Consider the following 55,988-nt stretch of genomic DNA (forward strand, 5'->3'; position numbering starts at 1 on the left):
GGGTGGGCGGACCGCCAGGTGACTCCGTGGTCGGTGGAGGCGCGGATCGTCATCAGGGCGCGGGCGCCGGGGTCGGCGGGGCCGGAGAACAGCAGCACGTCCGGGTCGCGGAGCTGGAGCACGCTGCCCTCGCAGATGGGGGCGACGAGGCCGGCCTGCGGGCGGAAGGGCCTGGTCAGGGTCGTGCCGCCGTCCTCGGAGTAGGCGTCGGCGCGGTTGCCCGGCGAGACGGAGTCGTTGCGGGTGTTGAAGTAGACGCGGCCATCGGGGAGTTCGGCGGCGGTGGTCTCGTTGACGTTGATGTAGCCGTCGGTGTTCTCGTCGGTGTAGCCGATGCTCCAGGTGGCGCCGCGGTCGTCGCTGAGCAGGCAGTGGCCGCTGTTGTACCTGGGCTCGGTGCCGATGTCGTCGCCGGCGGGCGGGATGGTGTGGTTGGCGGCGACGACGACCCGGCCGGTGCTCAGCTGGATCGCGTGGCCGGGCGTGGTGGCGTACCACCGCCAGCCCGGCCTCTTCACCTGCGCGGTGATCTCCTTCGAGCTCGACCAGGTGACGCCGTCGTCGTCGCTGTGCCGCACCCAGATCCGGCGGCCGTCGGCGTCGCCCACCTCGCCGCGCAGGATGCCCGCCTCGGTGGCGGTGGCGTGGTTGCGGATGTAGACGAGCAGGATGCGGCCGGTGTCCAGGACGACGGGGGCGGGGTTGCCGGCGAGGTGCCAGTTGTTGTCGGCGACCACCGCGAGGGGACCCCAGGTGCGGCCGCCGTCCGTGGAGCGCTTGAGCACGATGTCGATGTGCCCGTGGTCGCTCGCGGAGTCGACCCGGCCCTCGCAGAACGCGAGAACGGTGCCGGTGGAGGTGGTGACCACGGCCGGGATGCGGAAGCTCGCGTAGCCCTCTCGGCCGGCGCGGAAGGGGACGCTGGTCTCTGTCATGGGGGCTCCTCGGATCGCCTGTATCACCACGGCAGGTGGTTGAGCGGGATAACGAATGCGTCTGCCCAGGTTGGGCGAATTCGTGGTGAACTCCGGGTCACGAGTGGTCGGTTGCGGCAGGATGCGGTCGCATGGATGCCGTACGTGTCGCGTTGCTGCGCGAAGTACTCGCCGGGACGGAGTGGTTGGGGGCGACCCGGCGGTTCGCGGGGTCGCTGCGGGCGTCGGCGGTGGCGCACGGGGGCGGGCTGCTGCTGGTCGGCACGCGGGAGTACGAGCCGTGGCATCTGGCGGCGCACCTGGTGGACGAGGCCGCGTGGTCGGGGACGCCGGAGCTCGCGCCCACTCTCGTACGGCATGACGCGCGCGCCTCGGATCCGGCGCATCTGGCGGTCGGGCTCGGGCGGCTGGCGGCGGCCGGGCGCGACGAGACGCTGCTGGTGGTGGCGCCGGACCGGCCGGGGGCGGCGCTGCTGGAGAGGGTGCACGACGCCCGGCGGGCCGGGGCGACGGTGCTGGCGCTCGGCACCGGCGAGGGGGAGCTGACGACCATGGCCCACGAGAGGCTGGTCGTGCCCGAGGGCGCGGAGCTGGACCTGGACACCGTGCAGCACCTGGTCAGCGCGGCGGCGGGCGAGAACACGGTGCCCTCCGGGCGGGGGCGGCGGAGGTTCCGGGACCGGTTGTCGAGGCTGGCGGAGTCATTGACGGCACCGCCACCGCCGCGGTGGTGAGAGCGCCGGAGGGAGGGGTGGTTTCTGTCGTCGGGCGGCCATGGGTCGTCGGGGGCTGGTCGCGCAGTTCCCCGCGCCCCTGAGGGGGTGCCGCCGTCGCGTCGGCTGGATCCCGCACCCCTGAAAGGGCGTTGCCGTCGCGGCGGCCGGACCCTGCCCGAAAACCGGTTGCCCCAGCCACCTACCCGCCCGGACCATGACCCTTCGTGACCGCCGAATCCCCCACGCCCGATCCAGCCCGTCCCTCCCGCCTGCGCGCCGTGCTCCCCGATCTCGCGCCCTGGCGGGCCTCCGTCGACTTCCGGCGGCTGTGGCTGGCGGGGCTGGTGACGACCTTCGGCAGCTTTCTGACGTTCGTCGCGCTGCCCGTGCAGATCAAGGAGCTCACCGGGTCCGCCGCCGCGGTGGGCGCGATCGGGGCCGTGGAGCTGGTGCCGCTGATCGTGTTCGGGCTGTACGGCGGCGCGCTCGCCGACGCGCTCGACAAGCGGAAGCTGATCCTGTGGACGGAGGTCGGCCAGGCGGTGCTGAGCGCGGCGCTGCTGGTCAACGCGCTGCTGCCGACCCCGGCGATCTGGCCGCTGTACGTCGTCGCCGCCCTGTCCTCCGCGCTGGTGTCGGTCCAACGCCCCGCCCTGGACGCCCTGTTGCCCCGGATCGTCGCCCACGACCACCTCCCGGCGGCCGCCTCCCTCAACGCGCTGCGCTGGCAGGTCGGCGGTGTCGCGGGTCCCGCCCTGGCCGGCGTGGTCGTCGCGTACGCGGGGCTCGGCTGGGCGTACGGCGCGGACCTGGTGACGTTCGTCGTCTCCGTCGCCCTCGCCGTCGGCCTCTCCTCCTCCCCCGCGTCCCACGAGGCCGCGAAGCCGTCCCTGAAGGCCATCGCCGAGGGCGCCCGCTACGCCTGGAGCCGCAAGGAGCTGCTCGGCACGTACGTCGTCGACATCGCGGCGATGCTCTTCGCGCTGCCGCTCGCCGTGCTGCCGTTCCTCGCGGACGAGCTGAACGCGCCCTGGTCGCTGGGCCTGATGTACGCCGCGATGCCGGCCGGCGCGATGGTGGTGAGCCTGACCAGCGGCTGGACCTCGCGGGTGCACCGGCACGGGCGGGCCGTGGTGCTGGCGGCCGCCCTGTGGGGCGTGGCCGTGGCGGCCGCCGGTGTCTCCCGGAACGTATGGCTGGTGCTGCTGTTCCTGGCGCTCGGCGGCGCCGCCGACATGGTCAGCGGCGTCTTCCGCGGAGTGATGTGGAACCAGACGATCCCGGACGAGCTGCGCGGCCGGCTCGCCGGGATCGAGCTGCTGTCGTACTCGGTGGGCCCGCAGCTGGGCCAGACCTACACGGGCGGCGTCGCGGCCTGGAAGGGCGTGCGGACGTCCGTCTGGTCGGGCGGGCTGCTCTGCGTGGGCGCGGTGGGGCTGCTGGCGCTGTGCCTGCCGAAGCTGATGGCGTACGACGCGCGCACGAACGAGCACGCCGTCCGGCTGCGGGAGCAGCGCGGGGCGGCGGCAGCCGCGCCGACGCCCGCGGTGGCGCCGGCGGAGGGCTGACCGGCCGGGGTCAGTTCTCGTCCGGGGGACCCGTCGGGGCGTCGTGCCACCTGGGGTCGTTCTCCCACTCCAGGTTGCGTTCGCGCGCCAGGTCCATCGCCTGCTGGGCCTCGGCCCGGGTGGTGTACGGCCCGAAGCGGTCCTTGGCCGGGCACTCCGGGCCCTCCTCGACCTTCTTGTGGACGAGGCAGTAGTACCACTCGCCCGGCTTGCCGACCGTGCGCTTCTTGAACAGGGCCATGACCCGCTCCTTTCGACTGAGCTCGCCATGGTCATGGTCCCCCATGGCCGCTGTCTTAGACTCGCTGGCATGTCTGGCCAGTCGCTGCTCGTACCAGGGGAGCTGTCTCCCACCCGTTCCGTGCCCGGAAACATCCGCCGGCCCGAGTACGTCGGCAAGCCCGCGCCGACGCCGTACAAGGGTCCGGAGGTGCAGACCGCGGAGACCGTCGAGGCGATGCGGGTCGCCGGCCGTATCGCCGCGCGGGCGATGGCCGAGGCGGCCAAGTTGATCGCGCCCGGCGTGACGACGGACGAGCTGGACAAGGTGGCGCACGAGTACATGTGCGACCACGGGGCCTACCCCTCCACGCTCGGCTACCGCGGCTTCCCGAAGTCGCTGTGCACCAGCCTCAACGAGGTCATCTGCCACGGCATCCCGGACTCCACGGTCCTGCGCGACGGCGACATCATCAACCTCGACGTGACGGCGTACATCGGCGGGGTGCACGGCGACAACAACGCCACGTACCTGGTGGGCGACGTGGACGAGGAGAGCCGTCTGCTGGTGGAGCGGACCCGCGAGTCCCTCAGCCGCGCGATCAAGGCCGTCAAGCCGGGCCGTCAGATCAACGTCATCGGCCGGGTGATCGAGTCGTACGCCAAGCGCTTCGGCTACGGCGTGGTCCGTGACTTCACCGGCCACGGCATCAACTCGTCGTTCCACTCCGGCCTGATCATCCCGCACTACGACAGCCCGCACGCGACGACGGTCATCCAGCCCGGGATGACGTTCACGATCGAGCCGATGCTGACGCTGGGCACGCACGAGTACGACATGTGGGACGACGGCTGGACGGTCGTCACGAAGGACCGGATGCGCACCGCGCAGTTCGAGCACACGCTGGTGGTGACGGAGACCGGCACGGAGATCCTCACGCTGCCGTAGCCGAGACCGTACGGACCGCCGGAACCCGTCCTCTGCGGAGGGCGGGTTTTCTCGGTACGCTTTTACCGACATGACGTCGGCAAACCTATTGACTTAGGTAAGCCTAACCTCAGAAAATGGCGGCATGGACTCCTTCTCGACAGTCATCCGCACCGCCTCGCACGAAGAGCACGTGCAGGCGGAGACCTCGACGTTCATGAGCGACATGCTCGGCGGCCGGCTGGGCGTGGACGCGTACGCGCGGTACACCGAGCAGCTGTGGTTCGTGTACGAGGCGCTGGAGGCCGGTGCCGGGCGACTGGCGTCGGATCCGGTGGCCGGTCCGTTCATCCGGCCGGAGCTGTTCCGGCTGGCGTCGCTGGAGCGGGACCTGGCGCATCTGCGGGGCCCCGAGTGGCGCTCGCTGGTGTCCGCCCTGCCGGCCACCCGGGCCTACGCGGACCGGGTGCGCGAGTGCGCCGAGGACTGGCCGGCCGGCTACATCGCCCATCACTACACCCGCTACCTCGGCGACCTCTCCGGCGGCCAGATCATCCGCGACAAGGCCGAGAAGACCTGGGGTTTCACCCGCAAGGGCGACGGGGTCCGGTTCTACGTCTTCGAAGAGATCTCCAACCCGGCCGCGTTCAAGCGGAGTTACCGGGAGCTGTTGGACGGGGTGCGCGCGGACGACCTGGAGAAGCAGCGGATCGTGGCGGAGTGCAAGCGGGCGTTCGCGCTGAACACGGCGGTGTTCCGGGCACTGGGCGAGGAGTTCCCGCTGTCGGCGTGAGCACCGGCTCCCTCACCGCCGGACAGGCTCCGGCACCGCCGGACAGGCTTCCGCACCGCCAGGTTCGGCTCTTCACCGCCAAGGCCGCAGACCGCCCGCGTCCTTCTTCCAGCCGTCGCGGGCGGCACGCAGCAGGGCGTCGGCGCGGGCCCGGCGGGTGCGGGCGGCTTCCCTGATCGTGTCGAGCTCGGGCCGACCCGCCTCCCCGGCCTGCGCCAGATCGGCCTCGGCCCGCTTGATCTCCGCGACCAGCTCGGCCTCCCGGGCCTCCTGCCGGCGCAGGAACTCCTCGTGCCGCAGCACCTGGTTGCGGATGTCCTCGACCAGGTCGTACGCGGCGACCTCGGCCTCCCGCGGGTAGTGCTCGGTGCGACAGGTGCCGTCGGGGCGGGTCACCCGGATGTGGACGTTGTCGCGGGTGTGGCCGAACTCGACGGCGAGGCCGGCCAGCGGCAGCCGCTCGTCGACGGACGGCCGGTCGGCACCGTCGGCTGCCTCTTCCGTCATGAACAGCAGGACGTGCTGGTGGAGTTCCAGCGGTGGCAGCCACCGCTTCGGACGCACCGCCCGCCCCTGCCCGGGTTTCGGCAGCGCCGCCCGGGCCGCCTGTAACTCCCGCACGCGTTTCCGGTACGGCGCGACCCTTTCCGACCAGCGCCGTTCCGCGTCCGCCTCGCTCCGATGGGCCTTTTCGTAGGCGGACCGCCGTTCACCGCGGGCGTCGGACAGCGCCCGCCGCGCCGCGCGCTCCTCGGCGCCGAACGAGAAGGTGAAGCGCGCTCTGCCCGGCACGCACGGATAGCGCAGCAGCCGGAACAGCAGCCCGCACCCCACGACGACCAGCACCACGATCACGGTCCGCACCGGATGCCCCCCTGTGCCCGCCAACGGGCCCAGTGTGACCGCATCCGGCGACCCGCACCAGGTGTCAGCGCTCCAGGACCACCCGGCCGCCGAGCTCGACCCAGTCGCCGGGCTGAGGTGCCGTCAGGAGCTGGGAACCTGCGCCCTGGGTGATGTTGAGCGCGCGGCCCAGCCGATGCGTGAGCTGGATGGCCGCGGCACCGGTCGCCTCGTCCTCCGCGACACCGTCACCCCGCCCGGGGAACCCTCGCGCACGCACCCGCCCGGCGGCCTCGTCCTCCCACGCCCAGGCGTAGATCCACTCCCCCGCCGGCGGCACGGCGAGGCCGTCGACCTCACGCGCGCTGCCGTACTGCCGCAGGGTGCGCGGCAGCGCCCACTCCGGCCGGGCCTCGATCCAGCAGAACTCCCCGTCGATCCGCGCGCCGACCACCCCGGCGGGCGTGACGAGTTCGGGCACGTCGAGCAGCCAGGCCGTGCCGACGCACGGATACCCGGCGAAGGGCAGTCGCACGGAGGGCGTGTAGATGTCGATGACCCCGCGCTCGGGGTCGTCCACGAACACGGTCTCGCTGAAGGCGAGCTTCGCCGCGAACGCCTGTCGTTCCTCGGGATCCGGCATCACGGATCCCTCGCGGACGACACCGAGCTCGTTGCCGTACCCGCCGCTCGGCCCGCAGAAGACGCGGAGGACGTCGTAGTCAGTCACGAGGGAATTCAAGCACCTGCCCGGGGCCGGCAGCGCCGGCCCCGGGTTCACGGGGTGGGCAGCGCCGGCCCCGGGTTCACGGGGTGGGCAGCGCCCGCCCCGGGTTCACGGGGTGGGTGTCTTACGCCTCGGTACGGCGCCTGCGCATCGCGATCACGACGCCCGCTCCGGCCGCCACCGTGATCGCGGCCGCCGTGCCGAGCGCGGCCACCGGCACGTCGGACCCGGTGCTGGCCAGACCGCCCGTGATGCCGCCGGTCGTCGAGCCGGTTGTCCCGGCGGAGTCGCCGGTCGAACCGCCGCTTCCCGAACCGCCGCTTCCCGAACCGCCGTTCCCCGAGCCACCGCCCGTCGAGCCGCCTGTGCCGCTGCCGTCCGGCAGTTCGGCGTCGGCCGTGAGGGCCACCGCCAGGTCGACCGGGTCGAGTTCGGTGCCGGCGGTGTAGAAGCCGCCGAACGCCTTCGCGCCGGCGGTGGTGAGGGTGGCAGTCACGTCGTCGGCCGTGATGACGTCGTCCTGCGCGACCAGGTCCGACTCGTCCGCCTTCAGGTCGGCCAGGACCACGTCCTCGGTCCTCTCGCCGAGGCTGGTGACGTCGGCGGTGAGTTCGCCGACGCCCTCGTCGAGGGTCACGCGCAGGCCCGTCAGGGTGAGGTCGAGGCCGTAACCGCCGTCCTCGCCCTGGCCCTTGTGGCCCTTGAAGGTCACGGCGCCCTTGAAGTCCGCGGAGAGGGTGTCGGCGTCGGTGTCGTACTCCCCCGTCGCGTCGGTGAACGTGAAGACCCCGTTGTCCGCGGCCTGCGAGGCACCGCCGGACGTGGTGATCCCGCCGTTCGCGACCCCGCCCACGACATACGAACGGAACGACTGCTTGACGCCCCAGCCGAGCGTGCCGTCGGCTATGTCGCCCTGGGCCGGGGCCTCGGAGGCGGGCTCGGAGGGGGCGGTGCTCGTGGAGGGCGACGCGGACTCGGTCGCGGGGGCGGTGGGGGTCGCGGACTCCGTGGCAGTCGCGGTCGGCGTCGAGGTCGGCGACGGGGACTGGGTGGGGGTGGCCGTCGGTGTCGGCGTCGGAGACGGCGAGGTGGTCTTCTGCACCACCGTCAACGGGTCCCCCGCCGCCCCCTCGTACCCCGGGCTGCCGAGGGTGTCCGCGGCCTCCTTGGTCAGCTTGGTCGTCATGTCGGTCATCGTCCGCGTCACGGTGACGTCGGCGAGCGGCACGTCCTGTGTGGTCGTACCGGACTTGGTGACATCGGCGGTGATCTCGGCCGCCGCGCTGTCGAACCGCACGTCGGACAGCGTGATGTCGAAGCCGTGCGCCTGGGAGACGATCCGCACGCTGCCCTTGAAGCCGAGGTCGACGGTGTGGGCGGTGGAGTCGTAGGTGCCGGAGCCCTCGGTGAAGGTGAACGCGCCGTTGCCGGCGGCCTGCGAGGCGCCGTCCGTCGCGGTGAAGGTGCCGGCCGCCATGCCGGTCACATAGGTCCGGTAGGACTGCTTGATGCCCCAGGTCAACTCGTAGCCGCTGAGCGGGACTTCGGCCGCCGAGGCGGTGCCGGCGCCGAGGGTGGCGAGCGCGGCGGCGCCCAGGGTGGCCGCGGTGGCGACGGCGGCGGCCAGGACGACGGGGCGGCGTCTGCGGTCGTTGGTGGGCATGGCGGGGGTTCTCCTTGCACTGGGTGGGTGGTCCGCCGCGGCCGATCGCGGCCCGGCGGACGGGGCATGGGGGGGGTCAGTCCGTGTCGGACGTGGGGGCGGGGGCCGCGGCGGCCGGCCGGGTACGGCGCCTGCGTACGGCGACGAACGCGAAGGCGGCCGCGACCAGCAGCAGGGACCCGGCCGCGAGGCCGATCGGCAGAGCGGGGACGCCGTCGTCGTCGGAGGTGCTCGCGACGGGTTCGGCGGACGGCTCGGCCGTTGTCGGCGACGCGCTGGGCGTGGGGGTGCTGCCGAGGTCGGGCAGGGCGGGCAGTTCGGCGTCGGCGGTGGTGGCGACGGCCAGGGAGACGGGGTCCATCCCGGTGCCCGCCCGGTACATCCCGCCGAAGGCCTTCGTGCCCTCGGCGGTGAGTTTCGCGGGCGCCTCTGTGACCTTCGCCAGGCCGTCCTTCGCCTTCAGTTCATCGGCGGTGAAGGTGACCAGGGGCACCTTGTCGCCGGTGAAGCCGGCCGCGGTCACATCGGCGTAGAGCGTGCCCTTGCCGTCCTCGACGGTGACTCGGACGCCGCTCAGCCTCAGGTCGAGGCCGTGCGCCCCGGTGAAGCGGACCTCGCCCTTGAACGACGCCTGAAGGTCGCCGTCCTCGAGGGTCCCCCGCCCGTCGGGGAACCGGAACAGCGTGCCGCCGTCCTCGGCGCCGGAGGACAGTGCCCACTCGCCCTTGGCGATGTCGCCGGTGACGTACTCCCGGAAGGTGCGGCGCACACCCCAGTCGACGGCGCCGTCCAGCAGTCTGCCACCCGAAGTCTTCTTCTTCGCGGGCGACTTGGCGGCGCTCGGTGTGGGCGAGGGCTTCGGCTCGGTGGTCCTCGCCGCGACGACGTCCGCCGACAGGCTCACCGGGTCGAGGGCGGTCCCGGCCGTGTAGTACCCCGCGAAGGAGCGGGCGCCCTGGGAGGTGAGCGTGGCGGGGAGGTTGTTGAGGACGACCGCGTCGCCGCCGCCGCGCATGTCGATCCCGCCGAGGGAGAGGGCGGCGAAGGGCACCTGACTGGACGTCGTGACCGTCCCGGTGCCCTTCGCCTTGCTGGTGACGTCCACGTACAGGGTTCCGGTGGAGCCGGAGACGCGGACGGTGGGGCGGCTGAGCGTGAGGTCGAGCTGATGGGTGCCGGCGTCGGTGCGGTGGCCGACGAAGTGGACGCCGCCGGAGAAGGAGGCCCGGAAGGCGCCCGTGTCGCCGTCGTACGTCCCCGTCGCCGAGTGGAAGCGGAAGCCGCCGCTGCCCACGGTCGCCGCGCCGCCGGTCAGGGAGTAACTCCCCTTCGCGATGGGCCCGGTGACATAGCTCTGGAAGGAGGATTTGACGCCCCAGTCGAGCCGGCCGCCCTGCACGGCCCTGCTCGCCGCATGGGCGGCGGTCGCCGGGAGCAGGGCGCCGAGGACGGCCGCGCAGAGCACAGCGACCAGGGCACGTGGGTGGGCAGACATGAGAGGTCCTCCGAGACGACGGACACGACGACCGGTAGCGAACGAAGGTAAGGCTAACCTAAGCTTTGCCTAGCTGGAACGGCAGTGGACCGAGAGAAGCGGACGGGACCGTGCGACGTTTGCGCACACGACTTACGGGCGCACTGCTGGCGGTGCTCGCCCTCACTACGGCCGGTTGCGGGGGCGCGAGCCACGCGGGGGCCGGCGCGCAGAGCACCGGCGCGAAGGCCGACGCCAACCGGGTCGAGCCGCTCGCCGGGAAACCGGACCCCGACCTCCCGGTCACCGTCCGCTCCGCCGACGGCGGGAAGGTGACCGTCGGGAAGGCGGACCGCGTGGTCCCGCTCTCCGGCAGCCTCGGCGAACTCGTCTTCACGCTCGGGCTCGGCGACCGCGTCGTCGCCCGGGACATCACCGCCACCTTCGCGCAGGCGGCGAAGCTGCCCGTCGTGACCCGGGGCCATGACGTCTCGGCGGAGAGCGTGCTGTCGCTCAGGCCGGACCTGGTGCTAGCCGAGACGACGACCGGGCCCGCCGAGGCCATGGACCAGATCCGCGCCGCGGGCATTCCCGTCCTGGTGGTCGCCCCGGCCCGGGGACTCGACGACGTGGACCCACGCATCGAGGCCGTCGCCGCCGCGCTCGGCGTGCCTGCGGCGGGCAGGGCGCTGACCGATCGGACGGAGCGGCGGATCGCCGCCGTGCGCACGGGAGTTCCGCGCGAGGAGGAGAAGCCGCGGGTCGCCTTCCTCTATCTGCGCGGCTCCGCCTCCGTCTATCTCATCGGCGGCAAGGGCTCCGGTGCCACCTCCCTCATCGAGGCGGCCGGAGGGATCGACGCCGGGGCCGAGTCGGGTCTCGCGAAGGACTTCACCACCATCACCAGCGAGGCCCTGGTCAAGGCGGCGCCGGACGCGATCCTCGTGATGAGCAAGGGACTCGAGTCGGTCGGCGGCGTCGACGGACTGGTGAAGATCCCGGGCGTCGCCGAGACGCCGGCCGGCGCGGACCGCCGGATCGTCTCGATCGAGGACGGTGCGCTGCTGAGCTACGGGCCGCGCACCGACCAGGTGCTGAAGTCGGTCGTGGCGCAGCTGTACGAGGGGGACGCGGCATGACCGTACTGGAGAAGGCCGCGCCGTCCGAGGCCGTGGCGGGGACGCCGCCGCGCCGACGGCACACCACGGTCTGGCTGCTGACCGTCGGGATGAGCCTCGGGCTGCTCGTCCTCGTCCCGGTCGCCGCCGGGATCGGCGCCTACCCGATCCCGGTCGGGGACGTCCTCGCGTCCATCCAGCACAAAATGGGCCTCGGCGGGGGCGAGTTGGACCGGGTCGCCGAGTCGGTGCTGTGGAACGTGCGCTTCCCGCGGATCGTGCTCGCGCTGCTCATCGGGGCGTCGCTGGGGTGTGCCGGGGCGTTGATGCAGGGCGTGTTCGGGAACCCGCTCGCCGAGCCGGCGACGATCGGGGTCTCCCTGGGGGCGGCGGTCGGGGCGGTCGCCGCGATCTCGCTCGGGCTGACCTTCCTCGGCAACTGGACGCTGCCCGCGATGGCGTTCGTCTCCGGGCTCGGCACCGTGCTCCTTGTGTACGCGATGTCCCGTTCGGGCGGGCGCACCGAGGTGGTGACCCTGATCCTCATGGGGATCGCGGTCAACGCGTTCGCGGGGGCGCTGATCGGCCTGTTCATCTTCCTCGCGGACACCGCGGCGGTGAACCAGATCACGTTCTGGCAGCTCGGCTCACTCGCGCAGTCCACGTGGCCGAAGGTGACGGCGGTCCTGCCGTGCGCGGCCGTGGGGCTGGTGGTGGCGCCGCTGTACGCGCGCCGGCTTGACCTGCTCGCGCTGGGCGACCGGCCCGCCCGGCATCTGGGGGTGGACGTGGAGCGGATGCGGATCGCGTTGATCCTGGTGGTCGCGCTGCTGACGGCCGCGGCGGTCAGTGTCTCCGGGGTGATCGGGTTCATCGGGCTCGTCGTGCCCCACCTGCTGCGGATGGCCGCGGGGCCGGGGCATCGGTTCCTCGTTCCGGGCAGTGCGCTGGGCGGGGCGGTGGTGCTGCTCGCGGCGGATCTCGCCGCGCGGACGGTGGCGGCACCGGCGGAACTGCCGCTCGGTGTGCTCACGGCCCTGCTGGGCAGCCCGTTCTTCTTCTGGCTGCTGCGGAGGACTCGGCGGCGGCAAGGGGGGTGGGCGTAGGGGTTGTGGGCCGGGTGCGGGTGAGTGTGGGCATGTGGGTCGTGGGCCGGCTGCGGGCCGGTGGGGGCTGGTCGCGCAGTTCCCCGCGCCCCTCAAGGACGTTGCCCGGCCCGGCGACAGCACCCGGCCGTCCGCCGCACCGGCCTCTCCCCCGCCCCCCATCCACCGACCACCCTTTGCTCCGCCGCAACGGCGCTCAGCCCCCACGACCTTGCCGGCGGTGCCGAACCACCCCCGACCACACCTTCAAGGAGCCCGTGTATGAGACTTCTCCGGCCTCGGCCCTCGTACCCCGCCCCCGCCGAACCCGGTGACACCCTTGCCGAGGCGGTGGGTCTTCGTGTTCGGCTCGGGGCCCGTGAGGTGTTGGGCGGGGTGTCCGTCGCCGTCCGGGCGGGTGAAGTGCTCGCGCTCGTCGGGCCCAACGGGGCCGGGAAGTCGACGCTGCTGGGTGCGCTCGCCGCGGATCTGCCGGCCGCCGAGGGGGTCGTACGGATTCACGGGCGGCCCGCGACCGAGTGGACCGCTCCCGAACTCGCCCTGCGCCGGGCGGTGCTGCCGCAGTCGGCGACCCTCTCGTTCCCCTTCACGGTGGAGGACGTCGTCCGGATGGGCCGCGCACCCCACGCCGCCTCCCCCGCCGAGGACGACCTCGCCGTCGCCGGGGCGATGGCTGCCACCGAGGTGAGCGACTTCGCGGTACGGCCGTTCTCGGCGCTCAGCGGCGGCGAGCGGGCCCGCGTGGCGCTCGCCCGGGTGCTGGCGCAGCGGACCCCGCTGCTGCTGCTCGACGAGCCGACCGCGGCACTGGACCTGAAGCACCAGGAGTTGGTGCTGCGGGTGTGCCGGGAGCGGGCGCGGGCCGGGGACGCGGTGGTGGTCGTGCTCCACGACCTGGGACTCGCGGCCGCGTACGCGCACCGTGTCGCGATCCTGCGCGCCGGGCGGGTCGCGGCCGACGGACCGCCCGCCGAGGTGTTCTCCGAGCGGCTGCTGTCGGAGGTCTATGACCAGCCGGTCGAAGTCCTTTCGCATCCTCGGACAGGAGAGCTGCTGGTGGCACCGCGGCGGAACCTTTGACCATCCTTTGACTTCTCCATGGGGTCGATTTTGGCCACTTAGGTAATCCTTATCTCCGTTAGGCGAGCCTCACCTTGGTATGTGAGGCCCGTCACGCACTCTTTCCGGCCACCTCATGGAGCCTTCATGCGCACCGTCAGACTCCCCGTCACCACCGCCATCGCCGCCGTGGCGGCTCTGACAGCCGTCACGGGGTGCACCGAGAAGGGGAGCACCGAGGGCGGCGACCGGGTCGTCAACGTGACCTCGACGGACGACAAGTGCGAGGTGTCGAAGAAGGAGTTCCCGGCCGGCCACGTCGAGCTCGCCATCGAGAACAAGGGCTCCAAGGTCACCGAGGTCTACATCCTCTTCCCGGACGACCGCATCGTCACCGAGCGCGAGAACATAGGCCCCGGCACCAAGCAGCGCGTCACCGCCGAGGTGAAGGCGGGCGACTACACGATCGCCTGCAAGCCGGGCATGAAGGGCGACGGCATCCGACAGACCGTCAAGGCCACCGGCAAGGGCGCCGCAGCCAAGCGCGACCCGCGCCTGGACGAGGCCGTGGCCGCCTACCGCAAGTACGCCCAGGAGCAGGCCGACGAGACCCTGCCGCTCGCCGAGGCGTTCGCGAAGGCGGTCAAGGACGGCGACCTGGAAGCGGCGAAGAAGGCCTACGCCACCTCCCGCATCGGCTGGGAGCGCACCGAGCCGGTCGCCGAGTCCTTCGGCGACATCGACCCGAAGGTCGACGTGCGCGAGGACGGCCTGGAGGACGGCCAGGACCCGGCCACGGACTGGACCGGCTGGCACCGGCTGGAGAAGTCCCTGTGGCAGGACAAGAAGATCGGCGACCGTGAGAAGGAGCTCGCCGACCAGCTCATCACCGACCTGAAGGACTGGCAGAACCGGGTCGGCAAGGCCGAGATCACCCCGACCTCGATGGCCAACGGCGCCAAGGAGCTGCTGGACGAGGTCGCCACCGGCAAGGTCACCGGCGAGGAGGAGCGCTACTCGCACACCGACCTCGTCGACTTCAAGGCCAACGTCGAGGGCGCGGAGAAGGCGTACGCGCTGCTGAAGCCGGTCGCCAAGGAGAACGACCCCGCCCTCGTCACCGAGCTGGACAAGCAGTTCGGCGCGCTGAACACGCTGCTCGACAAGTACCGCGCGGACAAGTCGTCGTACGACTTCACCTCGTACGACAAGGTCACCAAGGCCCAGCAGAAGGAGCTGTCGGACGGCGTCAACGCGCTCGCGGAGCCGCTGTCCAAGCTCGCCGCCGCCGTAGTCGTGAAGTAGGGGCACGGTCATGACGGAACAGACCGAAGAGACCGAAGAGACCCGTGGCACTCCCGCTCCGTCCCGGCGCTCGCTGATCGGCTGGGGCGGTGCCGGGCTCGCGCTCGGCGCCGTCGCCGCCGGCGGTGCCGTGGCGATGACCCGCACCGGTGACGACGTGGATCCGGCCGCCGCCGAGACGGGCGCCGCTATCCCCTTCCACGGCGAGCGGCAGGCGGGCATCGCCACCCCGGTGCAGGACCGGCTGCACTTCGCCGCGTTCGACGTGAAGACCGAGGACCGCGCCGAGTTCGTGCAGATGCTGAAGGACTGGACGGCGGCCGCGCGCCGGATGGCCGCCGGACAGGCCGTCGGCGAGGGCGCGTACGGCGGTCTCGCCGAGGCGCCGCCGGACGACACCGGTGAGGCGCTGGGTCTGAAGCCGTCGCGGCTGACGCTGACCATCGGGTTCGGTCCGTCGCTGTTCGAGAAGTTCGACCTCGCCGGCCGGCGGCCCGAGGCCCTCGTCGAGCTGCCGCACTTCTCGGGCGACAACCTCGACAGGAACCGCAGCGGCGGCGACCTGTGCGTGCAGGCGTGCGCGGACGACCCCCAGGTCGCCGTGCACGCGATCCGCAACCTGGCGCGCATCGGCTTCGGCAAGGTCGTCATCAAGTGGTCCCAGCTGGGCTTCGGGAAGACCTCCTCGACCACTCCCGAGGAGCAGACCCCGCGCAACCTCATGGGCTTCAAGGACGGCACCCGCAACATCGCGGGGACCGAGACCGACCGGCTGAAGAAGTTCGTGTGGGTCGGCGAGAAGGACGGGCCGGAGTGGATGGCCGGCGGCTCCTACCTCGTCGCCCGGCGCATCCGGATGCACATCGAGACGTGGGACCGCACCTCCCTCCAGGAGCAGGAGGACATCATCGGCCGCGACAAGGGCGAGGGCGCCCCGGTCGGCAAGGCCAAGGAGCGTGACAAGCCGTTCCTGAAGGCGATGCTGCCCGACGCGCACGTCCGGCTCGCGCACCCCGAGTCCAACGAGGGGGCGACGATCCTGCGCCGCGGCTACTCCTTCACCGACGGCACCGACGGCCTCGGCCGGCTGGATGCGGGCCTGTTCTTCCTCGCCTACCAGCGCGACCCGCGCACCGGGTTCATCCGGATCCAGCGCAACCTGGCCATCGACTCGCTCAACGAGTACATCCAGCACGTGGGTTCGGCGCTGTTCGCCGTCCCGCCCGGCGTCCGCGACAAGGACGACTGGTGGGGCAGCACCCTGTTCGGCAAGGAGGCGTAGCCCGTGTTCGCCAACTACCTGATCGGACTGCGCGAGGGCCTGGAGGCCAGCCTCGTCGTCTGCATCCTCATCGCCTACCTGGTCAAGACGGACCGCCGGGACGCGCTGAAGCCCGTCTGGACCGGCATCGGCGTGGCCCTCGCCCTCGCGCTCGGCTTCGGCTGCGCGCTCGAATTCGGCTCCCAGGAGCTGACGTTCGAGGCGCAGGAGGCCCTGGGCGGCTCGCTGTCGCTCATCGCGGTGGGCCTGGTGACGTGGATGGTGTTCTGGATGCGGCGCACCGCCCGGCACTTGAAGGCCGAGCTGCACGGCAAGCTGGACGCCGCTCTTCGGATGGGCACCGGCGCGCTGGTGGCGACCGCGTTCCTCGCGGTGGGCCGGGAGGGCCTGGAGACGGCCCTGTTCGTGTGGACGTCGGTGCGCGCGGCCGGCGACGGCACCCCGCGCCCGCTGATCGGCGCGGCCCTCGGCATCGCCACGGCGGTCGTCCTCGGCTGGCTGTTCTACCGGGGCGCCCTGCGCATCAACCTCGCCAAGTTCTTCACCTGGACCGGCGGCATGCTGGTCGTCGTGGCGGCGGGTGTGCTGGCGTACGGCTTCCACGACCTCCAGGAGGCGCGCTGGGTGCCGGGCCTGAGCAACAAGGCGTTCGACATCAGCGACACCATCGACCCGTCGAGCTGGTACGGCACCCTGCTGAAGGGCGTGTTCAACTTCCAGCCGGACCCGACCGTCCTCCAGGTCACGGTGTGGCTGCTGTACCTGGTCCCGACGCTCGCGCTGTTCCTCGCCCCGGTAGGGTTCGCCTCCGGGAAGGGGAAGGTGAAGGCACCTGATGAGCAGGGATCGCGGCCCTCGAAGGCTCCGCAGGCTTGACCGGAGGGCACTGATAGCGGCCGGTGCGACCGCTTTGTCGTTGACGGCGAGCGGATGCGTGGTGGTCCACGGGGAGCGGGAGATCCTCCCCTCGGCCACCAAGGCTGAAGCCGAGGAGGCCCTCAAGGAGTTCACCTCCGCGTACAACAAGGCGGACAAGGCGTACGACAACTCCCTCTACGCCGACCACGTCACCGGCGCACTCAGCGACATCGACGGGGCTCGGCTGAAGGCGGGCAAGGCGCTGAGCCCCAAGGGCAACGCGGCACACACCCCGCTGGAGTTGTCGGACGCCAGGATCACGATCCCCAAGAAGGCGGGCTGGCCGCGCTGGTTCGTCGCCGACACGGCCGCGAACAAGGGCGGCAAGGCACGCTGGGTCTTCGTGTTCACCCGCAGCGGTCTGGACGACGCGTGGGAGGCGGCGTATCTGACGCTGATGGCCCCCGGCGACCTGCCGAAGTTCAAGACGGACAAGGACGGCTGGGCCGAGGCCGTACCCGCGAACTCGACCGAACTGGCCGTGCCGCCCGGGGACTTGAGCAAGGACTACGCGGGCTATCTCAAGAACGGCGGCGACACGTTCGCACAGGGCCCGCACACCAGCACCTGGCGGGCGGACCGGGACAAGGACGCCAAACGGCCGGGCCTGGTCAGCCAGTTCATCGACGAGCCGCTCACAGGCGGCGACTACGCCCCGCTGGCGCTGCGCACCGCGGACGGCGGCGCGCTGGTGTTCTTCACCACCCGCTACTACGAGAAGCGGACGGCGTACGCGGGCACCTCGGTCCCCTCGCCGGGCAAGGCGGTGGAGGCGCTGACGGAGGGCGAGATCAAGCAGTCGCTGACGATGGAGTTCGTCTCCAACGAGGTGGCGCTGGATCCGAAGGGCTCCGGGAAGGTGGACGTGCTCGGCCGGATCCAGGGACTGACGTCCGCGAAGGGCGAGTGATCCTCGCGCCCGCTCAGTGGCGGCGCAGGGGCCAGGCCGCGGATGCGTGGTCGGGCTCCGCGCCGGCATGGCGGGCGCAGGCGTCGGTGAGGAGCTCCAGCACGCTCAGCGGGTCGGGCAGCGGGTGCTCGGGGCCGCGTACCCAGTGCACGGTGCGGTTCTCGCCGGGCAGCTGGGCGGGCGGTACGAGGACGTAGGAGCCGCGGCAGTGCCAGCGCAGTCCCGGGTGCTCGTCCATGGTCTCGGGGTGGCAGTCCAGCTCACAGGGCCACCACTCGTCCTCGTCCTCGGGGGTGCCGCGGGTGGCGGTGAAGAACAGCAGGCGGCCGTCGTCGCTCTCGGCGACGGGTCCGACCTCGATGCCGGCGTCGAGCAGCCGCTCCAGCGCCTCACGCCCGGCCTCGACGGGGACGTCGAGCACGTCGTGGACCATGCCGGTGGCGGTGATGAAGTTGGCCTGCGGCTGATGCCGGGCCCAGCGCTCGATCTGTCCTCGATCGGTGGTGGACTGCGTCTGCCAGGCGAAGGACACCGGGTGCCTGGCCGGGGTGGGACAGCCGACCCGGTCGCAGGAGCAGCGGAAGCCGGCCGGGTGCGCCGCGGGGGCCAGCGGCAGTCCCGCCGCCGCGGTGGCGAGCAGCAGGGCCTCCCGGCCGCCGTCGTCGGCGGTGTCCTTGGGGCGGCGTCCGCGCAGCCACTGGGTGAGTTTGCCCTGCAGTCCGGTCCGGCCGCCCAACTCCGCGCTCATCTATCCCCTCGCCTCGCTGTCGTGCGGAACAGCATGCCTCATGGTCCCACCATCGTGCGCCTCGGGGGGCCGTAGCGGACAACCGGGCCAGGTGGGGCGAGGTGTGTGCAGCCCCGCGATCTGGAGTTTTGCACCACTTTGGCGGGATTTACGGACTTACCCGGCTTACCCGACTTACCGGGTGCGCGGCGCGAGGCCGTGCAGGGCGTAGTCGACGAGAGTGTCCGTGTATTCGTACGAGATCGGGCCCGTGTGCTGAAGCCAGCGCTGGGCGAGCGGCGAGACGAAGAGCTCCAGCGCGATGCGCGGGTCGACGTCCGGGCGCACGTCGCCGGCCCCCTGCGCGGTGCGCAGCCGCTCGACGTACAGCTGGAGCGAGGGTTCGAGGAGTTTGGCGACGTACTCCCGGCTGAGCGCCTCGTTGACCAGGCCCTCGGCGGCGAGGGCGCGGGCCGGGGCGGCGAAGCGGGGGTCGGTCATCTGGTCGATGGTGGCGCGGAGCACACCCTTCAGATCGGCCGCGAGGTCTCCGGTGTCCGGGATGGCGTACGGCTCCTCCCCGGCGGCCCGCGCGGCCTCCTCCCCCAGGTCGAGGAACGCCTCCATCAGCACCTCGGCCTTCGACGACCACCACCGGTAGATCGTCTGCTTGCCGACCCCGGCCCGGGCGGCGATGCCCTCGATGGTGGTCCTGGGGTAGCCGACCTCCGCGACGAGCGCGAGGGCGGCGTCGTAGATGGCCCGCCGGGACTTCTCACTTCGACGGGTGGAGCTGGGCGCGGGCCCCTCGGACTTCGGGGCGGACTTCTGGGCTGCCATGGCTCGAATTTATCAGGTTGACAAGACGGAGCGTCTCGCCGGACTCTGGGAGAGTTCAATCCTGCGAGACGAAACGTCTCGTTTATCCTCTGATCCCGAAAGGAGCCTCAGATGTCCCGAGGCGGGAACATGCTCGGAGTCGGCGGCACGCGCCGGAACCTCGGCCGCAAGGCCCTGCGCGGCGGCGGACGGAACGGCAGGATCGGCGGCGGCCTCGACCCTCAGGCCCAGAAACGGGAGCTGCTGCGCAAGCTCCAGGAGAGTCGGGCGGAAGCGGAGACGCAGGACGAGGAGACGTCCTAGCCGGATACCGCCGGGGGCGTCACGGCGCCTCCGGCGGCCACGCGTCGCCCCATTCCGTGTCGCGAGCGGCCTTGTAGAGGTCGCCGTGCCGCTTGGTGATCGTCGTGCGATGCAGGGACGGGTCGGTCTCGCAGAGGTCGAGGAGGACCTGGCCCTTGCGGATCTGGGGTTTGCGGACGACACGGGCTAGAGCTGGGGTGGCGGGGAGCCGGGTGGCGGCGACGTAGCTGAACTTCTCGTCCTCGTAGGCGAGGGAGCCGCCCTTGATCCGGCGGTGCAGGGAGGAGCGGCTGACCCTCGCCGAGAAGTGGCACCAGTCGGTGCCGGGGACGATGGGGCAGGCGGCGCTGTGCGGACAGGGGGCGGCGATGCGGAAGCCGGCGGCGATGAGGCGGTCGCGGGCCTCGATCACGCGGGTGTAGCCGTCGGGGGTGCCCGGTTCGACGATCGTCACGGTCCGGGCCGCGGACGCGACGGTGTCCAGGAGGGCGGCGCGGTCCCGGGCGGTGAGCTCGTTGAGGACGTAGGAGACGGTGACCAGGTCCGCGGGGTCCAGGGTGAGCGTCGAGTCGATGCGGGTGCGCTGCCAACGGGCCTTGTCCAGCGTCGGGTCGGCCGCCGCGATCTCCCGGCCGATGGCCAGGGCGGGCTCGGCCCAGTCCAGCACGGTGACGCCGCGCTCGCCCGGCCAGGTGGTGGAGACGGCCCAGGTCGCCGCGCCGGTTCCGCCGCCCACGTCGGTGTGGGTCGCGGGGGTCCAGTCCGGGACGGTCCGGGCGAACGCCTCCAGGGCGGAGCGGACCGCTTCGAAGGTGGCCGGCATGCGGTAGGCGGCGTAGGCCGCCACGTCCGCGCGGTCGCGCAGGATCGGCGCGTCGGTGGGTGTGGCGCCCCGGTAGTTGGCGATCAGGCGGTCGACGGCCTGGGCGGCCTGGCGGGGCGGGAGGTCGTCGAGGAGGGTGGCGAGTGCGATGCGCAGGGTCTCGGCCGACGGGGGGACGGGGGCGTTCACCCGGCGATTCTATGAGGGTGGGTGGGGGTGGTCGCGGCCGGCTTTCTCGCCCCCGCCGCCCCTACCCGTCCCATCCGTCCCTGGGGGCTGCCGCCCCCAGACCCCCGCATCGGCCTGAACGGCCTCGTCCTCAAACGCCGGACGGGCTGGGTATGTCAGCCCCTCCGGCGTTTGAGGAGCGGGGTCTGGGGCGGAGCCCCAGAGGGACGGGGCGGGTAGGGGCGGCGGGGGCGAGGAAGGTTTGTCAGCGGCCCCGTACCGCCCGAGCCACCCGTGTCCCCGCCCGTGCCCTCGGTCGGCTGTCCGCATCCCGGCGGCGTGGGTGGACCGTGTTCGCCAGCAGGATCAGGAACGTGTCCGTGGTGGGGTCCAGCACCAGGGACGTGCCCGTGAAGCCGGTGTGCCCGGCCGCCCCCCGGCCCGCCAGTTCCCCCATGAACCACGGCTCGTCGACGGCGAAGCCGAAGCCGGGTGAGGTGAGGAGGAGTTCCACGAAGTCGGGGCCGAGGACGCGGGCGGGGCCGTACGCGCCGCCCGACAGCAGGGCGCGACAGAAGACCGCGAGGTCGCGGCCGGTGGAGAACAGGCCCGCGTGGCCCGCTACGCCGCCCAGCGCCCACGCGTTCTCGTCGTGGACGACACCGCGCAGCATGCCCCGGTCCGCCTTGGCCCAGGGCCGGCGCTGGTCCTCGGTCGCCGCCGCACCGGGGCAGGGGCCGAAGTGGGTCGCGGTCATGCCCAGCGGACGCGTGATGCAGTCGTGGATCAGGACGTCCAGGCCGCGGCCGGTGATGCGTTCCAGGACGTGCTGGAGCAGCAGCATGTTCAGGTCGGAGTAGCAGTACGTGCCGGGGACACCGATCGGCGCCTGCGCGCGTAGCGTCTCCAGCCGCTCCGCGTCGTCCGCGCAGTCGTACAGCGGGAGTTCGGGCCGCAGCCCGGAGGTGTGCGTGAGCAGCTGGCGCACCGTGATGTCGTGGTACGCCGCCGCCCGGAAGTCCGGCAGATACGCCCCGACCCGCGCGTCGATGCCCAGCGTGCCCCGCTCGATCTGCTGCACCGCCGCGACCGAGGTGAAGAGCTTGGTGAGGGAGGCCAGGTCGAAGGGGGTGCTGGTGGTCATCGGGACGCGGGAGTCGGGCGGGAGTTCCCTGCCCGAGTCCCTCTCCTCGTCGTAGGAGGCGTACCGCACGGCCCAGCCCACCGCCTCCTCGACGGCCAGGTACGGCCCCCGCCCCACGATCAGCACCGCTCCGGCCGCCCAGGGACGGGAGCCGGTGGTGAGGTCGTGGACCTCGCGGACGAGATGTCGGATCTCCTCGGGGTCGAGTCCGGCCCTTTCCGGCGTGTCCCCGCGCAGTCTCGGCGCGCTCAGCTCCCTGCTCCCTCCGCGACCGGACGTCCATCCGCACGTCTGTTCCAAGGACGGCACATTCCCATGAAGCAGGCCAGCGCCACCAGTGCTGCGGCCAGTTGGACGACGGCCATCGGGACGGCCGTGTCCTCACCGGCGATGCCCACGAGGGGCGACGCGACGGCGCCGATGAGGAAGGAGGAGGTGCCGAGGAGCGCGGAGGCGGACCCGGCGGCGTGCTTGGTGCGCTGGAGGGCGAGGGCCTGGGTGTTGGGGAGCGTGATGCCCATCGCGGACATCAGCACGAACAGCGCGGCGGCCACCGGCACCAGTCCGACCTCGCCGAACACGCCCAGGGACATCAGCAGCAGCGCGGTCGCGGCGAGGATGACGATCCCCAGGCCCACGCCCAGCACCCGGTCCAGTCCGACCCGTCCGACGAGCACCTTGCCGTTGATCTGGCCGACGGCCACCAGCCCGACGGAGTTGAGCCCGAACAGCAGGCTGAAGGTCTGCGGGGAGGCGCCGTGGATCTCCTGGATCACGAAGGGGGACGCCGCGATGTAGGCGAAGAGGGCCGCGAAGGCGAAGCCTCCCGTCAGTGTGTACCCGGCGAACGCGCCGTCGGCGAGCAGTCCGCGCATGGCGCGCAGCGCCTCGCCCACCCCGCCGGCATGCCGGTCCTCGGGCGCGAGGGTCTCCGGGAGCCTGCGCCAGACGAGACAGGTCAGCAGCACCCCGACGACCGTCAGTACGACGAACACGCCCCGCCAGTCCGTCACCCGCAGGATCTGCCCGCCGATGAGCGGCGCCACGATCGGCGCGACCCCGGAGATCAGCATCAGGGTCGAGAAGAAGCGGGCCATGGCCAGGCCGTCGTAGAGGTCGCGGACGACGGCCCGTGCGATCACGATCGCCGCGGCACCCGCGAGTCCCTGCGCCAGCCGGAAGGCGACGAGGGACTCGACGGTGGGTGCGAGGGCGCACAGCGCGGTGGCCACGACGTAGACCGCGAGGCCCGCGAGCAGCGGGCGTCTGCGGCCCCAGCGGTCGCTCATCGGGCCGACCACCAGCTGCCCGAGCGCCATGCCGGCGAGGCAGGCGGTGAGGGTGAGCTGGACGGTCGCGGCGGGCGCGTGCAGGGAGCCGGTGACCTCGGGCAGCGCCGGGAGGTACATGTCCATCGCCAGCGGGGGCGTGGCCGTCAGCCCGCCGAGGATGAAGGTGACGAGGAGCCCGGTGGTGCGCAGGGTACGGGCGCGCGGTCGGTCCGTCCTCGATACCGTCGGCTGCGAGACGTCCGGTATCGGCCCCCCACGGTCGCCCATGCGCCCCTCCCTCTCCTAGTGATCCGCCCTCTATGCTCTCAGCTCGTACACAGTGCCTGGGGACACATGAGCGAGGGGCGGGCCGCGATGGCCGAGCAGAAGGTGCGGTGGGGGATTCTGGCGACCGGCGGAATCGCCGCCGCGTTCACCGCGGATCTCGTGGACCTGCCCGACGCCGAGGTGGTGGCCGTCGCCTCGCGGCGGCAGGAGTCCGCCGACGCGTTCGCCGAGCGGTTCGGCATCCCCCGGGCCTACGGCGACTGGACCTCGCTCGCCGAGGATGGCGACATCGATGTCGTGTACGTCGCCACCCCGCACTCGGCGCACCGCGAGGCCGCCGGGCTGTGTCTGGAGGCCGGCCGCCATGTGCTGTGCGAGAAGGCGTTCACGCTGAACGCGCGCGAGGCTGCGGAACTGGTCGCGCTGGCGAAGGCCCGCGGCAGCTTCCTGATGGAAGCGATGTGGATGTACTGCAACCCGCTGGTGCGGCGACTCAAGGCTCTGGTGGACGACGGCGCGATCGGCGAAGTGCGCCATGTCCAGGCCGACTTCGGGCTGGCCGGTCCGTTCCCGCCCTCGCACCGGCTGCGCGACCCGGCGCAGGGCGGCGGCGCGCTGCTGGACCTCGGTGTGTACCCGGTCTCCTTCGCGCAGCTGCTGCTCGGGGAGCCGTCGGACGTGACGGCGCGCGCGACGCTGTCCGCGGAGGGCGTCGACCTGCAGACCGGAGCCCTGCTGTCCTGGGACGGCGGAGCGCTCGCCTCGCTGCACTGCTCGATCGTCGGCGGTACGGCGACCGCCGCGTCGATCACCGGCTCGGCCGGCCGGATCGACGTGCCCGGCGGCTTCTTCTTCCCGGAGCGCTTCGTGCTGCACCGGGACGGCCGTGACCCCGAGGAGTTCACGGCCGACCCGGCCGACGGGCCGCGCAACACCCTGCGGCACGAGGCCGCCGAGGTGATGCGGGCCCTGCGGGCCGGCGAGAGCGAGTCGCCGCTGGTCCCGCTGGAGGGCACGCTCGCCGTGATGCGGACGCTCGACGCGATCCGCGACCGCGTCGGCGTCCGCTACCCGGGCGAGGGGACCGGCGGCGAGGAGACCGCCGGCGAGGCGCCGGAACTCACGCCGGCGTGAGCCCCTGCGCCCCCACCTGCGTGACGAAGGAGGCGGCGGTCGCGATGGGCGCCCCGGTCGTGGTCACGTACGGCACCGTCTTGAAGTCGGCCCGCGCGAGCTGCTGTCCCAGGGCGACGGTCACGTAGCCGCGCCGCCCGTTGTAGAACCGCATGTGCGGGTTGGCCCTCATGTACGTGTCCCAGTTGGCGGGCCGGTCGCTGCCGTCGCGGCCGCTGGTGATGGACGTGGCGACGATCTCGGTGCCGAGGGTGGCGGAGTCGGGGGCGTCGAAGTCGTCCTTGATGTCGAAGCCGTAGCCGACGTGGACGTCGCCGGTGAGCACCATCAGGTTCTCGACGCCGGCGGCCTTGGCGCCGTCCAGGACCCGGCGGCGGGAGGCGCGGTAGCCGTCCCAGGCGTCCATGGACACCCGTGACGGCTCGGTGAGGTCGAACTTGCGCTGGGCGAAGGTGACCTGCTGCGGCACGACGTTCCACAGCGCCGCGGAGTCGCGCCAGCCGTCGAGCAGCCACCGCTCCTGGGTGGCGCCGGTCATCGTGCGCGCCGGGTCGTCGACCTCGGGGCCGGGGATCTGGGAGCCGTCGCCGTAGGCCTGGTTCGAGCGGTACTGGCGGGTGTCCAGGACGTCGAACTGGGCGAGCCGGCCCCAGTGCAGGCGGCGGTAGAGCTGCATGTCGGGGCCGGTGGGGCGCTGCGGCAGGCGCAGGGGCTGGTTCTCCCAGTAGGCGCGGTAGGCGGCGGCCCGGCGCAGCAGGAACTCCTCCGGCGGGACGCTGTTCTCCGGGATGTCGTCGGCGTAGTTGTTCTCGGTCTCGTGGTCGTCCCAGGTGACGACGAACGGGTGCGCGGCGTGCGCGGCCCTGAGGTCCGGGTCGGACTTGAACAGGGCGTAGCGCAGCCGGTAGTCCTCCAGGGTCGTCGTCTCGCGGTCGAAGAGCGCGGGGAGGGTGCGGTCGGTGTAGTTGCGGTAGCCGCCGAGGGAGTTGACCGCGTACTCGTACAGGTAGTCGCCGAGGTGGAACACGACGTCGACGTCGTCCTGCGCGAGATGGCGGTAGGCCGTGTAGTGGCCGTCGGTGTACGCCTGGCAGGACACGGCGGCGAGGGTGAGGGAGCTCGCCGCTGCGGTCCGGGCGGGGGCGGTGCGGGTGCGGCCGGTCTCGCTGATCCAGGTGCCGGCGCTGAAGCGGTAGTAGTAGACGCGGCTCGCTTCGAGGGCGGTGACCTCGACGTGGACCGTGTGGTTGAACTCCGGGTAGGCGATGGCCGCGCCGCGTCTGGCGATCCTGGTGAATCCCTCGTCGTGCGCCAGCTCCCAGTGCACCGTGATCCGCTGGGCGGGCAGCCCGCTGTCGGGCTGGTACGGGGCGGGGGCGAGGCGGGTCCACAGCAGGACGGAGTCGGGCAGCGGGTCCCCGGAGGCGACGCCGAGGGTGAAGGGGTTGTCGGTGATCTTGCGGGCGTCGAACTGGGCGGCGCTCGCGGTGCCCGCGGCCGGCACGTTCACGGCGAAGGCGAGCGCGGCGGCCGCGCCGGTGACGGTCAGGAAGCGGCGGCGCCCGATGTGGCGGGCCGCCGCGCGCAGTTCGGGGCTGTGCTGGGGCAGGTCTGTAGTGGTGGTCATCCGGTCCTCCCCTTGCTGATGGATGCATGAGGCATTGGAGTGGCCGGTGACGACACTCTCTTGGCGCGTACACAACACCCAGATGGCAGACAGATGAGTTCCGAATGGCGGACGGTCGCGTAGCCTGCGGCCCCATGAATGACAGGCAAACGGACACGAGGATCGCCGTGGTGACCGGCGCCGGCTCCGGCGTCGGGCGGGCGGTGGCGACGGAACTGCTGCGCGCGGGCTGGTCGGTGGCGCTGGCCGGACGGCGCGTGGAGACGCTGGAGGAGACGGCCGCACTGGTGCCCGACGGCGCCGCTCTCGCCGTACGGACCGACGTCTCACGTCAGGAGGACGTGGCCGCGCTGTTCGCCGCCACCGTGGCGCGGTTCGGGCGGATCGACCTGCTGTTCAACAACGCGGGGACGTTCGGGCCCGGCGGGGTGCCGGTGGAGGAGCTGCCGTACGACGCCTGGCGGCACGTGGTGGACACCAACCTCAACGGGGCGTTCCTGTGCGCGCAGGCGGCGTTCCGGCAGATGAAGGAGCAGGACCCGCGCGGCGGCCGGATCATCAACAACGGCTCGATCTCCGCGCACACGCCCCGCCCGCACTCGGTGGCCTACACGGCGACCAAACACGCGCTGACCGGCCTGACGAAGGCGCTCTCGCTGGACGGGCGGCCGTACGGCATCGCGGTGGGCCAGATCGACATCGGCAACGCGGCGACCGACATGACGGCCCGCATGCAGACCGGCGCTCTCCAGGCGAACGGCTCGGTGGCGCCCGAGCCCGTGATGGACGTCGCCGACGTGGCGCGGACCGTGCGGCACATGGCCGAGCTGCCGCTGGAGGCGAACGTGCAGTTCGCGACCGTACTGGCGACGGCGATGCCGTACGTGGGGCGTGGCTGAGATCCGACGGCCGGTAGTTGCCTCCACAACTTGCACAAGTGGAATCTGGAATTCCGCTGCGTCAGTGCTGTTAGACGACTTATGCTCAACTTTGCCTGCACCGGAGCTTCACATTTGGAGCACGGTGCTTCCGCAGACCAAACCGAGGGGGGTGGACGGCAGCCGTTCCACGACACCGGGTGGGGGTGGATCTCGCGCGGGACCGCGGGATACGCACCGGTGCGTGGAACGGCTGCCGTGCGATCGGCAGGGTCGCCGGGTGCCGCTCAGCGCTCCAGGATCCGGTCGACCTCGGCCAGCTGCTCACTCGTGAGCGCGCCCCTCTCCAGGGCGCCCGCGTTCTGCTCGGCCTGGGCGACGGAACGGAACCCCGGGATCGGTACCGCGTGCGGGCTGCGGGCCCACAGCCAGGCGAGGGCGCCCTGGCCGAGGGTGCGGCCGCCGCTGGTGAGCACATCCTTCAGCGCGTCGACGCGGGCCAGCCACCGCGGATCGGCGCCGCCGTCCTCGAAGCCCTGCAGCCACTCGGGCGGCCGGCTGCGGATGTCCCCGGCCTCCAGGGCCTGCCCGCTCCTGCGTCCGCCGGTCAGCAGGCCCATCGCGAGCGGGCTGCGGTTGATGCTCGCCAGCCCCAGCTCCTCGCACAGCGCGAACATCTCGGGCGCGTCCTGGAGCACGTTCGCCATGTGCTGTACGGCTGCACAGTGCTCCCCGCGGGCGAAGACGGCGGCGCGGGCGGGGTCGTCGGTGCTCCACGCGTACGCCCGGATCAGCCCCTCGCGCACGAACTCCTCGCAGAGATCGCGCAGTTCGGCGGCGCGCGCCGGGTCCGCGTCCGACAGATGCAGCTGGTAGAGGTCGATGTGGTCGGTGTCCAGGCGCCTCAGGGACGCGGTCAGCGCGCGGCGGGCGTACTCCGGGGTGTCGTCGGCGCCGGTGAGGGTGCGGGTCTCCTCGTCGAAGACGTTGCCCCACTTGGTGGCGACGACGACATCCGCGCGGCGCTTGCCGAGGGCGCGCCCCAGGACGCGTTCGCTGTGGCCGGCCCCGTAGGTGTCCGCGGTGTCGAAGAAGGTGACACCCAGGTCGAGGGCGCGCCGGACCGCCCGTACCGACTCCTCGTCGTCCACCTTGCCCCAGCCCAGCGGCTGCCCGTCGGCGGACTGCCACTCACCGCCGATGGCCCAGCACCCGAAGCCGAGAGCGCTTACCCCGATGCCGGTCCGTCCCAAAGTCCTCTTGGTCTCCATGGGGTGGGACGTTAGGAGTTGAAGCGCACACGAAGGCAACCCCCTGGGCGCGACTCCCGAAACCGGTTACACCTGACCGGTCACGCCAGGCCGGTTACGCCTGGCCTGTTACCCCTCGCCGGTCACGCCAGGCCGGTTACGCCTGGCCTGTTACCCCTCGCCGGTTACGCCTGACCGGTTACGCCTGGCCGGTCTCGAAGCGGGAGATCCGGCCGTCCTCCTCGACCTGGAAGTGCCACTGGGTGCGCATCTCGCCGTAGGTGTCGTTGCGGTAGCTGGCGAGGAGGTCGCGGCCGTTGTTCGACTCGTTGTCGACCTCCATGTGACCGTGCGAGGAGAAGATCTCCCGGTCGATCCAGTCGGCGAGGTCACGGTCGGTGCCGTCGTCCGCCATGGTCGCGCCGGGCGCGAGGAGGCTCATGAAGCCCTCGCGGTCGTGGGCGTTGACGGCGGTGACGAAGGCACGGACGGCGGGGTCGCTCAGTTTGGACGTCTGAATCGTCATACCGGTCAGCCTCACACCGGGCCCTGCGGCCCGCCACCCGAACGGCGGCGACGGCAGGCCGGTCGGGTGCCGCGGGTGCGACGGTGGATACGCGGGAGGGGATCTGTTCCTGCTGTCTGCACCGGGAGTCGCTGTGAGTGCTTACGACCGACGTGATCTGGGCCTGCTGTTGCTCCGGCTGGGTGCCGGCGGCGTACTGGCCGCGCACGGCACACAGAAGCTGTTCGGCTGGTTCGGCGGACACGGCATCGAGGGGACCGGCCAGTTCATGGAGTCGATCGGCTACCGGCCGGGCAAGGCGAGCGCGACGGCGGCGGGCCTCGCCGAAGCCGGCGGCGGCACACTGCTGGCGCTGGGCTTTGCGACCCCGCTCGCGGGCGCCGCGGCGGCCGGCGGCATGGCGGGGGCCTCCGCGGTGCACGCCCCGAACGGCTTCTTCGCCCAGGAGGGCGGATACGAGACCGCCGCGACCCTGGGCCTGGCCGCGGCCGGCCTCGCCGTCACGGGCCCCGGCCGGCTCTCCCTCGACCACGCCATGGGGCATCTCTTCGACCGCGGCTGGATGGTGCCCACGGCGCTGGCGGCGACGGCCGCGGTCACGGCGCTGGTGGTGGGCGCGCGGCAGCGGAGGCTGGACAAGCCGGAGAAGGACGAGCAGTTCGACGGGCAGGAGCCGTTGTTCGAGGAGTGACGGCCTGGTCCGAACGGGTCGCGGGCCCTGTGCCAGGCTGCCCGTATGACCGATCAGACGGTGCCCTCCGAGACCGTGCCTTCCGAAACCGTGCCCTCCGAGACCGTGCCCTCCGAGACCGCCGCCGACCTGTGGGCCGCCATCGACGCCCTGTGGACCTGGCTCGACACCGACCAGCCGATCGGCGGCCGCGAGGGCATGGTGCTGCGCATGCTGAAGCTGTCGGAGGAGGTCGGTGAGGTCGCCCAGGCGGTCATCGGCGCGACCGGCCAGAACCCCCGCAAGGGCGTCACCCACACCTGGGAGGACGTACAGGGCGAACTGTGCGACGTGGCGATCACGGCCCTGGTCGCCCTGCGCACGCTGACACCGGACACGCGTGAGGTTTTCGGGCGGCATCTGGAGAGGGTGACGAAGCGGTCCTTGGGCGCAACGCCTCTTTAGATTCTTATGGCCGCGGTGCGGGGTGGGCAGCTTCAGGGAAACCCAGTTTGTCCAGCAGCGCGTCGAACAGCTCCTCCAGGAACGTCTCCTGTCGAACTCCGGGGTGGCCATCCACAGGCTCACGTCGTCCACGTCCTCAAGTTCCTCTACGAGGAAGGCAGCGGCGTTCGGCCTGACGTGACGGGGCTTCCGGCCCGGTCAGCGCGGACTCAAGGCTCAGCTTCCTCGGCCGCTGAGAGCTGTCGACACGTGGCACGCATCACGCGTCGAGATTGAGTCAACTCATCCTATTAGCAGCCAGGTTGGGAAAGGAGTGCCTATAGGTTCCCCTGTGACCATTCTTGATCATTTCTAGGGGGAACCTTGTCGCGTTCGCGCGCGAGATTCTTGGTCTCGGCATGCGCCGGGGCCACCGCACTCATTGTTCTCGGCACCGCCCCACCGGCGAGTGCCGCCGCACCCAACGAAGCCTGCACCGGCCTCTACAACGCTCGCATCACCTTCTGGGCGATGACGTGCAGCCAGCCGGGCGAGCCGATGATCGGCGGCTTCGCCACCTGGCGCAACATACCGATCACCTTCGATCAGGTCGACACCGGATCAGCGACCGTGCAGGTGGCCAACTACCTGCGCGTCAGCCCGAACACATCGAGCAGTCCGCTGGCTCCCAACATCGAGATCGGCCTGTATGCGGAGAAGACGGGGAAGACCACCCACACCTACGGCCCTCGCTGGTCGGAACTGACCACCAGCGGTGGTCGTACGCAGGCCATCAAGGCCGGGGTCAACCCGACCAAGCCGGACAAGCGCAACCACACCTATATGACCGTCCGCCAGGACAGCGGCAATCAGTGGGACGTGCTTTACGACTTCAACAAGGTCGGCTCCACCACCAAACAACTCAAGGTGCTGGGCGGCAACACCAACCGCATCGACGTCGGCTTGGAGGTGACCGGACCGCAGTACATCAACGTCCCCTCGCTCGCGAACCGCATGCAGTTCATGACCGGCAACAAGGTGTGGCAGCAGGTGGCGACGGCCAACGTGGCCAAGTCCGTCACGCTCCCGGTGTGCAGTGCGAGCCACAAGCCGCCGAACTGCTTCACCACCAAGCTGACCGACAACAGCAAGTTCACCCAGTGGACGCTGAGCAAGCCGCGTCGGCAGGCCGCCGCCTCTCCGACTGCCGCGACGCAAAGCCGGGACGCTGCCGTGGCCGACCTGCCCGCCACGTTCAACGGCGTGGACCAGCAAGCTCTGCAAGCCTGCCTGGAGAACGACCCGGACAACTGCCTGGGCACCGTGCCCGGCCTGTCTGAGTGCGTGGCCGCCATCCGGATCTGCAACGCCGCCGCTCTGCCGTCAGCCGGGGAAGCGGAGGACGCCGGAGCCGGCGTTGACGTATCGGCCGCGGACATCCGGGCACGGGCTGCGGCCGCCTTCGACGTCTCCGGCGACTCCGTCGCCGTGGAGCCGCCCGTCGCACCAGCCGTGCTGAAGAAGCGCTCCAACGCGGCCGACGGCAGCGGAGACACCGCCTGGAAGGTGACCTCCACGAGCCCTACTCCCGGGTTGCAGCGCACCGACCGTCGCTTCGACGGGTTCACCGCCCGCTACTCCGCACACACCGGCGCACTGCTGGAGGCGTGCTGGGGCGACCTCTGCGATGCCTCGTGATCACCACGTGGCTCAGATGCCCCGCCCCTCCCTCCGGTCCGCAAGGAGTCCTTTGGTGAACATCCGCACCTCACTCGTACGTCTCGCCCGCGTCACCGCCGCCACGGCGGCCTTGACGCTCCTCACCGTGGCCACCAGCACAGCCACCCCCGCTGCTCCGATCACGAACGATCGGGCACCCGAGGGCACGGTGTTCGTCGACGCTTCGTCCCTCCCCGCCGGCGAACTGCGCGGCCTCGACCAGCCAATTCCGTACGCCCAATACGCCCGATCCCACGGACTGAAGTCCGTGTCTCGGCAGGCCTCTGCCGACCCGGCTCCCGGCGACCAGCAGGATCTTCGCCAGCAGTGCGCCAACCACGCGGCGCAGGCCAAGACCACTACCGGCTGGCTCAAGTCCCGTTTCGAAAGCTGCCAGAAGCGCCCATTCGACCTGGTCCTGCGGGACATCAGGGGCACCACCTCGCTCGGTCGCCTCAAGTTCGACCAATGGGTCATCGGCTTCGCCTATGACGGCAGCCGACGCGTCGACTATGTCGCCAGCATCGAGAACATATGGGTCCAGCCGATACCCACCGAGGACGCCACCAAGTGGCGGGTCGGCCAGCACTTCCACCACAGCGTCAACGCCTCCAACAGTGATGCGGACCCTCAGGTGACCGCGCCGCAGACCGTGAGCCGTGACGAACTGCTGGGCGTGTGGGACACCAAGCCTCACTGGAGCCTCACCTACGTCTCCCCGGACAAGGGATCCCTGTTCAGCCAGGGCAACCAGCAGCGCGTTTTCTCCACCGCAGCGATGGACTTGAGCGCCGGGTCCCCGAACTCCGCGCCCTTCACTGAGGGAAGCAACGTCTTCAACTCAAGCGTCCGCTACGACTACGCCGGACCGGTCGCCGGCAAGCACAAGGGCACCGTCTTCACCAAGGCCCGTGTGGAACTCGTGATGAGTCAGAAGGACCCGGCGGTCAACGAAAGCGCCACGCACATCTACGACGCCTTGAACCGCCCTGAGCGCACCTTCCCCTCGTGGCCCGGCAAGAGCGTCCCGGGAGTGAAAGAGCCTCTGCGCCGTGTCGTCGATCCCAAGAAGATCGACGAAAATCGCCAGAAGTCCATTCAGGAATGCAAGAAGGTCTGGGGTGAGTACTCCGGCAGTGGTCTGGAGTGCGACGAGTACCCCTTCGCCTCCACGAAGGAAGGCTCCACCAAGGGCGACAACCGCTTCTCCGTCCGGCTGATCGACGGCCCGGACAACCGAAAGGGCGGCGAGCGCCTCAACGAGATCTACACGCTCAACCGGATTCTGGACGGCGACCCCTTCTACGTGAAGATCACCAACTAGCAGGAAGGCCCTTCTGGTCATGTCGCTTCTCGCCGAACACAACGTCACCGCCACCCCGGGCCGCCGCGTGCTGGAGGTCTACGACGCGGACGCCTACCTCGGCGACGAAGCGGCCCTGGACGCCGCAGAGACACAGGTGGTGGCCGGCAACGGCTACCACCTGTACCTCCTCAGCTTGCAACCCGACATGAAAGTCCAGATGACGATCCGTATCTGGGACACGCCGCCGGCCTCGCCCGCAGAGGCGGAAGGCCATGTCGAGGTCAGCCTCGAATCCGAAACAGGCATCCTGGTCGTCGGCCAACTCGACCGCGGACCTGCGGACGAGATCACTCTGCCCCGCCCCGGCGTCTACGAAGGTCACGCCTGGTGGCAGAACCGCCAGGCCGCAGCCGACTACTACAACGCGACCCTCGACCATCTAACCGAGGAATCCCCCGAAGACCAACTCACCGAAGCCTGGACCAACTGCCCCGTCACGGAACGCTACGTCCTCGATCTCGCCTATATCCGCGAACCCGAATCCATCGACGATGACGATTACTAGGGCTCGAAGTTGGCCCTGGTCAGGTCGATGGGATCGAATACCTCGGTGAGGGCCGCCTGGCGCTCCCAGCACCCCGATTCGCCCCCGCTCACACGAAAACACCCCTCGGAGATCGCTCCAAGGGGTGCTTCGTTCCTCGTTCTGCCTGATCAGACATGGTGCCCCCGGCAGATTCGAACCTGAGCAAAACAATGCCTTAGGGCCGCGGGGAACTGCGCAGCGAGCCCGCACCGGCCCGCAGATCGCTCATGACCGCTCGACCGGAGTCAGATCCAACACCGTCCCTTCCCCGTTCCCCGACAGCAGTAGTCCCCCTTCCGGCGTGACCGCCAGCCCCGCGAACCGCCGCGCCATCCCCGGCATCCCGTGCGCGAACAGCGCGGGTTCCGGACCCGGCACCACCCCCGGCGGCGCCCCGACCGGCAGGTCCTCCGCGTCGCTGCGCGTCTCCCCCGTCACCAGCGACACCGCACACAGCCTGCGCCGCCCCGTCTCCACCGTGAACAGCTCCTCCCCCAGCACCGCGAGGCCCTGCGGAGCGTCGAGCCCGTCCGCGACGACGGTCGGCGGCGCGTCCGTCTCGATCCGCAGTACGGCGCCGGCCCCCTCGTCGCTCACATAGCAGCGCCCCTCGCCGTCGAACGCGACATCCGCGGGCCGGTCGAGCCCGTCCGCCAGGACGCGGATCGCGTCGTCCTCGCAGACGGCCACCACCCGCCCGGCGCCCGACTCGGCGACGACGAGCGAGCCGTCCGGCGCGACCGCGATGCCGAGCGGACGTCGCAGCCCGCCGGCCCGCTCGCGCAGGGTCCCGTCCCGCGGGTCGTACGTCTGGACCTGCCCGAACTGCGAGGTGAGGTGCAGCAGTTCGCCGTCGCCGGCGATGCCGTGCGAGAAGTGCAGCAGGGACAGGGTGGTCACCCCGCCCTCCCGCGAGGGCTCGGGGCTCGCGACGCGGTAGTGGTCGGCGGCGTACACCCGTCCGCCCAGGTCGACGGTCACGCCGTACGGCCCGTCCAGGCCCCGCGGCACGATCTCGCGGGTGCGCCCGTCGGGGTGCATCTCGGTGACGCCGCCGCTGGCGTAGCTGGAGACAAACATGCGGTTCTCGGCGTCGAAGGCCGCGTTGTCCAGGCCCACGACCCCGCTGGTGACCAGGGTCCGCGAGCCGCTGCCGTGCAGGTCGATCCGGGTGACGATGCCCTCGGGGCCACGGGAGAGCACGTGCAGCACCCCGCCCCGGTCGAACCGCACGGCGACCGGCTGATGGACGTCGTCCGCGACGACCTCGGGCACTCCCCCGTCCGGCGGGATCCGCCAGACCTGGCCGGTGAGCAGGGGGTTCGGGCCGCTCATCATGTGCGGGTAGTAGAGGTGGCCGTCGGGACCGAGCTGCATGGCGTTGCCGAGCGCGAGTCCCTCCGTCAGCATCCGCGGGTCGCCGCCGTGGGGGAAGAGTTCCATCAGCCGGCCGTCGGGCTTCATCTCGTTCACGAACAGCCGGTCGCCCACGCAGGTGATGCCGTTGGGGTTGGCCACATCGCCGGAGACCAGCGTGTACTCCCCCGCCGGGCTCCGCCGCCACACCCGCCCCGGTACCAGGTCGGCGATGTACATCGAGCCGTCCGCGCCGAAGGCGAGATCGTCCGGGGACCGGACGGGACCGTCCATCGGTACGACCACCTCGACGTCCCCCGTGGCCGGGTCGACGGCGCTGATCTGCCCGGCGAGGAACTGGGCGACGTACAGCCGCCCGTCGGGCCCGAACGCGACGCCGTTGGAACCCCACAGCGGGTTGGGCGGATTGAGCCGCCGCGGCGCCCAACGGACGCTGTCGACACGCTGGTTGCCATATCTGCTCATGCCTCGCCGCCCTCCGTCAGGACCTCGCGCATGCCGCCCTCCTCGCGCCAGCGCCGCAGCAGTTCGTGGAAGGCGACCGGGCCGTCGCCGTACGACTCGCTGCGCTCTCTCGGCCGGCCCTCGTTGTTGTAGTAGCCGGGCGTGCACTCGGCCTGGAACCTGTGCAGGTCGGCGGCCTTGCGGCGGATCGTCGCAACCCAGGCGTCCTGCGCCTCGGCGGTCGGCTCGACGCACCGGATCCGGCGCCTGCGGGCCTCCCCGACGACCTCGGCGACGTGGGTGGCCTGCTCGTCGAGGATGTGGACGTAGTTCACGGCGGAGGCGTTCTGGAGCGGGCCGAGGTGGAAGAGGTTGGGGAAGCCCTCGCTGTAGAACCCGTGCAGGGTCCGCGGGCCGCCGCTCATCCAGGTCCGCAGCAGATCGGCGCCGCCCCGGCCGTACACCGGCAGCCGCCCGGACAGCACGCCCGAGACACCGACCTCGAAGCCGGTCGCGAAGACGATGCAGTCGACCTCGTACCGGGCCCCGCCGACCACGACGGCGTTCTCGGTGATCCGCTCCACGCCGTGGGTGTCGGCGGTGTCGACGAGGGTGACGTTGGGCCGGTTGAAGGTCTGGAGGTAGTTGTCGCTGAACGTGGGCCGCTTGCACATGTATCGGTACCAGGGCTTGAGCCGCTCGGCGGTCTCCGGGTCCTCGACCATGGCCTCGACGCGGGCCCGCAGCTCGTTCATCTTCTGGAAGTCGGCGATCTCGTAGGCGAGTTCGCGTTCCTCGGACGGCATGTCCGCGTAGGCGTTGGTCGGGATGAGCTTCTCCTGGAGCCGGGCGGTGGACGTCCAGGCGTCGTCCACCAGGTCCTCCGTCGCGCGGACGCCGGTGACGACTCTCAGGAAGTTGTCCCGCCGACGCCGCTGCCAGCCGGGTTTCAGGGACTCGGCCCATTCCGGGTCGGTGGGCCGGTTGCCGCGTACGTCGACGGAGGACGGGGTCCGCTGGAAGACGTACACGTGCGCCGCGTCCGCCCCGAGGTGCGGCACGACCTGGATGGCGGTGGCGCCGGTGCCGATGACGGCGACATGCTTGTCGGCGAGTCGGTGCAGGCCCCCGTCGGCGTCGCCGCCGGTGTAGTCGTAGTCCCAGCGGCTGGTGTGGAAGGTGTGCCCGCGGAAGGTCTCGATGCCGGGGATGCCGGGGAGTTTGGCCTCGCTGAGGGTGCCGCTGGAGACGACGACGTACCGGGCCCGCATCCGGTCACCGCGGTCGGTGGCGACGACCCACTCCGATTCCCCATCGTCCCAAAGGAGTTCGGTGACCTGGGTCTGGAAGCAGGCGTCGTCGTAGAGGCCGAAGTGGCGGGCGACGGCCCGCGCGTGCTCGCGGATCTCCTCGCCGGGCGCGTACTTCCACTTCGGGACGTAGCCGAGCTCTTCGAGCAGCGGCAGATAGATGTACGACTCGATGTCGCAGTGGATGCCCGGGTAGCGGTTCCAGTACCAGGTACCGCCGAAGTCCCCGCCCTTCTCCACGACCCGGATCTCCCGCACACCGGCCTGCCGCAGCCGCGCCCCGGCGAGCAGCCCGCCGAACCCACCACCGACGACCAGCGCCTCTACCCGGTCGCGCAGGGGCTCGCGGGTGAACTCGGCGTCGGCGTACGGGTCGTGACCGTACGTACTGAAGTCACCGGCGATTCGCTGGTACTGCTTGCTGCCGTCGGGCCGGATCCGGCGCTCGCGCTCGGCACGGTACTTGGCGCGCAGGGCGTCGGGGTCGAAGTCCAGCTCCATGGGTGCGGTCTCCTCGGTCGTGGGGGGGGGCCGACGCCGCCGGAGCGGGCCGGGACAGGGGAAGCAGGAGGTCGGGGTCAGTGAAGCGAATCGGGCTGACAGCTCCCAGACATATCCCGGACACCCGGTCGATGTGAGCCACGGCACACAGAGCTGTTGGCTCCATGACCCGGTGGCGCTACGGCTGGACGGTTCCGCCGAGCCAGTAGCCGAAGCCGCGTCGGGTGTGGATGAGGGCCGACTGCTCGCCGTTGACCTTGCGGCGCAACCGCGAGACCAGCCGCTCGATGGCGCTGTCGGTCGGCGGATCGGTCCAGACGTGCCGGCCGATCTGCTCCTTGGACAGCACGCGGTCGGCGTTGACCAGCAGGCAGCGCAGCAGCCGGTACTCGGCGGGCGTGAGCTCGATGGTGCGCTCGCCGCGGCGGGCCCGGCGGGTGGCGTCGTCGAGCACGAGGTCGCCGTAGCGGAGGGCGCCGTCCCATCCGGCGGGCTGCTGGCTGCCCACCAACTGCCGGGCGCGTGCGAGGACTTCGGCGACCCGCCCGGACGCTGCCGGCTGCCCGCCAGTGCCGGGTCCGGGTCCACCGCCCCTTCCAGGGCCTGCTCCGCCACCGGGCAGGCTGCCGAGGAACTCGCCGGTCCCGGTGAGCAGCAGGACGGCGGGACGGTCGGGGGCGAGGAGACGTCGGCTGTGTCTGAGGGCGGCGGTGTCCGGGAGGGTCACGTCGAGGATGACCAGATCGAAGCGGCGCTCGGTGAGCAGGGGGCCGGCATGGGTGGCCCGATCGACCACGACGGTCCGGTAGCCGGCCAGCTCCAGCAGCGCGGAGAGCGGCTCGGAGGTGCGTGGCTCACCTACGACGAGCAGGACATCCGGTATCGCCGGGACCGCGTCGGTCGACGGCGGCTTCGGCATGCGGTCACTCTACCTGCGGGTTGCCTGAGGCAAGTAAACGCCGATCGGGTCCGGCCACCGGGCTCCGGTCCGGGGGCGAGGTCTCGGCACCGGCTCACGTCCGGGGCGCGGCTCCGGACGCGTGGTCGTGGCACCGGCTCACGTCCGGGGCGCGTGGCCTCGGCACCGGCTCACGTCCAAGGCGTGGCGACGAGCCGGACCCTGGCGTCCGGGCCGACGAGTGAGGCGGCGATGGCGGGCAGTGGGATGTGGGCGACCCAGCGGCCGGGGGCGGGGTCCTCGTCGGCGCGGGGCGTCGCGGCAGCGCTGTGGTCGCGGATGGCGCCCTCGATCTCCGAGTTCCAGGCGGCCCGGATCCCCTCGACTTCGGGATCGCCCTCGGGTGTGCCCACGTCGATGACCAGCGTGTCGGCGAAGTCGGCGGACTGTTCCAGATGGTCGAAGAGGTTCAGGATGCCGCCCGTCTCGCGCAGGGAGATCAACCGTAGATCGAGGCTGAACCGCATGGGCTCGCCCTCGGCGGCCCGCAGACCGCTGTTGAGGAACGTGGTCGCCAGCGGCACCGCCGCCTCCTGCCCGTCCGGGGGCGGGTCGAGCTGGATCGGGCTCCAGTGGGCCGCGAACCGTTCGTGCATCGGGACGGGCAGCCCGCGCACCGAGAGCCGGGTCTCGGCCTGCCAGACCAGGTCGTCGTCGCCGGACAGCCGGTGGCCGACGAGCGAGGCCTCGACCCGGGTGTCCCCGAACAGGAAGCGCCGCAGGTTCTGGTAGCCCTCCTCGGAGTTGACCATGCCGTAGCGCCCGCTGTGACTGCGATGGACGTAGGCCCGCTGGGCGCCCGGCACGTACGCGCGCTCGATCTGCACGAGTCCGTCGCTGTGCGGTCCGACGGCGGCGGACGACAGACCGAGGGCGACGTCGTAGTCCGTCGGGTTGGTGCCGACGAGACAGAAGACGCGCTCCAGCGGCAGGGTCCCCGGCCCCGTGGGCATGGGGCGGGCGTCCCAGCCGTCGGGCGGCCCGTCGGGGTCCGTCTGCGCCTGGGGGGTGAGGAACTCGTACATCCGCCGGGGCCCGAAGATGTCCGCGCCCTGGATGCCGATCCGGTCCCGCATCCGCTCCAGCAGCCCGCCGCCGAGGTCGAAGGTGATGCCGCCGTGCGGGGTGCCGTAGGTGAAGAACTTCGCGACACAGTCGTCGGCGGCGCGCCCCCGGTCGGGCAGGACCTTCTGCAGCAGGCACCGGCAGATGAGCCCGCCCATCGAGTGCGCCACGAGGTACACGGCCGGCGCGCCGGTCTTCTCCCGGAGCCGGTCGACCAGGTCCAGCAGGTCGACGGCGGCGTTCTCCAGCCGGTACTCCTGCGGGCTGCCGCCCCAGGTGGTGGCAGAACGGTCGTAGAACCGGTGGATCCAGATCGTGTTGGCGGGAATCTCGGCGTGCTGAGCGAGGTAGGCGGCCTGGTCCCCCTTCACGAGCAGCTCGTATCCCTCCTCCCGGAGCAGACGCAGCAGGGGGCTCTCGAACTGGTGGAAGAGGGGTTGGTTGTGAGCACCGACCCGCACATGGACCGAGCCCTCGTTGAATCCGTAGAAGGGGTCGTCGACGGCCTTGTCGATACCGCGCGTGCCACCGGCGAAGCCACGGACATAGACGATGGGAAGTCGGCGGTTGTCATCCACGGCTTGCCTCCAGAGACCAGGGTCCTCTCCTCCTGAGTAGAGGAAGCCCGGAACTCCGGCCTCCAGGAATAGCCAGAAAGGGTGACGAACCAGAATCCGCCGGAGGGGAATGTTCCGCAAGCCGTGCGACGGACGCGGCGCCCTGCCCCGTAGAGCAGACACAGGCGGACGTCTGCGGGGAGGGGAACAGAGAGTGGCAGGGCAGGGAGTCAGAACCGCCAGGGGTACGGCGGCCGCGGCCGTGGCGCTGGTGGCGCTGACCGCGTCACAGGCGCCGGGGGCCGTCCCGGCACGGGTCTCGGCGTCGGTGGCGGGGCAGCCGCCCGCACAGCACGGTCCGAGCGTGTCCGGCGACACCCCGTACCGCACCGAGCTGCCGCCGCTGCGGACCGCGAAGCGGGACGGCGTCGGGGCCCCGGCGGAGGTCGGCGCCGCTGTGCCCGCGAGCGTGTTCGCCGCCTACCGGCGAGCGGAGCAGCGGCTTGCGCAAGAGACGCCCGGCTGCCGGCTGCGGTGGCAGTTGCTGGCGGCGATCGGGCAGGTCGAGTCCGGGCAGGCGCGGGGCGGCCGGGTGTCCGGCGACGGTACGACCGTGACGCCGATCCTCGGGCCACGGCTGGACGGCGTCGCCTTCGCACTGATCCGGGACACCGACGGCGGCGCCCACGACGGGGACACGGTGTACGACCGCGCGGTCGGGCCGATGCAGTTCATCCCGTCGACCTGGGCCCGCTGGGGAGCGGACGGCAACGACGACGGACGCACGGATCCGAACAACGTCTTCGACGCCGCGCTCGCCGCCGGACGCTATCTGTGCGCGGGATGGGGGCACCTCCCTGCTCGGGGAAGGGACCTGTCCGTCCCCGCCGAGCTGGACCTGGCGATTCTCGGCTACAACCACTCGTCGGCCTATCTGCGCACGGTCAGGGCCTGGTACGCGTACTTCCTGGACGGGCACAGCGTGGTGCCGGACGCCACCGCCGGCGCCTCTCCGGACCCATCTCCGTCGCGGTCGCCCTCGAAGCCGGAGCAGTCCTCGCCGACTCCTTCCGCCCGTACGAGCGCTTCCCCGACCCGCACGCCGTCGGCCCCCGCCTCGCCGGCCGACACCGCATCGCGTCCGGCCGACGACCCCGAGGAGACCGAGAATCCGCAACTCCCCCTTCCCGCCCCGGACATCGGGCTTTCCGGCGACGACCTGCTGCCCGGCAGCGCGGCGCTGACCAGTAACGGCGCGGACTCGATGACCGCCTCCCCCTCCACAACCGCCGATACCGAGCGGTAATGTCGCGCCCCGCCGGACGGGACGACACCGGCGGGTGAGAGCGAAGGGGCCCTCATGGCGACGGACATGTCCGCGGAGACGGAAGCCTCCGACGACCGTTGGCAGCAGATGTGGGGCCACCGCGAGCAACTGCTCAAGGTGGCCCGGCGCAGGTCGATGAGCGCGGAGGACGCCGAGGACGCGGTGCACGAGGCGATGCTGCGGGCCGCCGAGCGCCCCGACCTGGACGACGAGCGGCTCGCGGCGTGGCTGACGACGGTGACGATGCGGCTGTGCGTCGACCGCTACCGGCAGGTGAACCGGGAGGCCGAGGTACGCACCAGCCCGACGCTCATCGCCCCCGGCCCGGTGCCCGTCGAGGAGGCGGTGTGCGACCGGGCCGAGGCGAAATGGCTGGCGGTCCGCAGCGGTGAGCTGCCCGCCAGGCAGGCCGAGGCGCTGCGTCTGAAGTCGGAGGACCTGGACGTCGGCCAGGTCGCCGTCCGGATGGGGCTGAGCTACCGGACCGTCGAGTCGCTGCTGGCCCGGGCGCGCCGCACACTGCGGCAGTCGCTGGCCGCGACGCTCGGGTGCGCGGTGTTCCTGATCGGGTGGGGACGGCCGCGCGGCGGTGGCAAGGTGCAGGCCGTGGCGGTGGCTTCGACGGCGGCGACGCTGGTGGTGGCCGGGTTCGTGCTGCCCCACACCGTTGACGGGGGCGGGGGTGAGGGCGGTGCTCCGCGGCCCGCGGTCGCCTCGCCGGGTGCGGAGGCGTTGCGGCCCGACAGCGGCGCCGGGCACAGGACTCCGCAGGGGAGCCGGCCCACGGCCTCGGCAGCCGAACCGGACGAGGCCGGGTCGGCATCGGGAGAATCGTTCCGGCCGCTGTCCGTGCCGTCACTGCCGGAAGTGGCGGTGCCGGAGGTGGCGGTGCCGAAGGTCTCGGTGTCCCCGCTGCCGGTGCTGTCCGCGCCGGAGGTGCCAGGTGTGCCCGAGGTGCCGGAACTGCCCGAGGTCTCCGACCTGCCCGAGACCCCCGACCTGCCGGTCGAGCCCTCCGCCGTGCCGTCCGCCTCGCTGCCCCTTCCGACGGCGACCCCACTGCCGTAAAAAACTCCGCGACCCGAGCGACGGACGCCCCGCCTCTCCCCGTAGAGCAGATGTCAGAGCTGCTCCAGGGGCCGAAGGGTGGACCGGATGGGTGTCGAGATCTGTGTGGAAGGGCTGACCAAGTCCTTCGGTCACCAGGTCATCTGGCAGGACGTCTCACTGACGCTGCCCGCCGGGGAGGTCTCGGTCATGCTCGGCCCCTCGGGCACGGGCAAGTCGGTGTTCCTCAAGACGCTCGTGGGCCTGCTGAAGCCGGAGCGGGGCTCGATCACGATCCAGGGCCGGGACATCACCAGGCTCCGCGAGCACGACCTGTACGAGGTACGGAAGCTCTTCGGCGTGCTGTTCCAGGACGGCGCGCTGTTCGGCTCGATGAACCTGTACGACAACATCGCCTTCCCGCTGCGCGAACACACCCGTAGGTCCGAGAGCGAGATCCGGCGCGTCGTCCTGGAGAAGATGGACATGGTCGGGCTGATCGGCGCCGAGGGAAAGCTGCCCGGCGAGATCTCCGGCGGGATGCGGAAGCGGGCGGGACTGGCCCGGGCCCTGGTGCTCGATCCGGAGATCATCCTCTTCGACGAACCCGACTCCGGCCTCGACCCGGTCCGCGTCGCCTACCTCAACCAGCTCATCGTCGACCTCAACGCCCAGATCGACGCGACCTTCCTGATCGTCACGCACGACATCGCCTCCGCCCGCCAGGTGCCGGACAACATCGGGCTGCTGTTCCGCCGCGAGCTGGTGATGTTCGGGCCCCGGGAAGAGCTGCTGACCAGCAGCGAGCCTGTTGTACGGCAGTTCCTGAACGGCCGGATGCAGGGCCCGATCGGCATGGCGGAGGAGAAGGACGCCGCGCAGGTCGAGCAGGAGCTGGCCGCCCTCGGCGACACCGCCAAGGACACCGAGTCCCCCGGCAGTAAGGCTCTGACTCCCCGCCTGCTGCCGGGTCCTGGCATCCCCCGGCCACCCCGCTGGGAGGCGATCGCCCGACGCGAGGCCGCGCTGCACCCGAGGACGGTGGTCGGCGCATGAGCCTGTCACCGACCGGAGCGCTGCGGCATTCGGGAAGCCTGTTCGCGATGGCGCTGGACGTCGCCCGGACGGTCCCCCGACGCCCGTTCCAGGCCCGGGAGTTCATCCAGCAGGCGTGGTTCATCGCGAGCGTGACGATCCTTCCGACGGCCCTGGTCTCCATTCCCTTCGGCGCGGTCATCGCCCTGCAGATCGGCAGCCTGACGCGGCAGCTGGGCGCGCAGTCCTTCTCGGGTGCCGCCTCCGTGCTCGCCGTGCTGCGCGAAGCCTCGCCGATCGTCACCGCGCTGCTCATCGCGGGCGCCGGCGGCACGGCGATCTGTGCGGACCTCGGGGCGCGGAAGATCCGCGACGAGATCGACGCGATGCAGGTGCTGGGCATCGACCCCGTCCACCGGCTGGTCGTACCGCGCGTACTGGCGTCGATGCTGGTGGCGGTCCTGCTCAACGGCCTGGTGTCGGTGGTCGGTGTGGCGGGCGGTTACTTCTTCAACGTCGTCCTGCAGAACGGCACGCCGGGCGCCTACCTCGCCTCCTTCACCACCCTCGCCCAGCTCTCCGACCTGTGGGCGGCCGAGGTCAAGGCGCTCGTCTTCGGCGCGATCGCGGCGATCGTCGCCTCGTACAAGGGGCTGACCGCGAAGGGCGGCCCGAAGGGTGTGGGCGACGCGGTGAACCAGTCGGTGGTGATCACCTTCATGTTGCTGTTCGTGACCAACTTCGTGATGACCGCGGTGTACTTCCAGGTCGTCCCGCAGAGGGGTTAGCCGATGAGACCTCTCCGACGCCCGTTGCGCTCACTCGAAGAGCTCGGTGCGCAACTCGCTTTCTACGGCCGCTCGTTGGCGTGGACGGGCCGCACCCTGCGCCGCTACAAGAAGGAGATCCTGCGGCTGCTCGCCGAAGTGAGTTTCGGCCGGGGCGCGCTCGCGGTGGTGGGCGGCACGGTCGGTGTGATCGCCTTCCTGTCCTTCTTCACCGGCACGGAGGTCGGCCTCCAGGGCTACGCGGCCCTCAACCAGCTCGGCACCTCCAACTTCGTGGCGTTCCTCTCGGCGTACTTCAACACCCGTGAGATCGCCCCGCTGGTGGCCGGGCTCGCGCTGTCCGCGACCGTCGGCGCCGGGTTCACGGCCCAGCTGGGTGCGATGCGGATCAGCGAGGAGACCGACGCGCTCGAAGTGATGGGCGTGCCCTCGCTGCCGTTCCTGGTGACGACGAGGATGATCGCCGGGTTCGTCGCGGTGATCCCGCTGTACGTGATCGGGCTGCTGTCCTCCTACCTGGCCGCCCGCACCATCACCACGGGCTACTACGGCCAGTCGGCCGGCACCTACGACCACTACTTCCAGCAGTACCTGCCACCGGTCGACGTGCTGTGGTCCTTCGGGAAAGTGCTCGTCTTCGCCGTCCTGATCATCCTCGTCCACTGCTTCTACGGCTACTACGCGAGCGGCGGGCCCGCGGGTGTCGGCGTGGCGGTGGGCCGTGCGGTGCGGACCTCGATCGTGGCGATCAACGTCCTCGACTTCTTCCTGTCGCTCGCGATCTGGGGCGCCAGTACGACCGTACGGATCGCGGGGTGAGCCGCCGGATGAGAGTGCTGAGACTGCGGTTGTACGGCGTCGTCTTCATCGCCGTACTCGCACTGCTGCTGTCCCTGTCGGTCGCCGTGTACCGGCAGGCGTTCACGCCGGTCGTGCGGATCACGCTGGAGGCCGACAGCCTCGGCAACCAGCTGGATCCGCGGGCCGACGTCAAGCTGCGCGGGGTGCTGGTCGGCGAGGTGCGCGAGGTGCGGGCCGACGGGACGAAGGCCACGCTCGACATCGCGCTCCGGCCGGAGCACGTCGGCGGCATCCCGTCGGACGTGCACGCCCGGCTGCTGCCGAAGACGCTGTTCGGCGAGAAGTACGTCGACCTGGTGCCGTCCGCCGCTTCGTCCGCCCGCCCGATCCGGGCCGGTGACGTCATCACCCAGGACCGCACCCGGGTCGGCATGGAGGTGCAGCAACTCATGAACGACCTGCTGCCCCTGCTGCGAACAGTCCAGCCCGGCAAGCTCAACGCCACCCTCTCCGCGTTCGCCACCGCCCTAGAGGGCCGCGGCGACCGGATCGGCGGCAACCTCACACGCCTGGAGGCCTACCTGCGCCGCCTCAACCCCCACCTGCCCTCCCTCACCGAGGACATCGCCCGTTTCGCCGAGGTCGCCGAGGTCTACGGCGACGCGGCGCCCGACCTGATGGACATCCTGCGCAACACCGTCACCACCAGCCGAACGATCGTCGCGCAAAAGGACCGGCTGGCGGCGGCATTGCGCACCACCGCGACCGTCGCCGGCACGACGGAGGACTTCCTCGACACGAACGGCGACCGGCTGATCGCCCTCGGCCGGGTCTCCCGCCCGACGCTGGAGCTGTTCGCCCGCTACTCCCCCGAGTACCCGTGTCTGCTGGCCGGTCTGGTCCGGCAGGAGAAGGCCTCGGAGGAGGCGTTCCGGGGCGGGAAAATGCACATCACGCTGGAGGTCGTGCAGCCGCAGGGCGCGTACGAACCGGGCGAGGGGCCGCGGTACGGCGAGCGGTCGGGTCCGGACTGCCGTGATCTGCCGGGTCCGCCGGTGCCGGCGCCCGGTGCCCACCTCGACGACGGTTCGAAGTCCGGAGGTTCCTCCTCGGGCGGCCCGCTCGACGTGTCCGCCACGCGAGCCGAGCAGCGGGCCGTCGGCTCACTCGTCGCGCCCGCGCTGGGGGTGCCCGCCGACGAGGTGCCGCCGGTCGCGACGCTGCTGTTCGGGCCGCTGGCGCGTGGGACGGCGGTGAGTGTGGCATGAGGACCGCAGGCGCGCGGCAGACCGCTGCTCCCCTCGTCAAGTTCAGCGTCTTCGCGCTGGTGACCATCCTGGCGACGGCCCTCCTCGCCGCCACGATCGTGAACATCTCCCTCACCCCGGAGCATCGCTATCGCGCCGTGTTCAGTGACGTCACCGGCCTGGAGGAGGGCGACGACATCCGCGTGGCAGGGGTGCGGGTCGGCGAGGTCGAGGGCATCCGGATCAAGGACCGGACGCTGGCCGAGGTCACCTTCACCGTCGGCCGGGACCGACCGCTGCCGGCCAGCACGGGCGCGGTCGTCCGGTACCGCAATCTGGTCGGGCAGCGTTATGTCGCGCTGACCGAGGGCGCGGGCGACGGCTCCCGGCTGCTGCGGCCCGGCGGGACGATCCCGCTGTCGCGCACCCAACCGGCGCTGGACCTCAACGCCCTGCTGAACGGCTTCAAGCCGCTCTTCGCCGCGCTGAGCCCGAAGGACGTCAACCAGCTCGCCACCGAGATCATCAAGACCCTCCAGGGCGAGGGCGGCACCGTCAACAGCCTCCTCGTGCACACGGCGTCGCTCACCTCGACCCTGGCCGACCGCGACCAGCTGATCGGCTCGGTGATCGACAACCTCAACACCGTGCTGGAGACGCTGGACAAGCGGGGCAGCCGCTTCTCCGGCCTCCTCAAGCAGCTGCGCCGGGTCGTCTCGGGCCTGGCCGCCGACCGCAAGCCCATCGGGCGGTCGCTGGTGAACATCGGCGATCTGACGGAGGCCACTTCGGGGCTGCTGAAGGACGCGCGTCCGCCGCTGAAGGACGACATCGCCGGGCTGACCGGGCTCACCGGAACGCTGAACGACAACGAGAAGACCGTGGAGGGCGTCCTGAAGCGGCTGCCGAACAAGCTCAACGAGCTGACGGGGACGGCGTCCTACGGCTCGTGGTTCAACTTCTACCTCTGTGACTTCGACGGGCGGATCGTGCTGCCGAAGACGAAGCAGGTACTGACACCCGAACTGCATGTGGCGAGGGCGAGGTGCGCGGGATGAGCCGCAAGCAACGTCCCGAGCCGCTGTTCAAGGTGCGGGTGGAGCCGCCGAGGCTGCCGAGGCTACGTCTGCCGAAGGCACGGCTCCTGCCGCGTCGCAGGCCCCGCCCGCAACCGCTGTTCAAGGTGCGCGTCGAGCCGCCCAAGCTGCCGAGGATACGTCTGCCGAAAGCACGGCTCCTGCCGCGTCGCAGGCCCCGCCCGCAACCGCTGTTCAAGGTGCGCGTCGAGCCGCCCAGGCTGCCGCGGATGCGGCTCCGTCGCCCACGCCTCATCCCGTTCCGTGACCGCAACCCCGTCGTCATCGGTGCCGTCGGCCTCACCACCCTCGCGCTGCTGGCCGTGGCCGCGTTCAACGCGGACAGCCTGCCGCTGATCGGCGACGGCGAGACGTACAGCGCGGCCTTCGCCGAGGCGGGCGGGCTCAAGCCCGGTGACGAGGTGCGGATCGCCGGAGTCAAGGTCGGCAAGGTCGAGGAGGTCGACCTGGACGGCGACCACGTCAAGGTCACCTTCAAGATCAAGGGCGAGCCGGGCTTCGGCCGGGAGACCGGCGCGTCCATCCGGGTCAGGACGATCCTCGGCGCGAAATACCTCGCGCTGCACCCCGAGGGCAGGGGCCAGTTGGCGCCCGGCAGCGAGATACCACTGAAGCGCACGGTCCCCGCCTACGACGTCGTGCAGGCCTTCAGCGACCTCACCACGACATCGGAGAAGATCGACACCGACCGCGTGGCGAAGGCCATGGACACCATCTCCGCCACCTTCGAGGACTCACCGGAAGAGGTACGGGCGTCCCTCAAGGGCCTGTCCCGGATCTCCCGGACGGTGGCCTCCCGCGACAAGGCGCTGCGCGAGCTGCTCGGCCACGCCAACGGCGTCACGGACGTACTCGCCGACCGCTCCGGTGACTTCACCGCCCTGGTCAAGGACGGCGACAAGCTGTTCAAGGAGATCAGCAAGCGGCGCGAGGCGATCCACAAACTGCTGAAGAGCTCCGCCGCGCTCGGCATCCAGCTCTCCGGCCTGGTCCAGGACAACGACAAGGAGATCGGGCCCGCACTCAAGGGCCTGAACCAGGTGGTGACGATGCTCGAGCGCAATCAGTCCAGCCTGGACCGCAGCATCAAGCTCCTGGCGCCCTACGTCCGCCTCTTCACCAACACCCTCGGCAACGGCCGCTGGTTCGACTCCTACGTCCAGAACCTCGTCGCCGCTCCCGTGGTGCCGCGGACGGGAGGATCGCAGTGAACGTCCCTGTCAGGCTGAGAAAGCCTCTGGCTCTGCTCACCGCGCTGTCCCTGGTCGCCGCGCTCTCCTACGTCCTGTGGCCGCGCACCGAGCCGGTCCGCGTCACGGCGTACTTCCCGCGCACGGTCGGCATCTACCCAGGCTCGGACGTGCGGGTGCTGGGCGTCCGGATCGGCGAGGTCAGGAAGATCACGCCGGAGGGCGACCGTGTGCGGGTCGACCTGGAGTACGACGCCGGCCGCAAGGTTCCGGCGCGGGCGCAGGCGGCGATCATCAACTCCTCGGTGGTCAGCGACCGTTATGTGCAGCTGCTGCCCGTGTACCGGGGCGGTCCGGTGCTGCGGGACGGGGACGAGATCCCCGAGTCGCGCACGGCCGTACCCGTGGAGCTGGACCGTGTCTTCGACAGCCTGCACGGCACGGCCGAGGCCCTCGGCCCGGAGGGTGCCAACAAGGACGGCTCCCTGTCGCGGCTGCTCGGGGTGAGCGCGGACAACCTCGACGGCCAGGGCGAGAACCTCAACCGGACGGTCGAGGACCTCTCGAAGGCGGTCACGACCCTGTCCGACGGCCGCACGGACCTGTTCGGCACGATCCGCAACCTCCAGGTCTTCACGGCGGCGCTCGCGGCCGACGACAAGAGCGTGCGCTCGTTCAACAGCAGCCTCGCGAAGGTCGCCGAGCAACTGGCGGGCGAGCGCAAGGACCTGGCGGCGGCGCTGAGGAACCTCGGGACGGCACTGGGCGACGTGTCCGGGTTCGTGAAGCGGAACAAGAAGTCGCTCACCTCGAACGTGGCGGGCCTGAGCAAGGTCACCAAGGTGCTCGTCACCCAACGGGCCGCGCTGGAGGAGCTGCTGGAAGTCGCGCCGACCGGCATGTCGAACCTGAACAACGCCTACAACCCGTCGGCCGGCACCCTCGACACCCGCAACAACGCCGATCAGGCACAGGACCCGGCCTCGCTGCTGTGCTCGGTGCTCAGGACGACCGGGGACGAGGGCGGAAAGAACCCGGACTGCAAGGAGCTGAAGAAGTTGTTCGACTCCCTGCCCGAGGTCCCGCGGGGTCCGGCGGTCACCGGCACGGTCGACCGCACCCTCGGCGGAATCCTGGAGGCCGACGCATGAGCGTGCTACGTGTGGGAGTGCCGCGCAAGGGCGGGGTGGCGGCCTGGGCGGCCGTCGGCTCGCTGCTCCTGTCCGGCTGCGAGTTCAACGGCTGGTACGACGTCCAGCTGCCCGGCGGAGCGGCCTCGGACGGCGACGCGTACCACGTCACCGTCGAGTTCCGTGACGTCCTCGACCTGGTGCCGCAGTCGGCGGTGAAGGTCAACGACGTCACCGTGGGCGCCGTCGAGAAGGTGGAGCTGGACGGCTGGCACGCCCGCGTACGCCTCCGGGTCGCCGACTCGGTAGAGCTGCCCGCCAACGCGATCGCGGAGCTGCGGCAGACCAGCATGCTCGGCGAGAAGTACGTGGCGCTGTCCGGGCCGACGGACACCACTCCGGTCGGACGCCTCAAGGACGGCGACGCGATCCCCCTGTCCCGCAGCGGCCGCAACCCGGAGATCGAGGAGGTGCTGTCCGCCCTGTCCGCACTGCTCAACGGCGGTGGCGTGGCGCAGCTCAAGACGATCACCGTGGAGCTGAACAAGGCGCTGGAGGGACGGGAGAACCGGGTCGGGTCCCTGCTGAGGGAGCTGAACGTGTTCCTGGGCGGCCTGGACGAGCAGAAGCAGGACATCGTCCGGGCGCTGAAGGCGGTGGACCGGCTGGCCAAGCGCCTCGGCCGGGAGAAGAGGACCATCGCCGAGGCTGTGGACGCGATGCCGCCGGCCCTGAAGGTCCTGGCCGACCAGCGGCGGGACCTGACGCGCATGCTCACGTCGTTGTCGAAGCTCGGCAAAACAGGCACCAGGGTGGTCAACGCGTCGCACGACGACACGGTCGCGAACCTGAGACAGCTGCGCCCGATCCTGCAACAACTCAACAAGGCGGGCGACGACCTACCCAACTCGCTTGAATTGCTGACGACTTACCCATTCCCCCGCAACGCGGTGGACGCCATCAAGGGTGACTACGTCAATCTCCACATCACGGCCGACCTCGACCTGGCCGGGATCTACGGCAACGTGACGGAGAAGCCGGGCGGCGGTCGGGGTGGCGACGGGAAGCTCCAGAGACCCGGGCTTCCGGAGACCCCGGACCTCCCGGACGTACCGGATCTCCCGAGCCCGCCGACCGTCCCGGCACCCACCGCGCTCCCGAGCACACCGGGCGTGCCGTCGTCCCCCTCGGGCCCTTCCGACGGCGGCGACCCGCTGTGCCCGCCGGTGTGCACCAGCAGCTACGGCGAGTACGGCGGCGGCCACGGCACCGGGGGCGGTCGGCCGGAAGGGATCGACCTCGAACTGGCCGAGCTGATGCTGAAGGGAGTCCAGCCGTGATCACACGCACGGTCAAGGCCCAGTTGCTCGCCTTCGCCACCATCACCGCCGTAGGGGTGTCGTACGTCGGCGCCGAGTACACCGGGCTGGTGGACGAGGTCCTCGACCGCGGCTACACGGTCCGGGCGGACTTCCCCGAGTCCGGCGGGATCTTCCCCGGCGCCGAGGTGACGTATCGCGGGGTGCCGGTGGGCAGGGTCGGTGCGCTCCACCTGACGGGCGCGGACGGCGTCTCGGTCGCCCTGGACATCGAGGACGGGGCACCGCACATCCCGGCGAACACCCTCGCCGTGGTGGCGAACCGCTCGGCGGTGGGCGAACAGTACGTGGACCTGCAACCCCGCACCTCCCACGGCCCCTATCTGCTGGACGGCGGCACGATCCCGCGCGAGAGCACACGCGTACCGCTGCCGACGACGGACCTGGTCCTCAGCCTGGACCGCCTGGTGAAGTCGGTGGGGAAGAAGGATCTACAGGTCACGGTCGACGAGTTGGGCAAGGCATTCGCGGGCACCGGCCCGAACCTGAGCCGTCTGGTGGACTCGGGCAACGTGCTGATCGAGTCGGCGTCGGAGGCGCTGCCGGAGACGATCGCGCTGATCGAGGACTCGCGGACTGTCCTGAAGACCCAGGCGGACCAGGGCTCGTCGATCAAATCATTCGCGAGCGATCTGGCAGCGCTGACGGCTCAGTTGAAGGCGAGCGACGGCGACCTGCGCCGGCTGATCGGCAACGCGAGACCGGCGGCGCAGGAGGTGAACTCGCTGCTGAAGTCGGTGGACCCTGAGCTGTCGGTCCTGCTGGCGAACCTGATCAGCGGCGGCCAGGTGACCTTGGCCCGCCTCCCCGGCGTGGAACAGGCCCTGGTCACCTTCCCGGTGATGGTGGCGGGCAGCTACACGGTCGTCCCGGGCGACGGCACCACCCACTTCGGCCTGGTGGTGAACGCCGACGACCCGCCGGCCTGCACGAAGGGTTACGGCACGGTCCGCCGCGACCCTGCCGACACGAGCACGCGCGAGGCGAATAGGCAGGCCCGCTGCACGCTCCCGCGGGGCAGCGAGTCGTCGGTGCGGGGAGCGCAGAACGCTCCGGGCGCGTCGACGGCCTACGGCGGCGCGAACCAGGCGGCGTACGTCACCCCGTACGACCCGGAGACCGGTACCACCACCGGCCCGGACGGAAGGGCCGTCGAGATCGGCTCGAAGGGCGGCCAGCAGGCCGTGTTCGGAAAGGAGTCGTGGCAATGGCTGCTCGTCGGCCCGATGGCATGAAGAACTGGCGGAGCTCCAGGGCGGTGACGGCAGGACTCGCCGCCGCGACGGTCCTGACCACCGCACTCACGATCTGGCTGGCCGTCGGCCTCCACGCGCAACGCGAAGCGGACGAGCGCCGCCAGGACATCCTGGCCGCGGCCCGCCAGTCAGCCCTGAACTTCACATCGCTCGACTACCGCCACTACGACCGCGACAGCGCGAACGTCCTGGCGGGCGCGACGGGCGACTTCAAGAAGCAGTTCGCGGCACAGACGCAGCAACTGACCCGGCTCGTAGCGGCGAACAAGTCCGTCTCGGAGGGCCAGGTCCTGGAGGCAGGCATCGTCCGCTCCACCGAGACCGCGGCCCGCGTCCTGGTCGTCGCCGACAGCAAGGTGACCAACACGGCTGCTCCCCAGGGAGAGGCGCGCACGTACCGCCTGCAACTGGATCTGGTCCACCGGGACGGGCGCTGGCTGACGTCCGACGTCGAGTTCGTCGGCTGACCGCACCGCAGCTCGGCTGACAAGCACCACAGCTCGGCTGACAAGCACCACAGAGGAGTACGACCATGCCGAAGACGACCCCGGGCCCGCGCACCCGGCGCACCATGACGGCGGCCACCCGTGCCGCGGCCAAGCGAGCGGAGCGCGGCCACCGCGCACCGGCGCTGGAGACCTCCGTCGCCGGCCGCACGGTGCTCATCGAGGCCCCGAAGAACGGCTGGGAGGACCCGCCGGAGCCGTCGCTCGAATCGTTCGAGGAGGACGCGCCGCCAAAGGACGAGGGCGAGGTCGAGGCACACCCCCGTGGACGCCGCCTGCTCACGCTGGTGCTCGGCGTCCTCCTGCTGGCGGCCTTGGTGGCGACCGCCGTACTGGGCTGGCAGTACCGGGACGGACACCGGACGGAAAGCGCCCGGACCCAGGCACTCACCGCCGCGCAGAAGGCCGCACCGGTCGTCCTCTCCTACGACTACCGCCACCTGGACAAGGACTTCGCGAGCGCCCGCACCCACCTGACCGGCGGCTTCCACGCCGAGTACGGCAAGACCACGAAGGCCGTGGTCGGCCCGACGGCCAAGAAGTACCGGGCCGTCGTAAAGGCCACGATCGCCGCCCCCGCCACCGGAACCCCGGCCGCCTCCGTCGTATCGGCTTCCCCGGACAAGGTCGTGGTCCTGCTCTTCATCAACCAGGTCACCGAGAGCACACAGGTTTCGGGGGCTCGGGTGGATCTGAACCGGGTGCGGATGACGATGGCTCGCACGGACGGGGGGTGGAAGGTGAGCGGGGTCGACGCGCTGTGACGTCCGCGGGGCTCACCGAGGCAGGCCGGAGGCAGTTCCGAGACAGAACCGCAGGTAGCGGCAGACGAGTCGGGCTGTACGCCGGGTTCTGTCGCCCGGTCGCCTCGCGGCGGCCGGGGAGACGGCCATCCATCTAGGGCCGGTGTTGCCACCGGCCTCGTGCGGTCTACCCGGGGACTCGGGCGGGCAGCCCTCGAACGTCTCCGCAGAGCGCGTTTTACGGCGCTCCTTTTGACCTTGCTCCAGGTGGGGTTTACCTAGCTGCCCAGGTCACCCTGGGCACTGGTGGTCTCTTACACCACCGTTTCACCCTTACCGAGGACCGAGATCCCCGGCGGTCTGCTTTCTGTGGCACTGTCCCGCGGGTCACCCCGGGTGGCCGTTAGCCACCACCCTGCCCTGTGGAGCCCGGACGTTCCTCGGGAAGCCCCTAAGGGGACTCCACGCGGCCGTCCGCCCGGCTCGTCTGCCGTGTCGACCATGGTACCGGGCGAGGGTTCTTCCGAGGTCCATCACCTGTTGCGCTGCCCGATCCGTCGCGCTGTCCCCCCTTCGTCCCGCCACTCGTAGCCAGCACCGAGCCCGCCAGGATGAGCGCGAAGGCCGACAGGACGCCGGCTGTGAGGTGCTCGTCCAGGAAGATCGCCCCGGCCGCCACCGCCACCGCCGGATTGACGTACGTGAAGACCGTCGCCCGCGTCGGGCCCACCTCCTTGATCAGTTCCAGGAAGGCCACGAAGGCGACCGCCGTGCACAGGACGCCCAGGGCGGCGAGGGCCGTGAGGGCCTCGACGGAGGGCAGTGACGCCGGGCGGGACAGGGCCGCCGCGGGGGCGTAGACCAGGCCCGCGAAGGTCAGACAGACCGCGGTGAGGTGGAGGGACGGGATGTCCTTGAGGTAGCGGGCGGCGATGAGGGGAGCCGTCGCGTAGCCCAGTACCGTCAGCAGGACCTCCAGCAGGGAGCGGGCGTCGCCGCCCGTCAGGTGCGGGACGGTGAGGGTCGCCACGCCGGCCAGGCCCAGGATCAGGCCGGTCAGGCGGCGGACGCCGAGGTGTTCCGTGGCGCCGAAGAAGCGGGACAGAACCACCCCGACTATCGGGACGCCCGCTATCAGCAGGCCCGCCGTCGAGCTGGACAGGTGGCGTTCGGCGTCCGTCAGGGTCCACCAGGGGCCGATGATCTCTATGCACGCGAAGGCCAGCATGGGGCGCCAGTGCGTCCGTATCGTCCGGGGCAGGCCGCCCTGGCGGAGCGCGAAGGGGAGCAGGAGGGCTGCGGCCAGCGCGCAGCGCGTGAACACCACCATGGACGGGGAGACCTCGTCCACCGCCACCTTGATCATCAGATAGGGGACGCCCCAGATCACGCTCATCAGGGCGAACAGGAACCAGCCGCGTGCAGTCATGCGGCGAGTTTCGGCCCTCTCACCGTCCGCTGTCTTGAACGCTGTTGCGGTACGCCGCCGGGGTCACCCCGAGCACGCGGCGGAACCAGCGCGTGAGGTGTGCCTGGTCCGCGAAGCCGACCAGGCCGGCGACCTCGGCCGGGCGCAGACCGGTCTCCAGCAGACCGCGGGCCCGGGTCACCCGGTGCTGGGCCAGCCAGGCGTACGGCGGTATCCCCATCGTCGTACGGAAGGCGCGCAGGAGCTGGTAGCGGGAGAGGCCGAGGTCCGTGGCGAGGGATGCGAGGGAGGGCGGGGCCGTGAGTTCGTCGGCGAGGCGGTCGCGGACCGCCCGCGCTATGTGGTCGGCGCCCGCGACCGTGTCGTCCGTCGCCCGCGCGGTGGAGTGGCGGCGGGTGAGGGCCGTCATCAGCCACGGGATGCGGGACTCGGCCTCCAGGGGGTCGGGGCAGGCGGCGAGTTCGGCGTGGGTGAGGCGCAGGGCGTTGGAGAGCTGGGGGTCGTCGAGGAGGGGCTCGTGGAAGTGCGGGGTGCCGGTGCCCAGGGTGCCGTCGGTCAGCAGTGACGGCTCGGCGTACAGGGCGCGGTAGGCGTAGCCGCCGGACTCGCCGGGGCCGCCGGTGTGCATCTCGCCGGGTGCCAGTACGACGATGGAGCCCAGGCCGGGACGGATGTGGCCGCCCCGGTAGTCGATGATCTCGCTGCCGCCGACGCAGACCCCGATGGTGAACTCGTCATGGGCGTGCGGGGCGTAGACGTGCCGGTCGAAGCGGGCGGTGAGCAGGTCCAGGGGCGGGCCGTCCCGGCCCAGCCGCGCTCTGGTCCACAGCGCCTGTTCACCCACGTCGCACCTCCCGGCCGCTCCCGGAAGGTGCAACGTCAGGAGCGTCAGAGAAAGTCCGCCGTGTCCAGGTCGAAGGCGAACGGTTCCGGGAGGGCGAGCGATTTACCGAAGGGGCGTGTGCAGTGCTGTCGGTAGTCGCCATCCTCGGGCTCGCTGAAGAGGGTCACCTGGGAGGTGTCCCGGTCGGCCAGCAGGTAGAAGGGGATGCCACCGCGGGCGTAGCAACGACGTTTGGCCTCTCGGTCGGCCTTCGGCTTGGTCGATGTCACCTCCAGCACCATGACGACGCCTTCGCAGGGCATCCAGGAACTGGCGCCGCCGAACAAGTCCGCATCGACGGGTGCGAAGGTGGCATCCGGGATCACGTGATCCATCGGCCAGGCCACCGCACTCTTCACCGTCAGTCCCTTGTTCCCGGAGAAGTCCATGTCCGTCTTGGATCGCTTGATCACCTGCCTCACGATCCGGCTGATGTACTTCTCGTGATCCCCGTCCGGCGGCGGCGTCACAACGATCTCCCCCTCGATCAACTCGGCCCGGAAACCCTCCGGCGTCTCCAGGGCGAGAAAGCCCTCCAGCAGGACCTCTTCCTGCGTGAGCGGCTCGTGGGCCATGGCAGTCATGTCACGCCCCTCCTTCTGTCGCCCGTCAGACTGGGACATCGGAAGATCACCTGTCCGAGAGATCGG

Annotated in this window: 52 protein-coding genes, 1 other RNA gene and 1 pseudogene (1 of these 54 cut by a window edge); 32 read left to right on the plus strand and 22 right to left on the minus strand. The window is 71.1% G+C overall.

Going from position 1 to position 55,988, the window contains the following annotated elements; genetic code table 11:
- Nucleotides 1-935: the 5' portion of a sialidase family protein gene (locus PGH47_RS12285; protein WP_271663447.1), read on the minus strand. It extends 139 nt beyond the left edge of the window; 935 of the gene's 1,074 nt are visible here — the first part of the coding sequence; the start codon lies at nt 933-935; its stop codon lies off the left edge, out of view.
- A gap of 131 nt (nt 936-1,066) precedes the next feature.
- On the opposite strand from PGH47_RS12285, the gene PGH47_RS12290 reads away from it, so the two are divergent.
- Together PGH47_RS12290 and PGH47_RS12295 are read left to right on the plus strand one after the other, a co-directional pair.
- Entirely contained in the window at nt 1,067-1,669 is a 603-nt protein-coding gene (locus PGH47_RS12290; RefSeq protein WP_107906918.1) for a hypothetical protein, read from the plus strand.
- Nucleotides 1,670-1,875: 206 nt separating this feature from the next.
- Entirely contained in the window at nt 1,876-3,219 is a 1,344-nt protein-coding gene (locus tag PGH47_RS12295; RefSeq protein WP_271663448.1) for an MFS transporter, read from the plus strand.
- Nucleotides 3,220-3,229: 10 nt separating this feature from the next.
- Here PGH47_RS12295 and PGH47_RS12300 read toward each other — a convergent pair whose 3' ends face one another.
- Complete coding sequence (locus PGH47_RS12300) at nt 3,230-3,460, minus strand: hypothetical protein (RefSeq protein WP_093745770.1); 231 nt, start codon at nt 3,458-3,460, stop codon at nt 3,230-3,232.
- 69 nt (nt 3,461-3,529) lie between these two features.
- On the opposite strand from PGH47_RS12300, the gene map reads away from it, so the two are divergent.
- Nucleotides 3,530-4,387: a type I methionyl aminopeptidase gene (map, locus tag PGH47_RS12305; protein WP_271663449.1), complete on the plus strand. Its 858-nt coding sequence runs from the start codon at nt 3,530-3,532 to the stop codon at nt 4,385-4,387.
- A 124-nt stretch (nt 4,388-4,511) separates the two neighbouring features.
- Nucleotides 4,512-5,159, plus strand: a complete 648-nt coding sequence (locus PGH47_RS12310) for a biliverdin-producing heme oxygenase (protein ID WP_271663450.1) — start codon at nt 4,512-4,514, stop codon at nt 5,157-5,159.
- Nucleotides 5,160-5,231: 72 nt separating this feature from the next.
- Here PGH47_RS12310 and PGH47_RS12315 read toward each other — a convergent pair whose 3' ends face one another.
- The 4 genes from PGH47_RS12315 to PGH47_RS12330 form a co-directional block, all read right to left on the minus strand.
- Nucleotides 5,232-6,047 carry a hypothetical protein gene (locus PGH47_RS12315; protein WP_271663451.1) on the minus strand — a complete coding sequence of 272 codons (816 nt, stop codon included), beginning with the start codon at nt 6,045-6,047 and terminating at the stop codon, nt 5,232-5,234.
- A 40-nt stretch (nt 6,048-6,087) separates the two neighbouring features.
- Nucleotides 6,088-6,732 carry a PhzF family phenazine biosynthesis protein gene (locus tag PGH47_RS12320; RefSeq protein ID WP_271663452.1) on the minus strand — a complete coding sequence of 215 codons (645 nt, stop codon included), beginning with the start codon at nt 6,730-6,732 and terminating at the stop codon, nt 6,088-6,090.
- A gap of 121 nt (nt 6,733-6,853) precedes the next feature.
- On the minus strand, nt 6,854-8,392 hold the full coding sequence (locus tag PGH47_RS12325; protein ID WP_271663453.1) for an HtaA domain-containing protein: 1,539 nt from the start codon (nt 8,390-8,392) through the stop codon (nt 6,854-6,856).
- 76 nt (nt 8,393-8,468) lie between these two features.
- Complete coding sequence (locus PGH47_RS12330; protein WP_271663454.1) at nt 8,469-9,887, minus strand: HtaA domain-containing protein; 1,419 nt, start codon at nt 9,885-9,887, stop codon at nt 8,469-8,471.
- 110 nt (nt 9,888-9,997) lie between these two features.
- Between PGH47_RS12330 and PGH47_RS12335 the strand changes: the two genes are divergently transcribed.
- The 7 genes from PGH47_RS12335 (at nt 9,998) to PGH47_RS12365 (ending at nt 17,564) form a co-directional block, all read left to right on the plus strand.
- Nucleotides 9,998-11,005 carry a heme/hemin ABC transporter substrate-binding protein gene (locus PGH47_RS12335; protein ID WP_443048482.1) on the plus strand — a complete coding sequence of 336 codons (1,008 nt, stop codon included), beginning with the start codon at nt 9,998-10,000 and terminating at the stop codon, nt 11,003-11,005.
- Nucleotides 11,002-12,090 (plus strand): FecCD family ABC transporter permease, encoded by a 1,089-nt coding sequence (locus PGH47_RS12340; RefSeq protein WP_271663456.1) that lies wholly within the window; start codon nt 11,002-11,004, stop codon nt 12,088-12,090. The genes PGH47_RS12335 and PGH47_RS12340 overlap by 4 nt, the downstream gene beginning before the upstream one ends.
- Nucleotides 12,091-12,351: 261 nt before the next feature.
- On the plus strand, nt 12,352-13,170 hold the full coding sequence (locus tag PGH47_RS12345) for a heme ABC transporter ATP-binding protein (RefSeq protein ID WP_271663457.1): 819 nt from the start codon (nt 12,352-12,354) through the stop codon (nt 13,168-13,170).
- Between the two features lie 126 nt (nt 13,171-13,296).
- The gene (efeO, locus tag PGH47_RS12350) at nt 13,297-14,454 is read left to right on the plus strand and encodes an iron uptake system protein EfeO (RefSeq protein WP_271663458.1); all 1,158 of its coding nucleotides are present in this window, start codon (nt 13,297-13,299) and stop codon (nt 14,452-14,454) included.
- A 10-nt stretch (nt 14,455-14,464) separates the two neighbouring features.
- On the plus strand, nt 14,465-15,736 hold the full coding sequence (gene efeB / locus PGH47_RS12355; RefSeq protein WP_271663459.1) for an iron uptake transporter deferrochelatase/peroxidase subunit: 1,272 nt from the start codon (nt 14,465-14,467) through the stop codon (nt 15,734-15,736).
- Between the two features lie 3 nt (nt 15,737-15,739).
- Nucleotides 15,740-16,612, plus strand: a complete 873-nt coding sequence (efeU, locus tag PGH47_RS12360; protein WP_271663460.1) for an iron uptake transporter permease EfeU — start codon at nt 15,740-15,742, stop codon at nt 16,610-16,612.
- The gene (locus PGH47_RS12365) at nt 16,572-17,564 is read left to right on the plus strand and encodes a hypothetical protein (protein WP_271663461.1); all 993 of its coding nucleotides are present in this window, start codon (nt 16,572-16,574) and stop codon (nt 17,562-17,564) included. The genes efeU and PGH47_RS12365 overlap by 41 nt, the downstream gene beginning before the upstream one ends.
- Before the next feature lie 13 nt (nt 17,565-17,577).
- Here PGH47_RS12365 and PGH47_RS12370 read toward each other — a convergent pair whose 3' ends face one another.
- Both PGH47_RS12370 and PGH47_RS12375 read right to left on the minus strand, forming a co-directional pair.
- A complete protein-coding gene (locus tag PGH47_RS12370) occupies nt 17,578-18,312 on the minus strand; it encodes a bifunctional DNA primase/polymerase (protein WP_271663462.1) in 735 nt (244 codons plus the stop codon).
- 174 nt (nt 18,313-18,486) lie between these two features.
- Nucleotides 18,487-19,131, minus strand: coding sequence for a TetR/AcrR family transcriptional regulator (locus tag PGH47_RS12375; RefSeq protein WP_271663463.1), 645 nt, complete (start codon nt 19,129-19,131; stop codon nt 18,487-18,489).
- Nucleotides 19,132-19,242: 111 nt separating this feature from the next.
- On the opposite strand from PGH47_RS12375, the gene PGH47_RS12380 reads away from it, so the two are divergent.
- Nucleotides 19,243-19,434, plus strand: a complete 192-nt coding sequence (locus tag PGH47_RS12380; protein ID WP_271663464.1) for a DUF6243 family protein — start codon at nt 19,243-19,245, stop codon at nt 19,432-19,434.
- A gap of 19 nt (nt 19,435-19,453) precedes the next feature.
- Here PGH47_RS12380 and PGH47_RS12385 read toward each other — a convergent pair whose 3' ends face one another.
- From PGH47_RS12385 to PGH47_RS12395, 3 genes are all read right to left on the minus strand, one after another.
- The gene (locus tag PGH47_RS12385) at nt 19,454-20,446 is read right to left on the minus strand and encodes a small ribosomal subunit Rsm22 family protein (RefSeq protein WP_271663465.1); all 993 of its coding nucleotides are present in this window, start codon (nt 20,444-20,446) and stop codon (nt 19,454-19,456) included.
- A 244-nt stretch (nt 20,447-20,690) separates the two neighbouring features.
- Nucleotides 20,691-21,878 (minus strand): serine hydrolase domain-containing protein, encoded by a 1,188-nt coding sequence (locus tag PGH47_RS12390; protein WP_271663466.1) that lies wholly within the window; start codon nt 21,876-21,878, stop codon nt 20,691-20,693.
- Entirely contained in the window at nt 21,818-23,128 is a 1,311-nt protein-coding gene (locus PGH47_RS12395; protein ID WP_271663467.1) for a multidrug effflux MFS transporter, read from the minus strand. The genes PGH47_RS12390 and PGH47_RS12395 overlap by 61 nt, the downstream gene beginning before the upstream one ends.
- 87 nt (nt 23,129-23,215) lie before the next feature.
- On the opposite strand from PGH47_RS12395, the gene PGH47_RS12400 reads away from it, so the two are divergent.
- The gene (locus PGH47_RS12400; protein WP_271668038.1) at nt 23,216-24,262 is read left to right on the plus strand and encodes a Gfo/Idh/MocA family protein; all 1,047 of its coding nucleotides are present in this window, start codon (nt 23,216-23,218) and stop codon (nt 24,260-24,262) included.
- On the opposite strand, the gene PGH47_RS12405 is transcribed toward PGH47_RS12400, so the two are convergent.
- Nucleotides 24,249-25,889 (minus strand): alkaline phosphatase D family protein, encoded by a 1,641-nt coding sequence (locus tag PGH47_RS12405; RefSeq protein WP_271663468.1) that lies wholly within the window; start codon nt 25,887-25,889, stop codon nt 24,249-24,251. The genes PGH47_RS12400 and PGH47_RS12405 overlap by 14 nt on opposite strands.
- 134 nt (nt 25,890-26,023) lie before the next feature.
- Between PGH47_RS12405 and PGH47_RS12410 the strand changes: the two genes are divergently transcribed.
- A complete protein-coding gene (locus PGH47_RS12410) occupies nt 26,024-26,788 on the plus strand; it encodes an SDR family oxidoreductase (protein ID WP_271663469.1) in 765 nt (254 codons plus the stop codon).
- Nucleotides 26,789-27,054: 266 nt separating this feature from the next.
- Here PGH47_RS12410 and PGH47_RS12415 read toward each other — a convergent pair whose 3' ends face one another.
- Together PGH47_RS12415 and PGH47_RS12420 are read right to left on the minus strand one after the other, a co-directional pair.
- Nucleotides 27,055-28,038, minus strand: a complete 984-nt coding sequence (locus PGH47_RS12415; protein ID WP_271663470.1) for an aldo/keto reductase — start codon at nt 28,036-28,038, stop codon at nt 27,055-27,057.
- Nucleotides 28,039-28,216: 178 nt separating this feature from the next.
- Nucleotides 28,217-28,543 carry a nuclear transport factor 2 family protein gene (locus tag PGH47_RS12420; protein ID WP_271663471.1) on the minus strand — a complete coding sequence of 109 codons (327 nt, stop codon included), beginning with the start codon at nt 28,541-28,543 and terminating at the stop codon, nt 28,217-28,219.
- A 133-nt stretch (nt 28,544-28,676) separates the two neighbouring features.
- On the opposite strand from PGH47_RS12420, the gene PGH47_RS12425 reads away from it, so the two are divergent.
- From PGH47_RS12425 to PGH47_RS12445, 5 genes are all read left to right on the plus strand, one after another.
- The gene (locus tag PGH47_RS12425) at nt 28,677-29,234 is read left to right on the plus strand and encodes a DoxX family protein (RefSeq protein ID WP_093745789.1); all 558 of its coding nucleotides are present in this window, start codon (nt 28,677-28,679) and stop codon (nt 29,232-29,234) included.
- A gap of 45 nt (nt 29,235-29,279) precedes the next feature.
- Nucleotides 29,280-29,678, plus strand: coding sequence for a MazG-like family protein (locus PGH47_RS12430; RefSeq protein ID WP_271663472.1), 399 nt, complete (start codon nt 29,280-29,282; stop codon nt 29,676-29,678).
- Between the two features lie 510 nt (nt 29,679-30,188).
- Nucleotides 30,189-31,355 (plus strand): hypothetical protein, encoded by a 1,167-nt coding sequence (locus PGH47_RS12435; RefSeq protein WP_271663473.1) that lies wholly within the window; start codon nt 30,189-30,191, stop codon nt 31,353-31,355.
- 55 nt (nt 31,356-31,410) lie between these two features.
- Nucleotides 31,411-32,700: a NucA/NucB deoxyribonuclease domain-containing protein gene (locus PGH47_RS12440; RefSeq protein WP_271663474.1), complete on the plus strand. Its 1,290-nt coding sequence runs from the start codon at nt 31,411-31,413 to the stop codon at nt 32,698-32,700.
- Nucleotides 32,701-32,719: 19 nt separating this feature from the next.
- Nucleotides 32,720-33,247, plus strand: coding sequence for a hypothetical protein (locus PGH47_RS12445; RefSeq protein ID WP_271663475.1), 528 nt, complete (start codon nt 32,720-32,722; stop codon nt 33,245-33,247).
- 246 nt (nt 33,248-33,493) lie between these two features.
- Here PGH47_RS12445 and PGH47_RS12450 read toward each other — a convergent pair whose 3' ends face one another.
- The 4 genes from PGH47_RS12450 to PGH47_RS12465 all read right to left on the minus strand — a co-directional run bounded on the left by PGH47_RS12450 (nt 33,494) and on the right by PGH47_RS12465 (nt 39,501).
- The gene (locus PGH47_RS12450) at nt 33,494-35,110 is read right to left on the minus strand and encodes a hypothetical protein (RefSeq protein WP_271663476.1); all 1,617 of its coding nucleotides are present in this window, start codon (nt 35,108-35,110) and stop codon (nt 33,494-33,496) included.
- The gene (locus tag PGH47_RS12455) at nt 35,107-36,900 is read right to left on the minus strand and encodes a flavin-containing monooxygenase (protein ID WP_271663477.1); all 1,794 of its coding nucleotides are present in this window, start codon (nt 36,898-36,900) and stop codon (nt 35,107-35,109) included. The genes PGH47_RS12450 and PGH47_RS12455 overlap by 4 nt, the downstream gene beginning before the upstream one ends.
- A gap of 178 nt (nt 36,901-37,078) precedes the next feature.
- Nucleotides 37,079-37,819: a response regulator transcription factor gene (locus PGH47_RS12460; protein WP_271663478.1), complete on the minus strand. Its 741-nt coding sequence runs from the start codon at nt 37,817-37,819 to the stop codon at nt 37,079-37,081.
- A gap of 170 nt (nt 37,820-37,989) precedes the next feature.
- Nucleotides 37,990-39,501: an esterase/lipase family protein gene (locus tag PGH47_RS12465; protein ID WP_271663479.1), complete on the minus strand. Its 1,512-nt coding sequence runs from the start codon at nt 39,499-39,501 to the stop codon at nt 37,990-37,992.
- Nucleotides 39,502-39,694: 193 nt separating this feature from the next.
- Here PGH47_RS12465 and PGH47_RS12470 point away from each other — a divergent pair, with 193 nt between their 5' ends.
- From PGH47_RS12470 to PGH47_RS12530, 13 genes are all read left to right on the plus strand, one after another.
- On the plus strand, nt 39,695-40,786 hold the full coding sequence (locus PGH47_RS12470; RefSeq protein WP_271663480.1) for a lytic transglycosylase domain-containing protein: 1,092 nt from the start codon (nt 39,695-39,697) through the stop codon (nt 40,784-40,786).
- A gap of 54 nt (nt 40,787-40,840) precedes the next feature.
- Complete coding sequence (locus tag PGH47_RS12475; RefSeq protein WP_271663481.1) at nt 40,841-41,875, plus strand: sigma-70 family RNA polymerase sigma factor; 1,035 nt, start codon at nt 40,841-40,843, stop codon at nt 41,873-41,875.
- A gap of 87 nt (nt 41,876-41,962) precedes the next feature.
- Entirely contained in the window at nt 41,963-42,910 is a 948-nt protein-coding gene (locus tag PGH47_RS12480) for an ABC transporter ATP-binding protein (RefSeq protein ID WP_271663482.1), read from the plus strand.
- Nucleotides 42,907-43,677: an MlaE family ABC transporter permease gene (locus PGH47_RS12485; RefSeq protein ID WP_125528629.1), complete on the plus strand. Its 771-nt coding sequence runs from the start codon at nt 42,907-42,909 to the stop codon at nt 43,675-43,677. Before PGH47_RS12480 ends, PGH47_RS12485 begins: the two co-directional genes overlap by 4 nt.
- A 3-nt stretch (nt 43,678-43,680) precedes the next feature.
- Nucleotides 43,681-44,496 (plus strand): MlaE family ABC transporter permease, encoded by an 816-nt coding sequence (locus tag PGH47_RS12490; protein ID WP_125528628.1) that lies wholly within the window; start codon nt 43,681-43,683, stop codon nt 44,494-44,496.
- Between the two features lie 8 nt (nt 44,497-44,504).
- Nucleotides 44,505-45,746, plus strand: coding sequence for an MCE family protein (locus PGH47_RS12495; protein WP_271663483.1), 1,242 nt, complete (start codon nt 44,505-44,507; stop codon nt 45,744-45,746).
- Complete coding sequence (locus PGH47_RS12500; protein WP_271663484.1) at nt 45,743-46,783, plus strand: MCE family protein; 1,041 nt, start codon at nt 45,743-45,745, stop codon at nt 46,781-46,783. The genes PGH47_RS12495 and PGH47_RS12500 overlap by 4 nt, the downstream gene beginning before the upstream one ends.
- Before the next feature lie 248 nt (nt 46,784-47,031).
- Nucleotides 47,032-48,033, plus strand: a complete 1,002-nt coding sequence (locus PGH47_RS12505; protein WP_271668039.1) for an MCE family protein — start codon at nt 47,032-47,034, stop codon at nt 48,031-48,033.
- Nucleotides 48,034-48,059: 26 nt separating this feature from the next.
- Complete coding sequence (locus PGH47_RS12510) at nt 48,060-49,163, plus strand: MCE family protein (RefSeq protein WP_443048610.1); 1,104 nt, start codon at nt 48,060-48,062, stop codon at nt 49,161-49,163.
- Nucleotides 49,160-50,482, plus strand: coding sequence for an MCE family protein (locus PGH47_RS12515; RefSeq protein ID WP_271663485.1), 1,323 nt, complete (start codon nt 49,160-49,162; stop codon nt 50,480-50,482). The genes PGH47_RS12510 and PGH47_RS12515 overlap by 4 nt, the downstream gene beginning before the upstream one ends.
- Nucleotides 50,479-51,756: an MCE family protein gene (locus tag PGH47_RS12520; protein WP_271663486.1), complete on the plus strand. Its 1,278-nt coding sequence runs from the start codon at nt 50,479-50,481 to the stop codon at nt 51,754-51,756. Before PGH47_RS12515 ends, PGH47_RS12520 begins: the two co-directional genes overlap by 4 nt.
- Nucleotides 51,729-52,244, plus strand: coding sequence for a hypothetical protein (locus PGH47_RS12525; protein ID WP_271663487.1), 516 nt, complete (start codon nt 51,729-51,731; stop codon nt 52,242-52,244). Before PGH47_RS12520 ends, PGH47_RS12525 begins: the two co-directional genes overlap by 28 nt.
- A gap of 65 nt (nt 52,245-52,309) precedes the next feature.
- The gene (locus PGH47_RS12530; RefSeq protein WP_271663488.1) at nt 52,310-53,047 is read left to right on the plus strand and encodes a hypothetical protein; all 738 of its coding nucleotides are present in this window, start codon (nt 52,310-52,312) and stop codon (nt 53,045-53,047) included.
- 61 nt (nt 53,048-53,108) lie between these two features.
- Here PGH47_RS12530 and rnpB read toward each other — a convergent pair.
- From rnpB to PGH47_RS12545, 4 genes and pseudogenes are all read right to left on the minus strand, one after another.
- An RNA gene (gene rnpB / locus PGH47_RS12535) (RNase P RNA component class A) lies at nt 53,109-53,512 on the minus strand.
- Between the two features lie 163 nt (nt 53,513-53,675).
- Nucleotides 53,676-54,455: pseudogene (locus tag PGH47_RS43235) on the minus strand (DMT family transporter); the annotation flags it as partial.
- 19 nt (nt 54,456-54,474) lie between these two features.
- Nucleotides 54,475-55,299, minus strand: coding sequence for an AraC family transcriptional regulator (locus tag PGH47_RS12540; RefSeq protein WP_126900585.1), 825 nt, complete (start codon nt 55,297-55,299; stop codon nt 54,475-54,477).
- A 44-nt stretch (nt 55,300-55,343) separates the two neighbouring features.
- Nucleotides 55,344-55,922: a Uma2 family endonuclease gene (locus tag PGH47_RS12545; protein ID WP_271663489.1), complete on the minus strand. Its 579-nt coding sequence runs from the start codon at nt 55,920-55,922 to the stop codon at nt 55,344-55,346.
- Between the last annotated feature and the right edge of the window lie 66 nt (nt 55,923-55,988).

It is taken from the genome of Streptomyces sp. HUAS 31, assembly GCF_028198125.1.
GTDB classification, from domain to species: domain Bacteria; phylum Actinomycetota; class Actinomycetes; order Streptomycetales; family Streptomycetaceae; genus Streptomyces; species Streptomyces chartreusis.

Bases quoted from the DNA above. Each gene is read 5' to 3' on its own strand.
- PGH47_RS12290 (WP_107906918.1), top strand. From the start codon at position 1,067: ATGGATGCCGTACGTGTCGCGTTGCTGCGCGAAGTACTCGCCGGGACG.
- PGH47_RS12300 (WP_093745770.1), bottom strand. From the start codon at position 3,460: ATGGCCCTGTTCAAGAAGCGCACGGTCGGCAAGCCGGGCGAGTGGTAC.
- map (WP_271663449.1), top strand. From the start codon at position 3,530: ATGTCTGGCCAGTCGCTGCTCGTACCAGGGGAGCTGTCTCCCACCCGT.
- PGH47_RS12310 (WP_271663450.1), top strand. From the start codon at position 4,512: ATGGACTCCTTCTCGACAGTCATCCGCACCGCCTCGCACGAAGAGCAC.
- PGH47_RS12325 (WP_271663453.1), bottom strand. From the start codon at position 8,392: ATGCCCACCAACGACCGCAGACGCCGCCCCGTCGTCCTGGCCGCCGCC.
- PGH47_RS12330 (WP_271663454.1), bottom strand. From the start codon at position 9,887: ATGTCTGCCCACCCACGTGCCCTGGTCGCTGTGCTCTGCGCGGCCGTC.
- PGH47_RS12340 (WP_271663456.1), top strand. From the start codon at position 11,002: ATGACCGTACTGGAGAAGGCCGCGCCGTCCGAGGCCGTGGCGGGGACG.
- PGH47_RS12345 (WP_271663457.1), top strand. From the start codon at position 12,352: ATGAGACTTCTCCGGCCTCGGCCCTCGTACCCCGCCCCCGCCGAACCC.
- efeO (WP_271663458.1), top strand. From the start codon at position 13,297: ATGCGCACCGTCAGACTCCCCGTCACCACCGCCATCGCCGCCGTGGCG.
- efeB (WP_271663459.1), top strand. From the start codon at position 14,465: ATGACGGAACAGACCGAAGAGACCGAAGAGACCCGTGGCACTCCCGCT.
- PGH47_RS12365 (WP_271663461.1), top strand. From the start codon at position 16,572: ATGAGCAGGGATCGCGGCCCTCGAAGGCTCCGCAGGCTTGACCGGAGG.
- PGH47_RS12370 (WP_271663462.1), bottom strand. From the start codon at position 18,312: ATGAGCGCGGAGTTGGGCGGCCGGACCGGACTGCAGGGCAAACTCACC.
- PGH47_RS12375 (WP_271663463.1), bottom strand. From the start codon at position 19,131: ATGGCAGCCCAGAAGTCCGCCCCGAAGTCCGAGGGGCCCGCGCCCAGC.
- PGH47_RS12380 (WP_271663464.1), top strand. From the start codon at position 19,243: ATGTCCCGAGGCGGGAACATGCTCGGAGTCGGCGGCACGCGCCGGAAC.
- PGH47_RS12395 (WP_271663467.1), bottom strand. From the start codon at position 23,128: ATGGGCGACCGTGGGGGGCCGATACCGGACGTCTCGCAGCCGACGGTA.
- PGH47_RS12400 (WP_271668038.1), top strand. From the start codon at position 23,216: ATGGCCGAGCAGAAGGTGCGGTGGGGGATTCTGGCGACCGGCGGAATC.
- PGH47_RS12405 (WP_271663468.1), bottom strand. From the start codon at position 25,889: ATGACCACCACTACAGACCTGCCCCAGCACAGCCCCGAACTGCGCGCG.
- PGH47_RS12410 (WP_271663469.1), top strand. From the start codon at position 26,024: ATGAATGACAGGCAAACGGACACGAGGATCGCCGTGGTGACCGGCGCC.
- PGH47_RS12415 (WP_271663470.1), bottom strand. From the start codon at position 28,038: ATGGAGACCAAGAGGACTTTGGGACGGACCGGCATCGGGGTAAGCGCT.
- PGH47_RS12420 (WP_271663471.1), bottom strand. From the start codon at position 28,543: ATGACGATTCAGACGTCCAAACTGAGCGACCCCGCCGTCCGTGCCTTC.
- PGH47_RS12430 (WP_271663472.1), top strand. From the start codon at position 29,280: ATGACCGATCAGACGGTGCCCTCCGAGACCGTGCCTTCCGAAACCGTG.
- PGH47_RS12435 (WP_271663473.1), top strand. From the start codon at position 30,189: ATGACGTGCAGCCAGCCGGGCGAGCCGATGATCGGCGGCTTCGCCACC.
- PGH47_RS12445 (WP_271663475.1), top strand. From the start codon at position 32,720: ATGTCGCTTCTCGCCGAACACAACGTCACCGCCACCCCGGGCCGCCGC.
- PGH47_RS12450 (WP_271663476.1), bottom strand. From the start codon at position 35,110: ATGAGCAGATATGGCAACCAGCGTGTCGACAGCGTCCGTTGGGCGCCG.
- PGH47_RS12455 (WP_271663477.1), bottom strand. From the start codon at position 36,900: ATGGAGCTGGACTTCGACCCCGACGCCCTGCGCGCCAAGTACCGTGCC.
- PGH47_RS12460 (WP_271663478.1), bottom strand. From the start codon at position 37,819: ATGCCGAAGCCGCCGTCGACCGACGCGGTCCCGGCGATACCGGATGTC.
- PGH47_RS12475 (WP_271663481.1), top strand. From the start codon at position 40,841: ATGGCGACGGACATGTCCGCGGAGACGGAAGCCTCCGACGACCGTTGG.
- PGH47_RS12480 (WP_271663482.1), top strand. From the start codon at position 41,963: ATGGGTGTCGAGATCTGTGTGGAAGGGCTGACCAAGTCCTTCGGTCAC.
- PGH47_RS12485 (WP_125528629.1), top strand. From the start codon at position 42,907: ATGAGCCTGTCACCGACCGGAGCGCTGCGGCATTCGGGAAGCCTGTTC.
- PGH47_RS12490 (WP_125528628.1), top strand. From the start codon at position 43,681: ATGAGACCTCTCCGACGCCCGTTGCGCTCACTCGAAGAGCTCGGTGCG.
- PGH47_RS12495 (WP_271663483.1), top strand. From the start codon at position 44,505: ATGAGAGTGCTGAGACTGCGGTTGTACGGCGTCGTCTTCATCGCCGTA.
- PGH47_RS12500 (WP_271663484.1), top strand. From the start codon at position 45,743: ATGAGGACCGCAGGCGCGCGGCAGACCGCTGCTCCCCTCGTCAAGTTC.
- PGH47_RS12505 (WP_271668039.1), top strand. From the start codon at position 47,032: ATGCGGCTCCGTCGCCCACGCCTCATCCCGTTCCGTGACCGCAACCCC.
- PGH47_RS12515 (WP_271663485.1), top strand. From the start codon at position 49,160: ATGAGCGTGCTACGTGTGGGAGTGCCGCGCAAGGGCGGGGTGGCGGCC.
- PGH47_RS12525 (WP_271663487.1), top strand. From the start codon at position 51,729: ATGGCTGCTCGTCGGCCCGATGGCATGAAGAACTGGCGGAGCTCCAGG.
- PGH47_RS12530 (WP_271663488.1), top strand. From the start codon at position 52,310: ATGCCGAAGACGACCCCGGGCCCGCGCACCCGGCGCACCATGACGGCG.
- PGH47_RS12545 (WP_271663489.1), bottom strand. From the start codon at position 55,922: ATGACTGCCATGGCCCACGAGCCGCTCACGCAGGAAGAGGTCCTGCTG.